We start from the raw sequence: 56,733 nt of genomic DNA on the forward strand, positions 1-56,733 counted from the left end.
CGAACCGGCTGGTGGGCATCCTGCACGGCTGCCTCAAAACCGGCACCCTCTACGACGAGACGACCGCCTGGTCGCATCACGCCGAGAACGTTGCGGCTTGACATTTCAGCTCCTGGGATGTCTTTCAGGTCAGGATCGCCGGGTCTTGACCGGCCCAGGCAGCGGTGAGCAGCGCGGTCATCTCGCCCTCGCTGACCGGGCGTGGGTTGGCGGCCGGGACAGCGGGCAGGATGAGTCGTGCCGCCTCCGCGATGTCGGCCTCGGCAAGGCCGGCGTCCCGCAGCGCGCGCGGCGCGTCGAGTTCCGCGTAGAGCGAGATCAGCCCCGCGACCGCGTCGGTGGTCCCGAGCGCGTCGGCGATCCTGGCGGCCGCCTCCCTTGCCGCCGGGGCATTGAACGCCAGCACATATGGCAGGACCGCGGTGTGTGTTCGCGCGTGTGGCAGGTCGTAGGCGCCGCCGAGGACGTGGCAGATCTTGTGGTGCAGGCCGGAGCCCGCGGAAGCGAACGCGACGGCCGCGAGGTATGCGCCGTAGAGCATGCGTTCCCGCCCCACGAGGCCTTCCGGGTCCTTCCTGACCAGCGGCAGTCCGTTGGCCAAGGCGCGGATGCCCTCGCCGGCGAGTGCCGCGTCGATCGGGTCGGTTTGTGGCCCCCACATCGAATCGACACAGTGCGCGAGGGCGTTGCACCCCGAGGTCACCGACAGTTCGGCCGGCAGGGACAGGGTGAGCGCGGCATCGTAGACAACGGTCACGGGTAGGACGCGGTCGTCGGTGCCAGTGGTCTTGCGGGCAGACTCGGTCATCCCCCACACGTTGGTCGCCTCGGAGCCCGCGTACGTGGTGGGCACCGCGACGATCGGCAGCCCGGTGGTCAACGCGACCGCTTTGGCCAGGCCCGTCGTGGACCCGCCGCCGACGCTGACCAGGAGGTCGGCTCCGGCTTCGGCGGCCTGCGCGCGGGCTCGTTCGGCATTGGCGACCGGTACATGCGGTGCCACGTCCGCGCATCGCGCGGCCACATCGATCCGCGACGTCACCTCCTGCGCGAGTTGGTCCTCGTGTTCGGAGGCGACCAGCAGGACACGATTCGCACCGAGCCGCGCGACCTCCGCCGCCAGGTTCCGCGCGGCCCCGCCGGTGCCGAACAGCACCCGCTGACCGAGCGTCACATGCTCGAACTGCCAGGTCATGTTGCCTCTCCTCGGTCGAGTATGCGGGTCAACGCGGTCATGAGTTCGGCTTCGGGGTCTGCGGACAGGTTGTGGCAGCGCCAGCCGACATGCTTGTCCGGGCGCACCAGCACGGAGCCATCCTTGGCAACGCCACACAATCCAGCCCAGTCGAAGTAGAGATCGGTCACCGCGCGCCCCGGGCCGATCACCACGGTCTCCACCGGCACGCCTAACCGGTCGGCGGCATTCTTCGCGGCTGCGACCCATGCCTCCCCCGTGATTCCGGTGATGACGGTGAATCGTCCGTATGGAGCCAGATCGTGGGTCGAGTACTTGCGCTCGTTGTCGCCGACCCAGGCGTGCGGCAACCGCACCCCCGGATACGTCGACTGCTCGTAGTACAACTCTGGGTCGCGCGTGGGCTCGGGGCGTGCCGTTCCGTCGGACACCACGGCGGTGGACTCGTAGCGCTGGCCCATCTCGACACCGTGTGCGTTGAACTCGTAGTTCTTCAGCTCCATCGCCTCGCGCACGGCGGCGCGTTTGGCGGCGCCCGCCGGACTGTTGTCCTTGCGCTCCTCGATCCGCGCTGCCAACTGATCCGCGGTCTCGGCCATGTCGAGGCCGAGTGCCTCGAACAGCCCGCCGAATTCACGGGCGGACTTGTTCGCGCGCAGCACGATCTGCCGTGCCACCGGAGCGCGTTCGGTGGTGTAGGTGTCGAGCAGCCCAGGGCCAGCGTGTCCATTGAGGACGACAGCGACCTTCCAGGCAAGGTTGTAGGAGTCCTGGATGGAGGTGTTGGAACCGAGCCCGTTGCTCGGTGGATGCTTGTGCACGGCGTCGCCCGCGCAGAACACCCTGCTCCGGTGGAGGCTCGTGGCGTACTGCTCGTTGTTGCCCCACAGGGAGATGCCGGTGATCTCGACATCGAGGCCGGGATCGCCGACGAGGTTGCGCACGATGCGCAACGCGTCGTCCTCGGTCACCTCGGGTACGCCCTGCTCGAGGTCGAAGCCCCAGACTATGAGCCACTCGTTCCACGGCCGGACCATGCGCACGAGGCCCGCACCGATACCGCCGACGTTCGCACCGGGCTGGATCACCCAGTACAGCACCGAAGGGCGATGCCCGCAGAGTTGGCCCAGCTCGGCCTTGAACGTGATGTTCATCGAACCGGCGATGTCCATTTGGCCCTCATAAGGCAAGCCCAGGTCGGCTGCCACTCTGGACCGGGCTCCGTCCGCGCCGATCAGATACTTCGCGCGGATCGTGTACTCGCTGCCGGTGAGCCGGTTCAGCACGCGTACGTCCACGCCTTCATCGTCCTGCTTGTGCCCGAGGTACTCGGTGCTGAACTGGGTCTGTGTGCCACGCATGGTCGCGTTGCGAACGAAGATCGGCTCCAAGTAGGTCTGCGGGATATCGCAGTTGAGCGACGGCGAGGCCAGCTCGTAGTCGGCGTGGCGGGCCGGATGGTTTCCCCAAGTGAGGATCCGCCCGATTTCCTCACCGGCGATGGCGGTGCAGAAGACAGTGTCGCCGATCATGTGGTGTGGAGTGGCGTCGGCGAGCACCTCTTCTTCGATGCCAAGGTCCCGGAAGATCTCCATCGTCCGTTGGTTGGTGATGTGCGCGCGGGGCGTGTTCGCGGTCCAGCGGTACTTGGTGATCATGATGTTGGAAACGCCCAGTGTGGACAGAAAGAGCGCCGCGGAGGCACCTGCCGGGCCGGACCCGACGATCAGCACGTCCGTCTCGACCACGGTGGTCGTCGGCGGGGCGGTGTCGGCGAGACCGTCGTGGAAAGTCACCATGCCTGCTGCCTTCGTGTTCACTGCCCGGCCCGTTGCCGGTGCATGGGACACCGTCGCAGGGCGGGGGCGACACGCGGGCCGTACGGTCGCGGCACGGCGGAAATAGGCAAAACTCAGGGCGGCGCGAGCAACTCCCCGCGGTCACTGCGCGGTGTGGTGCCGAACCGCGCCCGGTAGGCGCGCGAGAAGTGAGCCTGCGACGCGAATCCGTGCTGGGCGGCGAGCTCGGCCAGCGGCGTGCGTGCGTGGGCCGGGTCGGCGAACGCGCGCCGCACGGCATCGAGCCGCGCGGCAAGGACGGTCTGCGGCACGCTCTGCCCCGATTCGGCGAACAGGCGAGAGAGCTGCCGCTCGGAGTACCCGATGGCAACGGCGATCCGGCCCGCGGACAGTTCGGGCTCGTGCAGATGCGCGGCGATATAGGCATGGGCGGCCGCGAGGTTGCTACCAGCCGAGGCGCCTGCGCCGAGTAGCGCCGCCAGCAGCTCCAGCACCGTGGATTGCAGCGCGTCCCAGTCCGTCCGGGCGCCCGCCAGGGCGTCGGCCACAGTGGCGGCGAGCGCGTGGGCGTGGGCGGCACCCTGACCGTGGTCACCGCCGCCGAAGGTGAACACGTGTGGCCGCGCCAGCCCGGATCGGCCAACGGTTTCGCGCAGCGCCGCCCTCGGCGCCTTCAGCACCAGCTCCGTGAGACCACGGGTGAAGCCTCGCTGGAACGGCTGGTCCGCGTCGCAGACGAGACCCTGGCCCGGCGAGAGCATCTCGCAACCGTTGCGATGGTAGAAGCACCCCTCGCCGGCCAGGGCGAAGTAGACGGCCACGCCATCGGCAGGGTGGGTGGCGATCTGCCGGATGTCCCGGTCGACGACATGCGGCGACCCACTGACCTTGGCCAGTTGCAGCTGGGGCAGCCGGAGATTGACCTCGGTCCCCTCGAACGGTCCGTCACCGAGCGGCCGGGCGCGCAGTCCCACCAACGAACGGGCGTTGTGGGCTTCCCATCCGGCGAGCTTGTGCCCGTCCGGCAGGTCACTGGTGCGGAACCGGGTCAGGCCGTGCACGTTCACGGGTGCCATGCGCCCACGGTAACCCCACCAGCTTTAGTTCTCCGAACCTCGTGAGGTCCGAGCCCGTTTCTCGTCAGCGGTCAGCTGCCTCAGAGCAAGGTGCTCCAGTAGTACCAGAAGGCTTCGAGTACCAAGGCGACGATGGCGAGGTACCAGAGCACGAGGGCCAGGGAATGGTAGTGCGCCAATCCGAGGGCAACGGGCTTACCGCTGGATGAAAAGTGGCCGCTGGTGAGGTTGTGCAACGTGGTGTACCAGAAGATCGGAATCGTCACCGCCCACACGACCATGCAGTACGGACACAGTGCTCCGATGTCGTAGAGGCTGGAGTAGATCAGCCAGTGCACGAACAGCACGCCGAAGGTGGTTCCGGCCTGCATACCGAGCCAGAACCAGCGCGGTGCCCGGAATCCCGACAGCAGCACCACGCCCACGGTGACGACCACGGCGAAGGCGCCGATGCCGATCAGTGGGTTGGGGAAACCGAACGCGCTCGCCTGCGGACTGTCCATGACAGACCCACACGAGACGACGGGGTTGAGGGTGCAGGTCGGCACGTAGGCCGGATTGCCGAGTTTGGCGAGCTTCTCCAGCATGAGGACAAAAGCCGCTACGAATCCGGCCCCGCCGCCGATCACGTACAGCCAGGCCAGTCCCCGTGGTGCAGCCGAAACCGACGGCTCGCGGTCGGAACTGGTGCGCACGGAACCGGTGGTACTCACGCCGCGAGCGCCTCGTCCAGCCGCGCTCGCAACTGGGCGTCCACGGCGGCGAAGGTGTCGCCTTCAGGGGTGAACTTCATACCGTTGATGAATATGGTCGGAGTGCCAGAGACGCCCGCGGTCTCCCCGTCGGCCTTGTCGCGTTCGATGCGCTGAGTGACCTCTTCGGAGTTCATGTCCCGGTGGAACCGGTCCAGGTCCAGCCCGATCTGGCGGGCGAACTCGTCGAAGCGTGCCTGGGCCTGCTCTGGGTCCCCGCTCGCCTCGCCGCCCGCGGAGCGTGCCCAGGACTGGTAGTTGTCGTACAGCGCGTGGTACATCTCGGAGTACTTGCCCTGCAAGGCCGCGGCTTCGGCCGCCCGCGCGGCCGGTACCGCCAGCGGGTGCATCTCCAGCGGGAAGTTCCGCGTGACAAAGGTGATCTGCCCCGCGTAATCCTTCTCCAGCTTCTTGGTGATGTTCATGTAGTAGCCGGCACAGGCGGGGCACTGGTAGTCGAGGAATTCCACCACGGTGACCTTGTCATCCGGAGCCTCCAGCAGCGTGTGGCTGTCAGGCTTGCGCAGTACGTCGGCGGCAACCGGATCCGCGCCCTGCGAGGCACCCCCCTGCGAGGCGTTGTCACTCGCGTCCGTGCGATTGAACAGCAGTACCCCGCCGATCACGACGGCCGCCACAAGCATGACGGCCACCGTCAGCACGGTGTTGCTCGACACGACTGAACTGCGTGTCAACGGATTCTTGAAATTCGGCATCAGATTCCCAGGGCCGGAGACAATCTCGACATCAATTCTACTGAACAACTACGTAGGTTCACCGTGAGGCCGGTCGAGGGCGGATCAGCCGTCGTCCGAGCGGTAGGACATGAGCGCCGCCATGCCGCTGGCCATGTGATAAGCGTTGTGACAGTGCACCAGCCACTGACCGGGATTGTCCGCGACGAGATCGGCCACCAGACGCTCCCCCGGGCCCACCATCACGGTGTCCTTACGGGTCCCCTGCGGCAGCTTCGTGGTGTCACGGCGCCCCGTGTCGCCGATCGCGCGGACAACGAAGGTGTGCCCATGCAGGTGCATGGGGTGGTACATCGGTGTCTGGTTGATCATCTCCAACCGGACCCGCTGCCCCTGACGAACCGGCATCGGTGTGATTCCGTCGAAGGGGCGCTGGTGTTGGTAGGTCTCGGCATTGATACGCCAGGCGAACCGGTTCATGTCGCCGGTGAGATAGAGCGTGTGAGTCCGATCCGGTGGGCCCTCGCCGAGGTGGACCGACGGTGCCGCCCGCAGATCGGACAGGGCCAGAAGTGTGCCGGACAGCTCTGCTGGAGCGGCCGTGGGTGGTGGAGCCGAGCCGCTGGCCGTGCGCACGATGCCCAGCGCCTGAGCGCCCTTGCCCTCGGCCACCGCCACGAACGGGAATGCGCCATCGGCCAGGGTGACCACCAGGTCGTAGCGCTCACCCGAGGCGATCTGCAACGTGTCGACAGTGACCGGCTCGACAGGAAACCCGTCGGTATGCGTGACCGTGAGCCGGTGACCGCCGAGTGCGACCCGGAAGACCGAGGCGCCGCCGGCGTTGATCAACCGGATGCGTGCCCGCTGCCCTGGTTTGGCATGAAAGGTCTGCGGTGCGGTCGGTAGCCGACCGTTCAGCAGATAGAACGGGAACTCGACACTGCTCGCCATTCGCGACGCCGGTGACTCCGGCGTGATCCCCTTCGGCGGGTTCGCCAGCCCCGCCGGCACGTGGTACTGCCAGGACCGCGATTCGTCGGGAATCATCCCGGCCCGCACCGGTGTGCGATAACGGCTGTTCATCCCGTCGCCACCCATCAGCTCGGCCAGCACCTGATCCGGAGTAGCCGCGGCGTCATCGATCCAGTCGTCGAGCACCACGACGAACTCGACGTCGTAATCCCCGGGCTCGCGCGGATCGTCGATGATCAACGGGCTGTACAGCCCGCGCTCACGCTGCAGACCCACGTGCGGATGCAACCAGTACGTGCCCGGATCCGGGGCCACGAACTCGTACCGCATCCGCTCCCCCGGAGCGACAGGCTCCTGGGTCAGCTGCGGCACTCCGTCCATGTCGTTGCGCAGCCGCAACCCGTGCCAGTGCACGGTGGTCGGCTCCGGCAGCCGGTTGTTCACCTCGACGGCCAGCTCATCGCCTGCCGTGCAGCGAAGCACCGGCCCCGGCAGCTGGCCGTTGTAGGCCCAGGTGCGCACCACGCGCCCACCCAGATCGACCTCCGCCGGTTCGGCCGTCAACGACGCGGTGCTCACGCGCCCCGTGCCGCCCGCGCGCCGGGCCTGCTCGGCGCCCGTGACGGCATCCGAGGACGCCAGCACCCGCCCATCGCCTTCCCCCTGGCGCAGTGCCCACCAGGTCCCGCCGGTCGCCGCTGCCCCCGCCAATCCGGCCGCACCGAGCAGCACACTCCGGCGCGACACCGGGAACTCAGGCATTCCTGTCCACCTCACACGTCAGCGACCAAGTATCCGAACAACGACAATGAGGCGGCCACTTACCAGCCGTTGCACAACAGATCTACTGACCACGATAGTAGATAGATGTCCGCCACCCTGCCCGCCCTCACCGTGACCGGGGTCTGGGCCATTCGACACCTGAGCGCACCCGGGGTGCGGCGCTGGCGGCCGGGTACCGGGGAGCGGGTGCGCGCCGGCCCGCTGGCTGTTCGCGTGCTGGGTACCGGCGACCCGGTCGTCGTGCTCTTGCATGGCCTGGCCGCGTCGGGTGAGTACTTCGGCGCCACGTTCGACGAACTGGGCCGCAACGGCACTCTCGTGGTGCCCGATCTTCTGGGCTTCGGTGCCTCGATGCGCCCGCCGGGCGGTGATCCGGCCGAGTACGGGACCGCCGCGCACGTGGCCGCCCTGGACGCGATGCTCGCCTCGCTCGGACTCGGCGATCGGCCGCTGGTGATCGCCGGGCACTCGATGGGTGCGGTGCTGGGTGTGCGCTGGGCCGCCCGCCTGCCAATGACCCGGGCGGTGGTTGCGTTCGCCGCCCCCTTGTACCTCGACCCGCGGCAGGCGAGGGCGCAGTTGCGCGGACTCGGCATGATGGCCGCGCTCGTCACCGGAGATGGACCCGTCCCGGCCGTACTCTGCGAATGGATGTGCCGCTACCGGCGATTCGCATCCTGGGTCACCGCCGCGCTGCATCCGGAACTGCCGGTACCCATTGCCCGCGCCGTCGTCCGGCATACCTGGGCGTCCTATCGCGGCAGCCTCACCGACGTCATCCTTGCCGACGGCTGGCGCGGCGCGCTTGATCGACTGGCCCGCGCCGGCGTGCCACTGCTACTGGCCGAGGGTGGTACCGATTCCGTACCGGTACACGGGCATGCTGCCGCACTGGCGGCGGCCAGTGCGTCCGTCACGGCGACCACCCACACCAGCGGTGGTCACGATCTCCCGCTCACCCACCCCCGCTGGTGCCTGGCACAGCTTCGCCGCGCACTCACCGACGTGAGCCTGCCGGAGTGACCCGATTCGCTTCTACTATTCTACGCCGTAGATACGTAGACGTAACGGAGGACGGATCATGCGGCAGGTGCAGCACGTCGTCGCGAGAGCGTCCGCATGGACCTGACCGAACTGGCCGTCTCCGGGCCGCTACTGCTGGCCGCGTTACTGGCCCTCGCCGCGGGAACGGTGTCCTTCGCCTCCCCCTGTTGTCTTCCGCTGGTGCCTGGTTACCTCGGCTACCTCGCCGGGCTCGTGGGAGCCGAGCCACCTTCGATCACGGACACGGGAGCACGCCCGGCTGCCGGGCGGTGGCGGGTCGCGGGCGCGGCCCTGCTGTTCGTGGCCGGGTTCAGCGCGGTGTTCATCACCGCGACGATGGCGGTACTCGGCCTGTCCGACGCCCTGCTGGCCAACGAGGTGCTGCTGCAGCGCATCGGGGGTGTGGTGACGATCGCGATGGGCTTGGTGTTCCTCGGCGCGTTTCCGCCGCTGCAGCGGGGGATGAAGCTGCGGCACAAACCCCGGGACGGGCTGTGGGGGGCTCCGGTGCTGGGCGCGGTGTACGGGCTGGGGTGGACACCATGTCTGGGCCCCACGCTGGCCGGGGTGATCGCGCTGGCCAGTGGAACGCAGGTCGGCCCGACCACGGGCCGGGGCGCGTTCCTCATCATCGCCTACTGCCTCGGGCTCGGCCTGCCGTTCGTGCTGCTCGCGCTCGGCGCTCAGTGGGCGGTCCGCGCCACCAGCTGGGTGCGGCGAAACATCCGGCGGGTCCAGCAGGTCGGGGGCGTGTTCCTGCTCGTCATCGGCGTCGCACTGGTTACCGGACTGTGGGGCGCGCTGATCGCCTGGCTCCGCGGTCCGATCGCGGCGTTCACCGTTCCACTCTGAGCACGGACGGCCGCGGCGGCCCATATCCGCGACCAGCGGAATCGGCGGGCCGATTCGCCCACGTAGGCTGGGTACAGCCGAGATGACACGGGAGGACGGATGCGCGGGTTCGGGGAACTCGAGACGGTCGTGATGGACCGCGTGTGGGACAACGAGGACCGGATCACGGTGCGCGACGTCTTCGAAACCCTGAAGACGACCCGGGAGATCGCCTACACCACCGTCATGTCCACCATGGACAACCTGCACCGCAAGGGCTGGCTCGCGCGCGAACGACAGGGCAAGGCATTCCTGTACTGGCCCACGCTGACCAGGGAGGAGTACAGCGCCCGCTTGATGCGTGACGCGCTGGACACCGGCGGTGATCCCGGAGTCGTCCTCACCCGATTCCTGGAGCAGATGAGCGACGACGAGTCCAACCGGTTGCGCGGTGTGTTCCAGCGATGGGCGAGCAAGGAGACCGAGTGAGCATCGCGGCCTGTTTGCTGCTATACAGCCTGATCGTGGCCGTGCTCGGTCCACGCCTGCTGACGCGGTGGACGCGCACCGGCACAGCGCCCCGGCTCGGCGTCACGGCATGGCTGGTCGCGATCGTCAGCGTGCCGGTCTCGTGGGCCGCGGCGGCGGTCTTTCTGACTGCCGAACTGGCCCGCGACTGGGACCGCCCCGGCCAGATCTTGACCAGTTGCCTCGCGGTGCTGCGGGTCGTGGCCGCAGGCAGCGCGGGCATCGCCGTCCAGATCGGACTGATCACGCTCGCCGCGCTGGCATTGGCCGCGGCGGCGGTGCTGACCGCGCGTCTCGGCCGGTCCCTGCTCGGCGCCCGGACCTGCACCCACGACCACGCTCGTATGGCTCGGGTGGCCGGACGCCGGCTGCCCGGCTCGGAGGCTGTGGTCCTCGAGGCCCCCGAACGCGTCGCCTACTGCGTAGCGGGCAGGCCGAACACCATCGTCGTCACCCGCGGCGCGCTTGACGCGCTCGACGCGGCCCACCTCCATGCCGTCCTGGCCCACGAACGCGCCCACCTCGCCGGTCGCCACCATCTCCTACTCGCCACCACCCGTGGCCTGGCCACGGCACTGCCCAAGGTGTCCCTGTTCGCACACGGTGCGACCGAGATCGCCAGCCTGCTGGAAATGTGCGCCGACGACCACGCCGCGCGCGAGCACGGTGCCCACACGGTGCTCGGCGCTCTGCTCACCCTCTCCGGCGTGGTCTCACTGCCCACCGGCGCGCTCGGCGCCACCGGCGTCGGCGTCGTGCAGCGCGCCGAACGCCTCGTCGAACCGGCCACCCGTACCCAACGACGGCATGCGCGCATGCTCCTCACCGCCATGGTGACCCTGCTGGCGGTTGGCCCCCTCCTCGCGGGGGTGCTCGCCGCCACCGGTCTCGCCTTCTGCGATCCGCTGCTGCTGATGGGCTGAGTGCACGGCTACGCGCGGAGTTCGTTGTACTTCGGGAAGTACCAGCGCAGGACACCGCGGAGTTTGTCGGCACCGGGACGCCCCCAGTCACGCTGGAGTTCGGCGACGAGTGAGATCGCGGTGATCGGCTGCGCACCCGCGTACATCATTCGCTGCATCGCCCGCTCGTGCGCCTCCCGGCTGACACCACCGATGGCGTCGGCGACCGGGTAGATCTCGTATCCCTCGCGAAGCATGTCGAGCGTGGGGAACGCGACACAGACCTCCGTCCAGAGCCCGGTCATGATGATCTTCTTGCGACCGGTGGCTTCGACAGCGGCACGAAAGTCGGGGTCCTCCCACGAGTTCAGTGTCGTCCGGTCGATCTCCTCGGTCGGCGGCAGCGCCTCGCGGAGCTCGTCAATGGTGCCCGTGTTCACGCCGAGTTCCACGCCGACAGTGGAAAGCACGGTCGGCAGGTCGTACAGTCCCGCAGCTTTCGCCACGGCCCCGATATTGAGCATGAGTTCGTCGTGCCCGATTGACGATACGGAGGTGACCTGCTCCGGCTGGTAGTCGATCAGGACAAGCGCGGCATTGTCCGGGGTGAGCAGCTCATCATCTGGACGAACAGGTGTCTCGCCTGCCATTGCTGAATGCCTCCTCGTAGCTGATCCGCCGTTGCCACGGTTCGACATCCAGCGTCCTCCACGCATCGCCGGTTCGCATCACGGGGACTCGACGGGTGCGGACCGGCGTGACCGGGTCGCGACCGCCAGTGCGACACCGAGCAGCACGGTGAGCATCAGCCCGAAGGGCGCCAGGGCCGGCACCTGGGTGACGACGACGAGCGCCATCACGACAGCGACTCCGAGCGCGGTCAGGGCGGAGCGCTTGTCCTCCACACCCCAGAACAGTTGCACGACGACCGGTCCCAGGACCGCGGGGAGGATGTAGTCGAAGGTGCTGACGAACGACTCCGGAAGGGCCGACAGCAACCAGGTTCCGCCGATACCGACCAGCAGGACAAGACTGACCACGTGCACCAGGGCAGCACCACAGATCGCGGCCGACGCGGCGATCTCGGCCCGCCGGGTGCCGGGTTTGGCGCCGATCGCGGCCTGCGCACTCACCGCGGCGGGCAGCAGCTTGTTGGAGATGTTTCCGATCAGGAAGGCCTGATAAAGCCCGGCGCTACCCAGCATCGGGAAGTACGTGACCGGTTCGAGTACCCAGTAGACCGCGAAGATCGCCGCGACCGCGGCCAGTGCGGTGAGGATGGGCCCGATACCCGGCCAGAAACCGGCGACGAACAACAAGTATGCCGGCCCGGCGAGGGATGCGACAAGGCCGGCCAGCAGGGTGTAGCGGCCCCATTTCGAGGTGGTCCGGTCGAACTCGCCGGTCTCGGACGGGGGCGTCACCGCTGACGTGACGAGGTTGGCTGCTGGTCGAGTCATGGAGCGCTCCAGACATCAGTAGGGAAGGTGTTCGCCAGTGATCAAGCGGCGACTCCGGCGGTCAGCAGGCCGACCGCCATCGAGATCGCCAGGCACCACTCCCTGATCCACGAGCGGCCGGAGGCCTTCGCCGCGATCTGGAGGATCACCGCGGTCAGGGTCGCGGTCACGACGACGTACAGGTGCACCGGGCTTTTGACCGGCTCCTGGGACACGAGATAGCCGAACGCGGCCATGAGTGCCGCGGCGGGAACGATTTTCAGCAGGGTCGCGTTGCGCTTGCGCACAGTCCGTTCTACTCGTTTGATCACCGGGCCGAGCGACAGGGCGCTGATCATCCACATGGCCCCGCCGAGCGACATGACCGTGAAGACCGTGGCGAACGCGGCCCCGTCGAATCCCTCGCCACCCAGTTCCAGCCCGAGCGCCTCGGAGCCGGCGTTGGCGGCGATGAGTTCGTAGCCGGCGGAACCGATGAGGCCGATGCGCATCAGTACCGCGGGGCCACCGAAGAGGCTGAGCAGGCCGACGGCGACGACGACGATGGCGATCGACGGCCCGATCGCGCTGATCGCACCGGCCCGGACAGAAGCATGGACCTCGCTGCGGGGCATGTCGATCAACGGGGCTTCCTTGAACCCCGCCCGGATGTAGATGACGCTCTGCAGGACGATGACCAGGAAGATGGAGATGGCGCAGGCCCACAGGAAGGGCGAGTTGGCCACAGCAAGGTAGTCCATTGAGGTCTCCTCGGTTTTCAGGCGCGGTGGGGGCGGCGCTATGAGAGATAGGACAGTGCCGCGGACGTCAGCAGCCGGTTGCCGACGGCAATGGCCGGCTCGGCCGCCAACTCGAATCGGGTCGTGTGGTTACCGGGGATCTCACTGGTGCCGGACTGGAGGTCCTGTAGCCGGAACGCGGGATAGCGGTCACCGTCCGCACCACCCCACATCCAGAGGGCGTACGGGACCGGGTCCCCGTCGTATCTCGTCCCAGGAAGTCCGTACTCGGAGAAGTCCTCGCTTCCCATCAGCGGCGTGGGCAACTGTGTGACCGTGGTTCCCGCCAGCGAGGTGTGCGCCGCCGAAAGACCTTCCACCAGAGAACCGTCGTTGACGGTGGCGGGGCCATTCGCGAAGACCGCGACGGTCGGGGGGCGCGGGCTTCCCGCCGCCGCGCACTCGGCGTCGGCGATCCGGCGGATGGCGGTCAGCGCCCTGTCCAGGGAGGCATCGGTCATGGCGCGGACATTCAGCGTGACAACCGCTTCGTCGGGGATGATGTTCGCCTTGGTCCCCGCGTGGAACATTCCAGTGGTCACCACGACGGGGTCGAACGAGGGAGTCTCCCTGGAGACAACGGCCTGAACGCGGGTGACGAAGTACGCGGCGGTGGTCACGGGGTCCACACAGGACGATGGTTGGGAACCATGCCCACCCCGGCCGTGGATGGTGACATCGATACTCGCGGTGGCCGCCATGATCGTCGCCGCTCGATGCAGCACGTGTCCGACCGGCGCCGGCATCACGTGCTGACCGAGGGCCACGTCCGGCTTCGGGAAGCGAGTGAAGAGGCCGTCGCCGAGCATGGCCTTGGCGCCCTGGAAGGTTTCCTCGCCCGGTTGTCCCACGACCAGAAGCGTGCCGCTCCAGCCGTCCCTGGCCTCGGCGAGCGCGTCCGCGGTGGCGGCGAGGCAGGTCACGTGCATGTCGTGCCCGCACGCGTGCATGACCGGGACCTGGCCGCCGGACGGCAGAGTTCCACTCGCCTCGCTGCGGTAGGCAAGGTCGGTCTCCTCCCGGATCGGGAGTGCGTCCATGTCACCGCGGAGCATCACGACCGGGCCGTCGCCATTGCGCAGAATCCCCACCACGCCGGTCTCGCCGACGCCTTCGCTGACATCGAGCCCGGACGACTGGAGCGACTCGGCGAGCCTGCCGGCGGTGCGGTGTTCCCGCATCGACAGCTCCGGATTCGCATGGAGGTCCCGGAAGAAATCGACCCAGGCGCCGTGCCCCGTCGCGCGGACCGCGTCCTCGGCGCGCTCCGCGGCGATCCGCGCGGGCACCCCCGGGTCGGGTGTGCCGACGGCGACCGGCTCGCAATGGCGTGTTCCAGTGCTTGTCCGAGAACTCGGGTCCGCCACAGCGTCGGGCGAGTTCCACGACTCACCATGACCACGCGATACGCCGTTCTCATAAGCCCTGTCAGACATGAGCGACTCCAGTGGTGAGAATGTCCGGTCTCCGCTGCCCGAAGCGGGTTGCCTGCTCGAACGCGTAACCCACCCGCAGAACATCCAGGTCTCCGTGGTGCGGGCCGACGATCTGCAGGCCCACGGGAAGACCGTCGGCGGTGAACCCACCCGGTACGGACAGGGCCGGGTGACCACTGACCGACACGTAGTAGGCCGACCGCATCCAGTCCAGGTAGGTGTCTTGCGGGACACCTGCTATCTCGCCCGGATACTCGAGGTCCACATCGAACGGCGGAACCTGGCTGACGGGGAGCAACAGAATGTCGTAACGCTGGAAGAACTCTCGGAACCGATGGTAGAGCGCGGTTCGGGCGACCTCGGCCGCCGCGATGTCCGGTCCCCTCAACCGGCGGCCCTGTTCGATGTTCCACATCAGACTCGGCTTGAGCGAGTTGCCTTCGGTGTCGGCGAGGGTGCCCAGCATGAGTTCGAACTGCCAGGCCCGTAGCGTCCGGAACACCTCATCGGCTCCGGTGAAGTCAGGACACGCTTCCTCGACCACGCAGCCGAGGCTCTCGAACATCGCGACCTGTGGCAGCAGCGTCGCGGTCACGACCGGATCCACCGGGACCGAACCACCCAGATCGGGCGACCAGGCCACACGCAATCCGCGGAGATCTCGCTCGAGCGGTCGCGCGAACACCTCTGCCGGTTCGGGAAGCGAGATCGGGCTTCGCGGGTCGGGGCCACCGATGACCGACAGCAGCAGCGCCGTGTCGGACACCGTACGCGCCATGGGTCCCTGCACGGCCATCGTCGCCCACGCGGCGCCGGCCGGGTGGGAGGGAACCCGGCCGGGCGAGGGACGCAGTCCGACGACGTTGCAGAAGGCGGCGGGGTTTCGCAGCGAGCCCCCCATGTCACTGCCGTCGGCGATGGCATGCATGCCGGTCGCCAGCGCCGCGGCGGCACCACCGCTACTGCCGCCCGCGCTCCTGGCGAGGTCGTACGGGTTGCGTGTGGCGCCGAAGATCGTGTTGAACGTGTGCGAACCCGCACCGAACTCCGGAACGTTCGTCTTTCCGATCGTGATCGCACCCGCCGCGCGGATGCGTTCGACGATGAGCTCGTCGTTGTCCGGCACGAAGTCGCGCATACTCTGCGACCCGAATGTCGTCCGGATACCCGCTGTCAGATGAGTGTCCTTGTGGGCGATGGGAAGCCCGAAAAGCGGGCCCGGTTCGTGACCGGCGACGAGCAGCTCGTCGGCGGCCGCGGCGGCTGCGAGCGCCCGCTCCGGGGTCACGGTGACCACGGCGTTGACCTGTGGATCGACCCGTTCGATCTGCTCCAGATGCGCACGCACGACCTCGCGGACCGATACCTCGCGCCGGCGAACCCGCTCGGCCAGCTCCCTCGCCGTCGCGAAACAGAGCTCGGCCCGCACACCGTTCGCATTTGTGTCCTGAGTCACTTGTCGCATGCGATCAGGGTGAACGGCCGGTCGATTACGGGCAATGGCCCTTGCAAATCTGACGAATTCAGCCAAAAATATGGCATATGGCGACGCCCCATCTGGCTGTACCCAAGGCCCAGCCAGATCGACTCGACCTCCGGATCGTGGCGGCGCTGCAGATCGACGGCCGTGCCTCGTGGCGCAAGATCGCAGCGGTACTGGGCGAACCTGAACGTACGGTCGCGCGACGCGGCAGCCGGCTCATCGACGAACGGGTCGTCGTGGTGACCGGTCTCGCTCCCCGGGATCGGGTGGCGTACAGCGAACCGGCGATCGTGTCGATGCAGTGCTCTCCCGGCACCATTCGCGTCGCCGCCGCCTCGCTCGCGCGCCGGAATGACACCACGCTCACCTATGTGATGACCGGCCCGGTGGACTGTGTTGCCGAAGTGTGGTGTCCTCCCGACCGGCTCCCGTCACTCCTCCTGGACGAGTTGCCGGGCACTCCGGGACTCGTGCGGATCCTGAGTTATCCGATCCTTCGCTACTACCGGACGGTGCACGAATGGCAGCCGGGGATCCTGGAACGTGACGAGGTCGCATCGTTGGCGGCAGACCGGCCGTTGCCCCCGACCGACATCGGCGGCGAAGCGCCGCGCACGTCCCGTGAGGACCGGACGATCCTGCGCGCACTCGCCGAGGACGGCCGCCAGACGCATGAGGAACTGGCGCGGCTGGCCGGTGTTTCCGAGGCGACCGTCCGGCGCCGGATCGAAGCACTTCGCGCCGAGGCCAGGCTTTTCTTCCGCGCCGTTGTCGAGCCCGCGACGCTGGGCCTGCCGGTCGAGTCATTACTGTGGATCAAAGCCGCACCGGATGCCGTGGACCTCATCGGTGAGCGCATCCTCGAGTCACATTTCGTGCGATACGCGGCTGCGATCACCGGGCCATATCAACTTCTGGTGGATGTCACCTTGCCGAACAAGGCAGCCCTGCACGAATTCACCACCCGCTCCCCCTGGTTGGCCCACGCGAGCGGAATCGAGGTCACACTGCTCGTCGAAGCGCTCAAACGCAGCGCGGTTCTCGCCGAGACACAGCAGGCGCGCGGTTTCTCGTGACGAGGCAACTGCACCGTCGGGCAGGGCGAGGCGCGAGGGTGCTGGCATGGGGTGTCATCGCACCACGCGGTACTTCACGTGTGTCACGCCTGGTGCCTCGATCGTCCGCACCTGCTCCAGGTTGATCTGCGGCGACAGGCTGTCCAGCAGGCGCGCGCCGCCGCCGAGGATTACCGGCACCACGTGCAGCTCCAGCTCGTCGAGCAGTCCGGCGGCCAGGAACTGATCGATCGTCCTGGCCCCGCCGTGGACGAGGACGTCGCCGTCCCCGGCCGCCTCGCGAGCCTGCTCGAGGGCCGAGGTGATCCCGCCGGTCACGAAGACGAAGGTGGTGTCCGAAAGGGACAGCGGCTCGCGCGGGTGGTGGGTGAGCACGAACGTCGGGACGTGGAACGGCGGGTCCTCCCCCCACCAGCCGGTCCATGCCTCATCCCACGGGCCGGTGCGGCCGCCGCCGAAGAACATGTTGCGGCCCATGATCCCGGCACCGACCCCGGCCTGTCGTTGCGCCATGACCTGAGTGCTGGCGTTGACCTCGCCGCCCTTCTTGCCGTGCGCCTCGCGCCAGGCCTCCAGCGCGACCACCCAATCGTGCAGTCCCTCGCCGCCCTCGCCGAGCGGGTTGTCGATGCTCTGATCGGGCCCGGCCACATAGCCATCGACGGAAACCGAGATATCGGCGCGAACCTTGCTCATCATTCCTCCTGTGTCAGCTGTACCTGCCGTCAGGAGGTAGACGCGTGGATCAACGGAAACTCATCGCTCGGGCGGGATGGTCCCGGGTGCAGGGACTCGGCCGCCGCGGCGATGATCGTTTCCGCTACGAGTGCGAGTGCCGGTACGTCCAGCTTCCATTGCTGCCAGTACAACGGCACGTCCACCAACTGTCCCGGCGCCAGGGTCACCAGTGCGCCCGAACGCAACAGCGGCTCCGCCTGCGACTCGGGGACCAGGCCCCAGCCGAGTCCGGCGGCGACCGCGTCGCGGAAGCCTTCCGAGGTCGGCACGGAATGCCGCGACCTGCCGGCATCGGACTCCCCGCGCGTGAGCGATCGGACGAATCGATCCTGCAGCTCGTCACGGCGGTCGAACACGATCACCGGTGCTTCGGGCAGGCACCGCTGCAGCGGCCCGCTGGACAGGTGGCGCGCCACGAAGAGCGGGCTCGCCAACGGCAGGTAGCGCGCCAGTCCCAGCGATCGCGCAGAGCAGCCGGCCACCGGCTGAGCCGACGAGGTCACCGCCGCCATCACCTGCCCCTCGCGCAGCAATGCCGCGGTGTGCGCCTCGTCCTCACGGCGCAGTTCGAAGCAGACGGGCGGGCTCTGCGGCACCCGCGTCAGGGCAGGCAGGAACCAGGTGGCCAGCGAGTCCGCGTTCACCGCGATGGGCAACCGGGCCGGTCCGGCCTCGTCGGCGATGCCCAGCTCCAGCTGCGCGTCCCTCCGCAGGGCGGTCAACTGTCGTGCGAACCGCACCAGTACTTGCCCGGACTCCGTCGGCCGGACCGGTTTCGTGCGCATCAACAGCACCCGCCCGGTGCGCTGCTCCAGCGTCTTGATCCGCTGGCTGACCGCGGACGGTGTCACGTGCAACGCCAGTGCGGCCCCATCGAAAGTGCCCTCGTCGACGACGGCGAGCAGGGTACGGACCTGGTCGAAGGGCAGCTCGGCCATCACGATCGCTAATGATAGCTAAGAAACCTTAGCTGTACTGAACACCTACCGGACCATAACGTCGGATGACGTGAACAGCGGCACTCTCCCGGCGGCTCTCGCCGGATTCGGCACCGGACTCTCCCTCATCGTCGCCATCGGCGCTCAGAACGCGTTCGTCCTCCGTCAGGGAGTGCGTGGACAGGCCGTGCTCGCGGTGGTCAGCCTCTGCGCGGTATCCGACGCGGTCCTCATCGCACTGGGCGTGGCCGGACTCGGCGCCGTGGTCGTCGCGTGGCCGCCCGCCCTGACCGCGATCGGACTGGCCGGCGGCCTCTTCCTCATCTGCTACGGCGTTCTGGCCACCCGCCGCGCGCTACGACCCGCCGCGGCCCAAGCATTGTCGACCCACGGCGCTTCCGCGGGCTCCGTCCGCGCCGCGGTGCTCACCTGCCTGGCCATGACCTGGCTCAATCCGCACGTCTATCTGGACACCGTGTTGCTGCTCGGCTCGGTCGCCGCCGACCGCGGCTCGTTGCGCTGGGTCTTCGGCCTCGGCGCGATGCTGGCGAGCCTGGCCTGGTTCACCAGCCTCGGCTACGCCGCCCGGCCGCTCAGCGGTGTCCTGTCCCGCCCTGCCGCCTGGCGGATACTGGATGCCCTGGTCGCGGCCACCATGCTCACCATGGGCACCATGCTGCTGGCACGCACCTTCTGACCCGTGGGCCGGTTGTTCACTAACGCGGCGCACTCCCATCCTGCTGGATCAGCGCGCGGAGTTCGGTCTTCAGGATCTTGCCCGCAGCGGAGGTGGGCAGCGCGTCCAGCACGCGGACCTCCCGGATCTTCTTGTAGGGCACGACCTGGTCGGCGACGAACGCCATCACCTGATCCGGATCGAGTACCGCCTCGCGCCGGGGTACGACGAACGCCACCGGTTCCTGACCACTTCGCGGGTCGGTGCGGCCGACCACGGCTGCGAGATCGACGTCGGGGTGCGTCGTGAGAACGTCCTCGAGCTCACGCGGATACACGTTGTATCCCTTGTAGATCAGCATGTCCTTGGCCCGGTCCGAGATGAACACGAAGCCTTCGGCATCGACGTGCCCGATGTCGCCGGTGCGCAGCCAGCCGTCGACGAACTGCTCGGCGGTCGCCTCCGGCCGGTTGAGGTAGCCCGCCGTGACCTGTGGACCACGCACCCACAGTTCGCCGACCTCGTCCGGATCGAGTACCGCGGCGTCGCCGTCCAGGGCGCGGATCTCCACGGTCGTGTCGCACAAGGGCAGTCCGACGCTGCCCAGTTTGCGTTTCGCGCCGCGCACCACCGGCGAGGCGGTGACCACGCAGGTGCCCTCGGTGAGCCCGTACCCCTCCAGGATCACCGCCGCCGGGAACGCTGTTTCCAGCGCCTCGAGCGTGGCGCGGTCGATCGGCGCGGCCCCGGACGAGATCACCCTGACCGATGACAGGTCCCACTCGTGCAACCGCGGGCTGTCGAGCAGGGCGTGCCACATCGTCGGACTGCCGGTGATGTAGGTGGCGTTGTTGCGGTCGATGGACTCGAGCATCGCCGGTGCGGAGAATCGGCCGGTGAGGACGCTCGTGGCCCCGCAGAGCAGGAGGAAGTTGAGGTTGATCAGCGCGTGCGCGTGAAACAGTGGTGACACGACGATCGTCACGGCTTTCCCGGGCTCGACCCCGGCGTCACGCACGTCCTCGATCGGATGCAACTCCACCACGCCGTCGACGACGGTGACCCGGTGCGCGGCACGCCATGCCGTCATCTGGACGGCGTTGTCCACGACATTGCGGTGCAGAACGCGAACACCCTTGGAGATCCCGGTCGTGCCCCCCGTGTACGCGAGGTGCGCCACGTCCTCGCCGGACAGGTCGATCGCGGGTGGGACCGTGGAGTGCTTGGCGGTGAAGTCGGTCAACTGGACCACCCCGTCTCCCCCGTCCACCCGCTCGTCCGAGGGCGCGCACGCGCTCGGCGGCACGACCACGATGGTCCGCAGCGTGGTGCCCGCTCGGGCCTGCAGCAACGTCGCCGCATGCGCCGGATGCGTCACGGCGACCCTGGCCGAGGTGTCCGCGAGTTGCGCGCGCAGCCCGGGAACCGGTTGCAGCGGGTTGGCCAGCGACACCGTGGCACCGGCGAGCAGCGCACCGAAGTAACCGACGAGGAAGTGCACACTGTTGGACAGGTGCAGCAGTGCCACATCACCTTCGCGGAGGCCGTCTTCGCGCAGTGCGTTGGCGAAGGCGGACGCGCGCTCGTGCAACTGTACGAAGGTCAGCCGCTCGTCGCCGTCGACGACCGCCACCCGGTCTCCGTACATCCTCGCGGTCGCCGCGCTCAACTGCCCCACGGTCACGTCGGGATAGTCGAGGGACTCCGGGATCCCTTCCGGCCAGTACCTGCTCATTGCACCACTCCGTTCGAGATCAGCGTGTCGACGTCGTGCGGGCTGTGCCCGAGTCCGGCCAGGATCGACCGCGTGTCCTGCCCCGGAGCGGGTGCCCGTGCCGGTATCGGATTCGGTGTGCCGTGGAAACGGGGCGCCGTCGCGGGGTGTACGGCCCCTTCGTCACCGACGAAGAAGCTCTCCCGCACCGTGTTGTGCGGATGCGTGTTCACCTCGCCCATGGTCAACACCGGGGTGACGCAGGCGTCCGTGCCCTCGAAGTGGGCGACCCACTCGTCCCGCGCCGCCGAACCGAACGCGGCGGCGAAGGTTTCCCGCATGGCAGGCCAGGTTCGCGGGTCATGCTGCGCGGTGACGTCGACGGACTGCGCGACCCCGAGGACATCGACCAGGTTCGCGAAGAACGGAGCCTCGATGGCGCCCACCGCGATGTGCGCTCCGTCCGCGCACTCGTAGACGTCGTAGAAGGGTGCCCCGCCGTCGAACAGGTTCCGGCCGCGTTCCAGGCTCCACGCGCCCTGGGCCAGCCTGCCGTACATCATCGCCATGAGCAGCCCGGACCCCTCGACCATCGACGTGTCCACCACCTGGCCCCGGCCTGTGGTTCGCGCGTTGAGCACCGCGGACACCACACCGAACGCGAGCAGCATCCCGCCACCGCCGAAGTCGCCGACCAGGTTCAACGGCGGCGTCGGTGGCTGACCGGCTCGGCCGATCGACCCCAGCGCCCCCGACAGGGCGATGTAGTTGATGTCGTGGCCTGCTTGTACCGCCAGGGGGCCGTCCTGTCCGAAGCCGGTCATCCGGCCGAACACGAGCCGGGGATTGGACGTCCGCAACACCGCGGGATCGAACCCGAGACGTTCGGCCACCCCGGGGCGGAACCCCTCGATGACCACGTCGGCTTCGTCGATCAACGAGCGCACGATCTCGGCGCCCGCCGGGTTCTTCAGGTCGACGGCGAGCGAGCGTCTGCCCCGGTCGAGCACCGGGTTGGGATCAGTGCCGATGTCGGAAGGGCGGTGGATCCGGACGACGTCGGCGCCGAGGTCGGCGAGCAGCATCGCGCAGAAGGGCACCGGGCCGATACCGCCGAGCTCGACCACCCTGATCCCCGCGAGTGGTCCCGGCGCGTCCGCCGGATCCGGGCCGTCGGGCGCCGCCGCGTGCCTGCTCACCGTCCCCGCCAGTTCGGCCGCCGCTTCTCGGCGAAGGCCCGCGCGCCTTCGACGGCGTCCTCGGAGGCGAAGACCGGGTCGATGATCTCGCGCTGCCGGGCGAATCGTTCGGACTCCGGCCACTGCTCGTGCTCCCGGATCACCCGCTTGCTGGCGAGGGTCGCGAGCGGGCCGTTCGCGGCGATCGTGGCGGCGAGGGCCAGTGCGCCGTCGAGAGCGCCGCCCTCGGCGGCGAGCTGGTTGACGAGGCCGACCTCGTAGGCGCGCTGCGCCGTGAGCATGTCGCCGGTCAACGCCAGTTCCATGGCGATCTGCGGGGGTATCCGGTGCGGCAGGCGCATGAGCCCGCCGGCTGCGGCGACCAGTCCGCGCTTCACCTCCGGAATTCCGAACTTCGCGCCGCTCGCCGCGACCACCAGGTCGCAGGCGAGGACGATCTCGCAGCCGCCTGCCAGCGCGTAACCCTCGACCGCGGCGATCAACGGCTTCTTCGGCGGCGCCTCGGTCAGGCCGGCGAACCCCCTGCCCTCGATGCTGGGCCGCTCGCCGCGCAGGAACCCTTTCAGGTCCATTCCGGCGCAGAAGCTGCCGCCCGCTCCGGTGATGATGCCAACGGACAGGTCGTCGCGACGGTCGAGTTCGTCGAGCGCGGACGCGACGCCCTCGGCCACAGCGCGGGTGACGGCGTTCTTCGCGTGCGGCCGGTTGATCGTGATCACCGCGACGCCGGGCCGATAGCTGAGCAGCACCTCTTCGGCGGTACGGGATTCATGGATGTGCGTTGTCATCGTGTCCCTGTGTCTTATTCAATCGTTGGCTGCAGGAGAGAACCGAGGCGCTCCTCGATGAGTTCGGTCGCCTCCGCGACGATCCGCCGGACGAGCTCGTCGACCGTCGGGATGTCGTCGATGAGCCCTTGCACGAGCCCCACGCTCCAGATGCCGAACTCGGGGTCACCGAGTTCGTAGACCTGGCGACCGCGAGCACCGGCGACGAGCTCGCGCACGTCCTCGAACCGGGCGCCCGCATCGAGTTTGGCCACCACTTCGCGGCTGACGCGGTTGCTCGCCACCCGCGCCGTGTTGCGCAGCGGACGGAAGATCAGTTCCGTTTCGCGCTCGTCCGCCTCGACGATCCGTTCCTTGACGGCGTGATGGATCGGCGACTCGGCCGTGCACATGAAGCGGGTACCCATGTTGATGCCGTCCGCGCCCAGCGCCAGCGCCGCGACCAGGCCGCGCGCGTCGGCGAACCCGCCCGAGGCGATCATCGGAATGGTGATCTGCCCCGCCGCTCTGGGGATGAGCACGAGCCCGGGGATGTCGTCCTCCCCCGGATGGCCCGCGCATTCCAGGCCGTCGATGCTGATGCCGTCGACGCCAAGGCGCTGGGCCTTGAGCGCGTGCCGGACGCTGGTGCATTTGTGCAGGATCTTGACCCCGGCGGGTTTGAACGCCGCCACCTGCTCGGACGGGTTACCACCCGCCGTTTCCACGATGTTGATACCGGACTCGATGATCGCCTGCCGGTACTCGGCATACGGTGGCGGCTCGATCGCGGGAAGAATGGTCAGGTTGACCCCGAACGGCTTGTCGGTCAGGTCGCGGCAGCGCGCGATCTCCTTGACCAGCGCCTCCGGTGTCGGCTGGGTCAGCGCCGTGATGAATCCCAGCGCGCCCGCCTCGGCCACAGCGGCGACGAGTTCGGCGCGGCCGACCCACTGCATCCCACCCTGCACGATGGGGTGCTGCACCCCGAACTCCTCGGTGAATCGCGTTCGTATGCCGGATTCGGTCACAGTTGCCATGTCCCCTCGAATACGGGTTCGGTCTTGTCCAAGAACGCCGCCCTCGCGGCGGGGGCGTCGGTGCCGAAGTTGATCACCTGAGCGCGCGATTCGTTCTCCAGTGCCTCGGGCAGGGTCTGATCCACCGCGGAGTTGAGCAGCGCCTTCGACTGGGCCAGCGCTATCGGCGGACCCTGCGCCAGCCGCCGCACGACCTCCTCGACGAAACCGTCGATCTCGCCCGGCTCCCGCACCCAGGTGACGAGGCCGAGCCGTAGCGCCTCCTCCGCGTCGAGGAAGTCGGCCAGCAGCGCGATGCGCTTGGCCTGCTGCAGACCGACGATCCGGGGCAGCAGCCAGGAACCTCCGAAGTCCAGGGACAGTCCCCTGCGGGAGAAGATCTGCGAGAAGCGAGCGGTGGTCGACGCCGCGACGAGGTCGCAGCCGAGGGCCAGGTTCCATCCCGCACCGACGGCGACGCCTTCCACCTTGGCTATCACCGGCATCGGCAGGTCGTGCAGGGTCATGGCGATGTCGCCGATCCCGCGCATCCGGTGCAGCGGGTGCCGGGGCGCGCGCTCGCCGCTGAGGTCCGCGCCCGCGCAGAAGTCGCCACCCGCACCGGTGAGCACCACCACCCGGATGCCGTCGTCGTTGCCCGCTTCTCGCAGGACGTCGTGCAGACGGAGCCACGCGTCCTCGTTCATCGCGTTCTTCCGATGTGGGCGGTTGAGGGTGATCGTCAGCACGGCGCCCTCGCGCGTGCTCAGCACGGAATCGCTCATCGGGATCCTTCCTGGACGGGGTACCAGCGAGCGGTCGGTTCGTCGGAGAACCGCAGCCTGCCCTGGGCGGCGAGCAGGAGGAGATGGGCCAGCGTCTCCCGCACCGCGAGGCGCACCAGGAATCCGGTCATGGTGTCGAACGGCCGGGACCAGGCGAGCCGCTCCGTCACCCCCCAGCAGGTGCCGCCCGGATGTTCACTCACCGCCTTCTCGATCTCGGTGAGCCGGTCGCCGTGGTGGGACAGCAACACCCCGACCCGCTCGCGAAGCCCCCGGAACCGGTACTCGTGGGCAGGGCAGACCTCGACGTGTTCCACCTCGGCGATCGAGCGCAGGGAGCCGAGGTAGGTCCCCAGCGGTTCCGGTAGTTGCCCCGGCACCACGGAGATGTTGGGGGTGATCCTGGGCAGCACATGGTCCCCTGTCACCAGGATGCCCTCGTTGCGCTCGTGGAAGCACAGGTGCCCCGGGGTGTGTCCGGGCGTCCAGACGGCGCGCAGGTCCCATCCCGGCAGATCGATACGATCGCCGTCCTCGAGCAGAACCTCCGGCCCCACCTGGTCGGGGAAGCGGTGGGCAGGCAACATCGTCGCGGGAGCCGCGACCGACCGGGGAGCGCCCGCCCAGGCCAGCTGGGCCAGGCCCTCCTCCAGCTTCGACTCCGCTTCCCTCGTCGTCGCCGCCTCGACGAGCGCCGCGTCGTCGCGGTGCATCCCGATCCACGCACCCGACTCCGCGCGCAGCCGCACGGCCAGTCCGAAGTGGTCCGGATGCATATGCGTGAGGAGAATGGCGCGGACATCGGCGGGCCGGAACCCCGCCTTGGCGAGGCCCGCCACCAGCGCGTCCCACGACTCCTCGGACTCCCATCCGGGGTCGACGACGGTCACTCCCTCGCGGCAGGCGAAGGCGTAGGCCAGGACGTAACGCAGTGGATTGCCCGGGATCGGCACCGGGATGGACCAGAACCCGGGGCGCACCTGTTCAACCGGCGGCAAGACGTTTCGCTGCCATGCGTCTCGCTGCCTGACTCCGGTGATCTCCAACGTTGCCCCGCCCTTCTCGACCCGGGTGCCGGGTGCGATCGAGTTCACCACCGCTCGGTCCGGTCGCACAAAGATCAAGGTGTGTACGGATCGTTCGGCTACGCCTATGACCGCTGGTCACACGCGTACCGGCGAGGTGGTATCGGCCTTGATGTGGCGTATCGTCGCGGCTCGTGGACCTCCGACTCGTCGAGTACTTCGTGGCCGTCATCGACCACGGGGGCATCACCAAGGCGGCGCAGGCCCTCTATGTGGCGCAGCCCTCGCTCTCGCAGGCGATTCGCACACTCGAACGCCAACTCGGCGTCGAACTGTTCGATCGGTCCGGGCGGCAGCTGGCCCTGACGGCGGACGGGCAGTCGTTCGCCGTCGCGGCCCGCCGAATCCTGGCCGACGTCGAGGGGGCGAAGGCGAAAGTGCACTCCGTCCGCGATCTCGTCACCGGGCGGCTGACGATCACCGCTGTGTCCACGTTGTCGGTGGATCCGCTGCCGGAACTGACGAGCAGGCTCCAGAAGCAACATCCCGGCGTCCTGGTCAACGTCCTGGATCCCGGTAGCTCGGCAGGTGTGATCAGCCAGGTCCGGCAGGGTCAGGCCGAGCTCGGGCTCACCGACCTGCCGATCAGGAGCGACAGCCTGCGGACACAGGAACTGTGGGAGCAGGAGATCGCCCTCGTCCTGCCGCCGTCCCTGGCGGCCGAACTTCCCGACCCGGTCCCGCTCGCCGCGATCGCGACCATTCCCCTTGTCATGGAGTTCTCCGACGCGAGCGGCCGGGCGTTCATCAACGACACGCTGGACCAGGCCATCGACTACGTGGCGGTGGAATGCGCCCACCGACAGGCGATCTGGGAGCTGGTCATGCACGGCGCGGGTGCGACCTTCCTGCCCCGGCGTATCGCCGAAAGCGAGCTGACCGGTGTCGTGGTGCGCTCGACCCTGCCACCGACCCGGCGCGCGATCGGATTCGTGTTCCGGCCGGGGGCGTTGTCCCCCGCCGCCACGGCGTTGCTGCGGGTCGCCGCTGTCATCCGTGAGGAGCACTCGACCGCGCGAGCTCCACAAACGCCTGACCGGCAGGCGACAACACCGACGGGTCGTAGATCAGGCCGTACGCCCGGCTGATCCGTGGCTCGGTGGCCCGCGCCACCGCCCCACGCGCCACGGATGCCTCCGCCATCGTCCGTTCGAGGAACGTGGCGCCGACGCCTGCGAGGACGAGCGGCAACCGTGCCTCCCGATGCTCCACGACGACGGAAGGCCTGATCACCCGCCCGGCCGTGGCGACCGCCTGTTCGATCTCCCCCGCCTGCGACCCTCCTCGCGGCACGACCACATGCGGGTCGTCGGGCAGCGCCGACAGCGGCAGCGGATCGTCCGGCGGTACGTCCGCGCCTGGCGGGAAGACCAGCCACCAGTCCTGCACCCCGAGTTCGCAGACGGCCAGGTCCTCGCTGTCCGGGCGAGGCAGGTGGCACACCAGGATCTCGCAGTGGCCGTCCCTGATCAGTGCGGTGCCCGCCCATTCGTCACGCAGGTCCGCGATCCTGATGGAGACCGCGGGAAACTCCTGGCGGAAGGCGCCGACCAGACGTGCGACCGGATCCACCGATAGTGCCGCCATGGCGACGATGTCGAGACGTCCGCGCGGCCGCCCCGCGACATCGAGTACCGACCCCTCGGCTGCGACCACACCGCGCAGGACCCGCCGAGCTGGACCCACCAGGCTGTGCCCTGCCGAGGTGAGCACCATCCCTCGGCCGATCCGGTGGAACAGCTCCACACCGAGTTCCCGTTCGAGGCCGCGAATGGCCTGCGAGACCGTGGGCTGGGCGAGCCCGAGAGCGGTCGCCGCCGCGTTGATCCCGTTGTTGTCGACCACGGCGAGGAAGTACTCGATCTGGTGCAGGTGCATCGGGCCGACTCTAGCGCCGGGGAGCTTGATCGGCGCGGATCGCGGAGCTCTCACCTGGGGCCATAGGAAATGCCTCATGGTTCGTTCCGGCTCCGGTCTTTGACGGCGGTGATCCAGGTCTCCTTCACTGTGGGGACGCGACACAGCGGGTATCGCCGCTCACCGATTCCACACCGCACGGACACCCCGTGGGGTCACCGCAAGACAGATCGTGCGACCGCCTCGAAGGGATCCAAGAAATGCCACCAAGCAGTGTGATAGCTCCCCCGCTGTCAGGACCACGAGCGGGGAAGGACTCCCGGGGAAAGGCATGGGGATTCACCGGGCTCCTCGTACTGCTCTATGTGATCAACTGGGGCGACAAGGCGGTACTGGGACTCGTGGCCCAACCGCTAAGCGAGGAACTCGGCTTGTCCGCTTCGCAGATCGGCTTCGTCGGAAGTGCGTTCTTCCTGACGTTCACCATCGGCGGGTTCTTCGCCGGCCTCCTGGACAGGTGGCTGCCACTCAAGTGGTCGCTCGTACTGCTGTCGATCGGCTGGGCCGTGGCGATGCTGCCGGTGGTGTTCGCCGCGACGTTCGCCGTACTGCTGGCCAGCCGGATGCTGCTCGGACTCGTCGAGGGCCCGTCGAGCGCGATCGTTCACACCGGGGTGTATTCGTGGCATCCACCGGAGAAGCGCGGGGTGCCCTCGGCCTGTATCACCGCGGGAGCCTCGATCGCGAAGATCCTGGTCGCCCCCGCGCTCGCGTTCGTGGTCGCGGCCTGGGGCTGGCGTGCGGCGTTCGTGGTGCTCGCCGCGGTCGGGCTGGCATGGTGCGCGATCTGGGTGCCGACATGGCGTGAGGGCCCGTACGGCAAGCGGACGACCGCGCGGGCGGAATCGGACAAGCCGGCCGAAGCCAAGCCCACCGTGCCCAGCGTGCCGTGGGTCCGCATCTTCCTCACCCCGACGTTCCTCGGTGGTGCGGCCGCGGTCTTCGCCATGTACGCGTTGGTGGCCGCCGTGCTGACCTGGCTGCCCTCCTACTTCGAGGTCGGGCTCGGTTACTCCCGTGTCGAAGCGGGAACCATGTTCGGCTTCCCCAGCATCGCGAGCCTGGTGATGCTGTTCGTGCTCACCACGGTCAGCGACCGGTTGATCTCCCGAGGATCGACCTCCAGGGTGCTGCGCGGCCTGCTCCCGGCCAGCGGCCTGCTGCTCTGCGGACTGGCACTCACCGCCCTGCCGTTCATCGACGTCCCGTGGCTCGCGGTCGCGGTCGTGTCCGTCGGATACGCGTTGGGGGCGAGCATCTTCCCGCTGTTCAACTCGGCGATCTCCGAAATCGTGCCCGCCCAGCAACTGGCGGGAACCCTGGGAGTCTTCCTGGCACTGATGTCGATCGGCGGGCTCCTCGGCCCGTACCTGGCCGGAGTCATCGTCGACGGCGCCCCGTCCGCCGCGGAGGGATACGCGTCCGCGTTCCAGGTCTTCGGAATCATCGCGGTGGTCGGTGCGGGCATCGCATTGCTGACCGTCAACCCCGAGCGCGACAAGGCTCGCCTGCTGGGCGCACCGGTGGCGGCGGGAAGTTCGAACTGAGCGGATCCCTTCACCGGTTCGGTTGTCGAGCGACGAGGGAATGGCATGTATCCAGGACTGCACGCACTGCGGACGCCGGACAAACCCGCGGCGATCGTGGCGGAAACCGGCGAGATGATCAGCTTCGGCGAACTGGAATCACGATCCGCCCGGTTCGCGAGGTGGATGTCCGAACACGGGCTACGCCGGGGCGACCACATCGCGGTGCTGTCCGACAACGACCTCACCGTGTTCGAGCTCTACTGGGCCGCGATACGTTCCGGCCTGTACGTCACGATGGTGAACTGCCACCTGGCGCCGGCAGAGGCCGCGTACATCGTGAACGACTGCGGGGCGAAGGTTCTCGTGGTGTCCGGAGCGCTCGCCGAACTCGCCGAGGCCATTGTGGACGCTACTTCCTCGGTCGAGGCGAGGCTGGCCTTCGGCGGGCCGGTCCACGGCTACTCCGACTACGAGCGGTCGATGGCACCGGTCAGCGACCTGCCTCCGGTGGACCAGCCGAGGGGCAGCGACATGCTGTACTCCTCGGGCACCACCGGACGACCAAAGGGCATCAAGACCCCACTCCCGGCGACTCAGGTCGACCAACCACCTGGCGACCCGCGCGTGGAACTCCTGCGGCGCAACTACGCGGGCGACGAGAACACCGTCTACCTCTCCCCCGCACCGATCTACCACGCCGCGCCACTGCGTTTCAGTGCCGCCACACAGGCCCTCGGCGGCACCGTGGTGCTGATGCGGAAGTTCGAGGCCGAAACATCGCTCGCGCTGATCGAGAAGTACCGGATCACCCACAGCCAGTGGGTTCCGACCCATTTCGTGCGCCTGCTCAAGCTGTCCGAGGAGGTGCGCGGGGCCTACGACACCTCCTCGATGAAGGCCGCGATCCACGCGGCGGCCTCGTGTCCCATTCCGGTCAAGCAGGCCATGATCGACTGGTGGGGCGAGATCATCTTCGAGTACTACTCGTCCACGGAGTCGGCGGGATCGACCCAGATCACTCCGGCCGAGTGGCTCCGGAAGCCGGGAAGCGTGGGGCAGAGCGGCCCGAACTCGACCGGCATCGTCCACATCTGCGGCCCAGACGGTGCCGAACTCGGGCCGAACGACATCGGCACCATCTACTTCGAGCGCGACGACTGGGCCTTCGAGTACCACAACGATCCGGAGAAGACGGCCGCCGCGCGGCATCCGCGGCACGGCAACTGGTCCACCACAGGAGACATCGGATACCTCGACGAGGACGGATACCTCTTCCTCACCGACCGGAGCCAATTCGTGATCATCTCGGGCGGGGTCAACATCTACCCGCAGGAGATCGAGAACTGCCTGAGCCTGCACCCGGGGATCCTCGACGTCGCCGTGATCGGTACGCCCGACGAGGAAATGGGCGAGACCGTCACAGCGATCGCGCAGACGGTGCCCGGCGTCGCCGGGGACCAGGAACTGGCAGCGGACATCATCGCCTACTGCCGCGAACGGATCGCGCACTACAAATGCCCTCGCAATGTCGAGTTCGTCCCCGAACTTCCCCGTACACCGACCGGCAAGCTCATCAAGAGCGCGCTCACCTGAAACCACGACACAACGAGGAGAAGCCATGAGGGACGCGGTCGTTGTCGACGCCGTGCGCACACCGGTAGGCAAACGCAACGGAGCACTGTCCGGGATCCATCCCGCGGACCTGTCGGCACACGTGCTCACCACACTCGTCGACCGCACCGGCCTGCGTCCCGAGGAGGTCGACGATGTCGTGTGGGGTTGCGTGGGTCAGGTGGGTGATCAGTCCGGCAACATCGGCCGGGTCGCCGTGCTCGCCGCGGGATGGCCGGAGTCGGTACCCAGCACCTCGGTCGACCGGCGCTGCGGATCGAGTCAGCAGGCCGTCCACTTCGCAGCCGCGGGCGTCATCGCCGGGCACTACGACTTCGTGATCGCGGGCGGTGTCGAGTCGATGAGCCGGGTACCGATGGGGTCGGCGGCACAAAGCGGCACGCCGTATCCCGACTCCGTCCTCGGCCGTTACGACGTGCCCGGATTCAACCAGGGCATCGGGGCCGAGATGATAGCCGACAAGTGGAGCCTCGCGAGGCAACAGCTGGACGAGTACTCCGCCCGGTCCCACGCGAGGGCGGCCGCGGCCGTGGATTCGGGCGCGCTCGACGGACAACTCGCTCCCATCCCCGACGGCCTGCGGGCCGACGAAGGGATCCGCCGCGGCTCCTCGGCGGAGACACTCGCCGGACTGAAGACCGCGTTCCGCGACGACGGCGTGATCACGGCCGGGAACTCGTCCCAGATCTCCGATGGCGCGGGCGCCCTGTTGATCACCTCAGGCGAGACCGCCGCCTCGCGCGGACTGCGCCCGATCGCCCGCGTGCACACCGTCGCGATCGCGGGCGACGACCCGGTCATCATGCTGACGGCCCCGATCGCGGCCACGGCGAAGGTGCTGGCGAAGTCCGGCCTGCGGATCGAGGACATCGGCGCCTTCGAGGTGAACGAGGCCTTCGCGCCCGTTCCGCTCGCCTGGCAGGCGGAAACCGGTGCTCCGGATGAACTGCTCAACCCGTTGGGTGGAGCCATCGCGGTCGGGCACCCGCTCGGCGGTTCCGGCGCCGTGCTGATGACTCGCCTCGTGCACCACATGAAGGACAACGGCATCCGATACGGACTGCAGACCATGTGCGAGGCGGGCGGCATGGCCAACGCCACCATTCTCGAACTGCTCTGACCAGGGCGTCCGACAACTACGGATTGCGAGGTCAAGGTGATCCGTGGAACTCGGCCGACGAAGTCCCGATATCGAGGCGGCAGGGCGTCACGCAGCAGAACTGGACAGGCCCCGAAAAGTCAGAGCCCTGGCGACTCGATAGCGGACCCGAGTTCTCAGACAACTCTGACAACTATCCACAAAGGACAAGCAGATGAAGAGCACGATCTACACCGAGGATCACGACAGTTTCCGTGAGATGGCGAGAGAGTTCCTCGCCAAGGAGGTCGTCCCGCATTTTCCGGACTGGGAGACGGCGGGCCTGGTGCCGCGCGAGGTCTTCAACCAGATCGGTGACCTTGGTGTGCTGGGGATCCAGGTGCCGGAGGAGTACGGCGGCGCGGGCTCCGACAGTTTCCTGTACTCCGCGGTCTGGGCCGAGGAAACGGCGCGGGCGTACGTCAACCTCGGCGGCCTCAGCGTGCACATGAACGTGGTGCTGCCGTACTTTCTCGCATACTGCTCGGAGGAGCAGAAGCGGCGCTGGTTCCCCGGTCTTGCCTGCGGCGAGCTGATGACGTCCATCGCGATGACCGAGCCCGGCACCGGGTCCGACCTCGCGGGGATGACGACCAGCGCCACGAGGCAGGGTGAACACTTCGTCCTGAACGGGGCGAAGACCTTCATCAGCGGAGGCATCAACGCCGACCTCGTCGTGGTGGTCGCCCGCACCGGCAGGGGCGAGAACCGCAGGGACGGGCTGTCACTGCTCGTTGTCGAACGCGACATGGTGGGCTTCACCCGTGGCCGCAATCTCGACAAGATCGGGCTGAAGACCCAGGACACCGCCGAACTCTTCTTCGAGGACGTCCGGGTCCCGGTTGCCAACCTGCTCGGCGAGGAAGGCAAGGCCTTCAGTTACCTGACGAGCAATCTCCCCCAGGAGCGTCTGGGAATCGCGGTCGGAGCGCAGGCGGCCGCCGAGGCGGCACTGACAACGACATTGGAGTACGTGCGGGAACGGAAGGTGTTCGGCACCACCGTATCCGCCTTTCAGAACACGAAGTTCGAACTGGCTGCCTGTGCCATCGACATCGAAGCGGGCCGGTCCTTCCTGGACCGGGCCCTGGCCGAACACGAAGCAGGGGAACTGTCCTCCGCCGACGCCGCCAAGGTGAAGGTCTTCTGCACCGAGGTCCAGGACCGGGTGATCGACCGCTGCCTGCAGTTGCACGGCGGCTACGGATACATGCGCGAGTATCCGATCGCCCGCCTCTACGCCGACGCCAGGGTCACTCGCATCTTCGGCGGCACCACCGAGGTGTTGAAGACCATCGTCGCCAAGTCCCTCGACCTGTAGCGCGACTACCGAGAAAGGCAACACATGCGTTTGGAAGGATTGTCCACAGCCGTCACCGGTGGTGCGTCAGGACTCGGGCTGGCGACGGCCCAGCGCCTGGTCAAGGCGGGCGGCAAGGTGACCATCATCGACCTGCCCACCTCCCCGGGTGCGGAGATCGCGAAGGAACTCGGCGAGTCCGCCCTGTTCGTCGCCGCCGACGTGACCGACGCGGAGCAGTTCGGAGCGGCACTCGACGCGGCCGACGAGCACGGCGACCTCCGCGGACTCGTCCACTGTGCCGGAGCCAGCCGCAAGATCAGATTGCTGGACAGGGAAGGCAATCCGGGATCTCTCGAGGACTTCGAATGGGTGGTCAGGCTCAACCTGATCGGCTCGTTCAACGCGCTGCGCCTCGGCGCCGCTCGCATCGCTCGCCACGACGAGATCGATCAGGAACGCGGCGCCATTGTGATGACCGCGTCGGTCGCGGCGTATGAGGGTCAGATCGGCCAGATTCCCTACACCGCGTCGAAAGCGGGCATCGTCGGCATGACGCTGACCGCGGCCCGCGACCTGGCGAGCAGGTCGATCCGGGTGTGCACGATCGCGCCGGGGATCATGGACACCCCGTTGCTGGCCCGGCTGCGCGACGACGTGCGCGCATCGCTCGAAGCCACCGTACCCAACCCGGCACGCCTCGGTCACACCGACGAGTTCGGGCAACTGGCCTGCGCCATCCTGGAGAACGGCTACCTCAACGGCGAGACCATCCGGCTCGACGGTGCCATCCGGATGGCCCCTCGTTGAACGGGGAGAAGGCCGTGGAAGAACCAGTGCTGGTCGAGCGGGACGGCCATGTCGAAACGTGGACCATCAATCTGCCCGAGCAGCGCAATCCGGTGTCGGGAGACGCCGTCATCGACGCGCTGGTGTCCGCAGTGGATTCCGTCAACGCCGACCACGGCGTCCGTGCGGTCATTCTCACGGGCGCCGGTTCGGCCTTCTCGGCAGGCGGCAACATCAAGGACATGGCCGAGCAGAAGGGACTGTTCGGCGGCACCCCGTACCGTCAGCGTGACGGCTACCGAAACGGAATCCAGCGCATTCCCCGTGCCCTGTACCGTTGCGACGTCCCGCTCATCGCGGCCGTGAACGGCCCCGCCATCGGCGCGGGCTGCGATCTCGCGCTCATGTGTGATCTGCGGATCGCCTCGGAGTCCGCCTTCTTCGCCGAGAGCTTCGTCAAGCTCGGTATCATCCCCGGAGACGGCGGCGCATGGTTTCTGCCGCGCGCGATCGGCGCGGCTCGCGCGGCGGAGATGGCATTGACCGGCGATCGCGTCGACGCCCGCACGGCGTTGGACTGGGGCCTGGTCTCCCGGGTGGTGCCATCGTCGACGCTGCTCCGGGAGACACGCGAGCTCGCGGACCGGATCGCGGTCAACCCACCGCACGCCGTGCGGATGGCCAAGAAACTGTTGCGGGAGGCGCAGCACCAGAGCCTGGACGGTGTCCTCGAACTGTCCGCCGCGATGCAGGCACTGGCCCATCACACCGGTGATCACCGAGAAGCACTCTCCGCCTTCCGGGAGAAGCGGCCGGGAACATTCATCGGTGAATGACGAAGGAGTACGAACCGTGCAGAGCAGGCCGTTCCCGCCAGTGGTGCGAGAAACCCCGCAAGTCGCGGCATTGCGGCTCGAGGTACGCGGCTTCCTCGAGCGGAAGATCCGCGCCGGCGCGTTCAACCCTGGCGTGGACACCTGGCTGACGAGGTGGGACGAGGCGTTCTCCCGGGAACTGGCCGAGCGAGGATGGGTCGGGATGACCATTCCGACCCGGTACGGCGGACACGGCAGGACGTTCATGGAACGCTTCGTCGTCACCGAGGAACTGCTCGCCGCGGGAGCGCCCGTCGCGGCTCACTGGATCGCCGACCGGCAGATCGCACCGTCCCTGCTGAAGTTCGGCACCGAGCGGCAGAAGCATCGGTTCCTCCCGGCCATCGCGCGGGGCGAGTGCTTCTTCGGTATCGGGATGAGCGAACCGGACTCCGGCTCCGATCTGGCGAGTGTGCGCACCAAGGCGGTTCGGGTCGACGGCGGCTGGACGGTCACCGGGACCAAGGTGTGGACCTCGGGCGCACACCGAGCGCACGCGTTCTTCGCGCTCGCGCGGTCGGCTCCCCAGGACACCGCCGACCGGCACGCCGGTCTGAGCCAGTACATCGTCGATCTCCGCTCCCCGGGTGTACGGATCCGCCCGATCACCTCCATGAACGGCGACCAGCATTTCAACGAGGTCTTCCTGGACGACGTGTTCGTCCCTGACGACATGGTCCTCGGGCGGATCGGCGAAGGGTGGAAACAGGTGACCTCGGAGCTGGGTTACGAACGCAGCGGGCCGGAACGCTGCCTCTCCACGTTCCCGCTCCTTGCCGAAACCATCGAGACCATGGGACACCGAAACCTCCCACACCATCCCGACGCCGGGCGCTACCTGGCCCGCACGGTGGGACTTCATCACATGTCGACCGCCGTGGCCGGCGCCCTGGAACGGGGAGAACCGGCGGACACCGCGGCAGCCATGGTGAAAGTCCTTGGCACCACGACAGAGGGCGACATCGTCGATCTCGCCGACCGGCTGTCCGGCGACGGTGGCAGTGGCAGTGGCGGTGGTGGCGGCGGCGTCAAGGAAACGGCGAGACTCACCGAACTCGTTTCCGCCGGGATTCTGCAACGGCCCGGATTCACCCTCCGCGGCGGGACCAACGAGATCTTGCGCGGCGTGATCGCCCGTGGCCTTGGGATGCGCTGATGAGCACACAGGATGTCGTCGATCACGAACTCGTGTCCATGATGAACTCGGTGTTCGCCGCGCAACGCCCGGCAGGCGACCGGCCGCGGCGGCCGGTGCGGCTGGATACTCAGCTGTGGAAGAACCTCGAATCGCTCGGCCTGACCCGGCTCACCGGCACGGAACTCGCCGGCGGTAGCGGCGCGGGCTGGCATGAATCCGCCGCCCTGCTCAGTGCGGCCGCACGTCATGCGGTGCGGCTGCCCCTCGCCGAACACGACCTGCTCGCGGGATGGCTCCTGGAGAAGGCGGGGTTGCCCGCCGACGACGCGATCCGCACCGCGTGCGTGCTCGACGGGAAGGGGATCGCACGAGCGGTGCCCTGGGCAGGCGCGGCCGATCACGTCGTCGTCCTGTGCGACACCGGTGCCGGGTGGAGGATCGCGGACCTTCCAGCGAGCGAGATCGGCATCGGTACGGGTCACAACCTCGCGGGCGAGCCCCGCGACGACGTGACCGTCGATCCGGCCATTGTGGATGGCCCCGCAGTCGGCGACGAGACCGTGCACGAGTTCTTCCTCCGCGGGGCGCTCGCCAGGTCCCTGCAGATGTGCGCGGCGCTGGAGCGGATCGTCCAGCTCTGCGTCGCGCACACGATCGAACGGGAACAGTTCGGTCGTGCGCTGGCCAGGTTCCAGGCGGTCCAGCAACTGGTGGCCGACATCGCCGCCGAGACCGCCCTCGCGAGGGCGACCGTTGACGCGGCGGTCGGCGAGGTCGCCCCCGGCTGGGACGGCGACGCCGGTTTCCATGTCGCCGTCGCGAAGTCCTGTGCCGGCCACGCCGCGTCTGTCGTCGTCCGGAATGCCCACCAGATCCACGGCGCGATAGGCACAACCGCCGAGCACGAACTGCACGAGTTCACCAATCCGGTCCTGGCCTGGCGCTCGGAGTTCGGTTCCGTCCACCACTGGGACCAGCTGCTCACCACGGCCGCGACCGGCGCGGGCCGGGCAGGCTGCTGGTCGCTGGTGGCCGGACCGGTGCGACCGTCCTCCTGGCCTCACCTGAGCGAGGTATCTCCAGGTGCCGGCTCCTGAATGGGCGCCGCCGGTGGCCCGATGAAGGTGAGCAGGAAGGCCGCGGCGGCGAGCATCGCCGGTCCAGAGTAGACCAGGAAGAGGCTGCCGAGCGGATACGTCGCCGCGACCCAGGCATAGCCCAGCGCGAGCCCTGCGAACCGCATCATGTTGTGGATTCCGAGTGCGGAGCCCCGTTCGGCGGCGGGTGAGCGCATGACGCCGAAGGCCGCGCTGCTCTGGACGGCGCCGATCCCGCAGCCGATGATCAGCAGGATCGCCAGAATCCAACCAGGACTGCCCATCCCCTTGACCGTGCTCGCCGACGCGAGCAGGAGCGGGCCCACCACGAGCGTGACAAGGCCGATGTGCAGCACGCGCCTCGGGGTGAGACGTTCCGCGATCCGCGAAGAGATCGGCGCGAACAGCGCCATGGCGGCTGCCAGTGCGAAGGTGATCGCCCCGATCACGCTGGGGCGCAGGTCGAGATCACGGCCCAGGTACAACGGCACCGTCACGATGACGACGCCCAGTGACGCCATCACCGTGGCCGCGGCCACGGTGCTGCGCAGGTACCGCGCCTCCACCAGCAGCCTCGGATCGACCAGAGCCTGCCTGCTGCGGCGGGAAAGCTGATGGTAGAGGGCGAGCAGCCCCAGTCCGAAAAGGACCAGTGCGATCTCGAGGACGAGCGGGCCACCCTGCCCCGCCCAGGTGAACGCGACGACGAGGGAGCCGACCCCGCCGATCAGGGCCGCCATTCCGGCGACGTGCATGGGTGGCCGCCGGGGCCGCATATGTGGCACGAATCTGGCCAGCACGAGGGCCAACGCGACGGTGAGTACCGCGTGCACCACGAAGATCGAGCGCCACCCCGTCGCGTCCGCGACCAGGCCGCCGAGTGGCGGGCCGATCGCCTGCCCGACCCCTATCGCCGAAGCCCAGGTCGCCATCACCCGCCCTCGCCGTGCGGCCCAGAAGGTGCCGAGAGCGTGCTGCACGACCGGCGGGATCGCCGAGCACGCCACCCCCTGCAGGCTCCGCATGAGCACGAGCACCCCGAGGTCGGGGCTCAGCGCCGCGCCCAGTTGGGCGACCGTCATGAGCCCCAGGGAGGCGAGCAGGAAGAGCTTGGCTCCGTACCGCTCGCACAGCCATCCGGCCAGCGGCGCGAACACCACCATCGCGACGGTGAACGCACTCACGGCGAACACGATCTGGCTGGCCGTGGCTCCGAGATCGTTCGCGATGTCGTTGATCGGCGCACTGATGATCGTGCTCGAGAGCGTGCCGAGCGTCGTCGTGCCCAGCAGCGCGAGGTAGGCGATGCGACCGGGGCCGCCCGCGATGTCGCCGTGACTCATCGCAGGTACAGGCGGACGGTGTCGATCTCCTCCCTGAGCAGCCGGACATCCTCCTCGCTCGGTGGCGGGGTCTCCGTCAGGTCGTCGGCGACCGCAAGCTCCCAGCCGGTCGCCTCCCTGACCCGCCGCACGCTCACTCCCGGGTGCAGGCTGCTGAGCTGGAACTCGCCGAACCTCTCCGGCCTGCGAAGCACGCCCAGCGGGGTGATCAGGGTGGCGACGCCGAAGCCGGGAGGCATGGCCGCCCTGCTGTCCTCCCTAGCGCGAACCGGGCTCGGTGATGTGCAGAAGTCGAGTTCGGCGGGCAACGCCCCGTGGTCGTGGCGGCGCAGGACGACAACGATCTCGCCGGCGTTGGGCATGATCTCGGCGGCTCCACCGGAGCCGGGGAGCCGGACGGTGGGTTTGTCCCACGGGCCGATGAAGGAGGTGTTGAGACTGCCGTAGCGGTCGACCTGGGCGGCGCCGAGGAACCCGACGTCCACATTGCCCCCCTGCAGCACGTACCCGAACAGCGCCTGCATACTCACCACCGACTCCGCCCCGGACACGAGGACGAAGTCGGCGATCCCCTCGGCCATCGCCTCGGGATGCGCGCCGCACACCCCGGACTCGTAGATCAGTTCGAGATTCGGGTTGACCGTGCGCTTCGCGAGGTCGACGGCGAGGGTGGGCAGGCCGACCCCCGCGAACACGGTCCGTTTGCCCGCCAGTTCCCGTGCCGCGACCGCGGCGAGGAACTCGGTACTCGACGCCGCGACGGTCGACGTGCGCTCACCAGCCGCGGTCATCCGAGCCTCCGCCCGTAGTCGACCTGTCCCGAGAGCCGCTCGGCGACGGCGACGGTGCGCCGCCGCTGTGGCCCGAGCTTGGCCAGATAGGCCTCCCGGTCCGGTACCCCGTAAACCCAGTCGTCGAGCCACTGCCGAAGAACCGTTCTGTCCTTGCTGATCGCGGTCCACTCCCGATAGAAGGCGCCGTCCCGGTTGTTGTATCCCTGCGCGTACGACGGGTGCGTGCCGCCGGGACAGCACACCACCGCGTCGACGGCATGCGACGGAATGATCGTCCGATTCGGATCGTCGCGAATCGTCGTCTCGTCGACCACTTCCTCCACGACCACGATCGCGTGCTTGGCGGCGAACACCGCCTCCTGCTGGGCACCGAGAATCCCCCAGATCTGGACGTTGCCGAGCCGGTCGGCGCGCTGGGCTTGGACGATCGTGACGTCGGGCTTCAGTGGCGGCACCACATACACACCACCTTCGCCGTAAGGGCTCTCGACCAACCGGATCTTCGGGTTCAGCGCGGGAATGTCACTGCCCGCATAGGACCGCAACGGAAAGAACGGCAGCCCGGATGCGCCCGCCTGATAGCGGCAGAACATGCCGTAGTGGCTGTACTCCTCCAGTTCCAGCGGCTCGGGATCATGTGCCTCCACCCGCCTGCGAATCTCGTAGAGGGAGCCGGCCGAACCGCTCGCGAAGAAGGAGGCGACCAGCTTGCTGACACAACCGGCGGCGATCAACTGATCGGCGATGAGGTCCGGCGTCATCCGGCACAGTGTCAGGTCCCGCCTGCCCTGCCGGATGATCTCGTGGCCGGCCGCGAACGGGATGAGGTGGCCGAATCCCTCCAGGGCGACGGTGTCGCCGTCGTGCACGTACTCGGCGACCGCCTCCCCCATGCTCAGCACCTTGCCGTCCCTCATCGCGTCTCCCCCTGGGACGAGGCGGTCGCGGGTTCCTGGGCGGCGTCCCCCGCTCCGGAGTCGCCGTCCTCGGCTGCCGGTTCGGGTTCTGGTTCGGATTCAGGTTTCGGTTCTGGTTCTGGCGCGCGCAGCCGGAGGGCCACCACGAGTGCCACTCCCACGCCGAGCCCGAGCAGGCTGCTCGTCGTCTCCGGAGCGAGCATCGCCAGCCCGGTAAGGAGTCCGACGATCCGGGCGACGACCGGCATTCTCCGCTCCACGCCGATGAGCCAGCCCTCGAAGCTGCACGCCATCAGCACGACCCCGCCGATCGCCATCACCACGGAGAAGGCGATCTCGCCGGCGCTACCCCGTCCGACCAGCACGGGATTGAGCGCGAAGCAGAACGGGATGAGGTACTTCACCATGCCGAGACGCATGGCGGTGAGGCTTGTCGGTACCGGCCGTGTCCCCGCTATGCCCGCCGCCGCGAAGGACGCCAGCGCGACGGGCGGCGTGATGTAGGAGACCGTTGCCCAGTAGATCACGAACAGATGCGCCGCGATCGGGTCCACACCCAGCTCCACCAGCGCGGGTGCCATCACGATGGCGAGGAAGACGTACACGGCCGAAACGGTCATGCCCATCCCGAGCACGAACGAGGTCACGGCTCCGGCGATGAGGATCAGGAACACGTTGTCGCCCACGAGCGACACCAGTTCCCGCGCGAGGGAGAGGGATACGCCGGACATCGACAGCCCGCCGACGATCAGGCCGACGCCCGCGATGATCCCGAGGATCTCGGCGATGGTCCTGCCCGCGGCGAACAGCAGGTCCACCGCGCGCCGCGGCGTGAGCCGGTCGGTGCGCTGCACCACGGCCACCACCAGCAGCCCGGCGACGATGATGAACGGCGCCTGCCTTTCGTTGTGGTAGACCACCAGCATCGCCACCAGCGCGCCGAGGGCTGCCAGATACGGCCAGCCCTTGACCACCACCGGAATCAGCCGTGGGAGGTCCGCCCTGGGCAGACCGGCGAGGCGCGACTTGCCGGAGTAGGCGTCGATCTGGGCGTAGATCCCCAGGAAGTAGAGCAGCGCGGGAATGGCCGCGGCGAACGCGACCTCGCTGTAGGGCACGCCGACGAAGGACACCATGAGAAACGCCGCGGTGCCCATGATCGGCGGCGTGATCGAACCGCCCGACGAGGCCGTGGCCTCGATGCCGGCCGCGTATCGGCCGGGGAAGCCGGACCGCTTCATCGCCGGGATCGTCATCGGCCCGGTGGTGAGCACGTTCGACACGGCGCTGCCGCTCATCATGCCCATCGACGCCGAACTGGTCACCGCGACCTTCGCGGAACCACCTCGTGCGTGGCCGAAGAGTGACTGGGCGAGCTGGAAGAAGAAGGACGCTCCACCGGTGTGCTGCAGGACCACGCCGAACAGGAGGAACCCGACCAGGATGGTGCCCGCCGTCTGCAACGGAAGCCCCAGGATGCTGTCGACTCCGAGCACATGCATCCTGGCCGCACTGCTCAGGTCGAACTGGATGCCCTGCAGGAAGCCGATCGGCACCTCCGCGGCGAACAGGGGGTACACGGAGAAGATCAGGGCGATGACGGTGACCGCGTTACCCGCCGCACGCCGCAGTGCCTCGAGAACGAGGGCCCACAACGCGAAGCTGAACGCGACCGCCACCGGTGGGGCGCTGTAGTCCCAGCCCAGGGTCACGATGTTCTCCGCATTGACCGCGAAGTACACGTTGATCGCACAGGTGGCCCCGAACAAGATCACGTCGTACCACGGAACCGCACTGTGGGCGGACTTGTGCGCGGGGAACAGCACGAAGACCAGCGGCAGGAAGATCGCCAGCAGGAGGTACAGGAACTGGTTCTGCAGCAGCGAACCGCCGAACGGGTTCCAGAAGAAGACGTGGCTGATGGTGAGTGCCAGGCCCGCGACTGTGAAGAGAACGACCACCGTTCTCCAGAAGGTGTTGCACCGCTGCGTGGCCATCTGTGTTCCTCTCACGGGAGCGGTCGGGAGCTGGGAAGCGCCGGGGCAGAGTTGTTACCGCCCCGGCGTCCCGTACGGCGTCAGTTCGCGGGTAGGTGCTGGCTCTTCCACTTGGTCCAGGCCGAACCCAGGTCGCCGTCGCCCGCCTGCTGTACGAAGGTCTGCCACCCGTCGCGCAGCGCCGCACCGCGTTCGACCAGTTCGTCGTTGCGCTGCTTGGACTCCGGCGACCAGGCGTTCTGCTCCTGCAGGAACTTGACCAGACCGTCGTGGAACGGCACCTGCTTCGGCGCCTTCTGTGCCGACTCCAGTGCCCAGTCCGGTGTGGTGGCGGTGGTGCCGCGGTAGGCGTCGTGGTTGTCGTGGATGGCCTTGACCGTCTCGTAGACCAGCGCGGGGTCGGTGTCGGCGTAGGTCACCATCGGCACGGTGTAGATCAGGCCCTTGGCGCTCTCGCCGTTCTGCTGGCCGGGCGCGCCGGTGAACTCACCGATCTCGGTGGAGGGAGCGATCTTCTCCACCGCCTTCACCTTGTCCGGCGCGCTGTCGTCCATGCTCAGCCAGCGGACCGGGAACGCGCTCTCCAACTCGTACAACGAGGAGCCGTAGACCTGCTGGAAGAGGACGTCGAGCTTGCCTGCCTTGACCGCGTCGGCCTGCTCGCTGTAGCTCAGTTCGACCTTGTTCACGTCGTCCCAGGTGAGCCCGCCATAGGCGAGGAAGGCGGTGAGCTTGTTGTTCACCGAGGGGTTCGCACTGATGTACGGGAAGTTCTTTCCGCGCAGGTCCTCGAACGTCCTGATGTCCGAGTTGTCCCGTACGAGCAGACCGTGCGGCGCGATCGGGGTCCACACCACGCGCATGTCCTGCGGCCCCCAGTCCTTGGTGGCGAAGTCGTAGTCACCTTCGAAGGCGAAGATGTACTCGTCCCCGGTCCGGGCGATCTGGGCCTGTCCCTGCCGTAGCGGCGACAACCGGCCGACGGCGGTGTCCGAGGTGATGATCCGGATCCGGGTGCCGTCGTTCGAGGTGATCGCATCTGCCACGGCCGCGACGTCGGCGTAGGTGTTCGTCCCGGTGCCGTAGGTGCTCCAGACCATCTGGCTGCCCATCCCGGCATCGGAGGCGCCACCGGAGCCACACGACGAGATGACCACCGCCGCGGTCGCGATCATCGCCGCCAGGACACGTCGTTTCCCCATGCTGCTACCTCGGCATCTCATCGTTGAGGGGCTTCGCCTGGCTCTGGTCGTATACACCGGCCGGGCGTGTCTGGGGTCACTGTGCCCCCGCGCACGCAATATATCCAATACTTAATATCGCCCGGATCTTTCCGGTTTCGACATCAAAGCCATGCGCTACTGTCGGTTTCGGTCATATTTTTAATATTCAGCACCGACTTTGGAGGGCGAAGTGGCGGCAACAGGGCCGACGACGACGTGGGGGACGCGTCCGGAGCTGTCCCTGGGACACCTCCTCGAACTGCTCGACCTCCAGCGTGTCCCGACCGAAGACGACGCACCCGCCGAGTTCCGGGGCCGGCCCCAGCTCCATCCCGCCGACCGGGTCTTCGGTGGTCTGCTGCTGGCCCAGGCACTGGTCGCCGCCGGGATGAGCGCACCCGAGCAGCACCGTCCCCTGGCACTGCACGCGGAGTTCCTGCAGGGGGTTCCCACCGATGAGGACCTGGTGTGGAAGGTGGAGCGAATCGCCGACGGACCGTCCATGACGGTGCGCAGGACGACGCTGGACGCGGCGGACGGCAGTGCGCGGTTCACGGCCACATCCCGGTGGGGCACTCGCCGGGAGGATCTCGTCAGCTACTCCTCGCTTCGCCCCCTCGAAACGCCGCCGCCGGAGGACCTGCGGGATCTCGAGGACCGGTTCGGGGACGCGGAGGTACCCGTGTGGTGGCGCATGCGCAGGCCGGTCCACTTCCGCCACGTGCAATCACCTGCCTACACGGCCGCGGTGCTGCCCGAGCAGGAACACCAGTCGGTGTGGGTACGAGCGCGTGGCAGTGTGCCGGCGGATCCCGCCGTGCAAGCCGCGATCCTGGCGTACGTCTCGGACATGAGCATTCTCGAACCGGTGTTCCGTGCTCGCCGCTCAGCCAGACACGCTCCGGGAAGCCGGATCCTGAGCCTGAGCCATTTCCTCACCTTCCACGGCTCGGCCGACCTCTCGCAGTGGCACCAGCTCGACGCGAGGTGCAACACGGTGGCGCAGGGACGGGCGCTGGGATCCGGGGAGTTCTTCGACCGGGACGGGGCGCATCTCGCCTCGATCAACCAGCTGGCCCTCGTCAAGGTCGGCGAGTAGGAGCGCTACCGCTCGCCGGGATCGCCGGGGCCGGATTCATTCGCCAACGGCACGGGAAGCGCCGTCTCCGATGCCTTCAGCACCTCCCGCAGTGCGGGACTCTCGTCGTTGTCCCGCCAGGCGAGCCGGGCGTAACTGGGTTCCACCCCCTCCACAAGGCGCACCATGCGCAGACCGGCGTCGGGAACGTTCTCCACCGCGGTGTCGATCGAGAACGTGACACCCACCCCGGCGGCGACCAGCGCCATGACCGTCCACGAGTCGGGGGCGACCTGCACGATGTCGGGGGCGAACCCGGCCTGGTAGCAGCTGCTGATGAAGGCGTCGCGAACGCTCGATCCGGGATCGGCGGGCAGGGCGATGAAGGGTTCGTCCCGGAGTTCGGCGACACTCACGATGTCCCTGTCCGCGAGCGGGTGCGCCGTGGGAACGACGAGGACGTAGTGCTCTTCCTGGACGATCCGGGACGCGATACCGGGCGGCGCGCTGTTCCATCGCACGATCGCCAGGTCCATCGAGCCTTCGATCACCTGCGCCAGGGCTTCGTACCCGTAGGTCACGCTGCGCAGGTTGAGCTCGATCCCCGGGTGCTGGCGCCGGACGAGCCTGGCGAGCCTGCCGATCAGCATGTGTGAGGACGGCCCGGCGAAACCGACGCGCACCCTCCCGGTCTCCCCCAGCCCCGCCGCCTTCACCGACGCACGGGCCACCCGGCAGCCGTCGAGGATGTCGCGCGCGGGCAGGACAAGGGCCTCCCCCGCCGACGTGAGCCGGACCGTACGTGTCGTCCGGTCGAACAGACGGGTGCCGAGGTCACGCTCGAGCTGCTGGATGATCCGGCTCAGTGGCGGTTGGGCGATGTGCAACCGTTCGGCGGCACGACCGAAGTGCAGTTCCTCGGCGACGGCGAGGAACGCCCGCAGCTGCTGTAGCTCCATCACCTCATTATTACCGCGCTGCGATCAACTACCCCGCTTTGCCTCCAGTCCGAGTCATGATCGAGACACACTTATCTCTCACGGGTAATGATCCACCGCTGATTAAGTATTGGACGCGCACAAACGACGGCCACAGAATCCAGATATGACAGTTGCTACGCAGGTGACCGCTGCCGATTTCGACGACATCCGGATCCAGGTCCGCAGCTTCGTCCGGGACCGGGTGATGCCGCGCGAGACGGAGATCATGGACCTCGACGCCATTCCGGACGATCTCCGGAACACGGCCGCGGCGATGGGCCTGTTCGGCTACGCCATCCCCCAGGAGTGGGGTGGCCTCGGGCTCGACCTCACCCAGGATGTCGAGCTGGCGATGGAGCTGGGCTACACATCGCTGTCCCTGCGCTCGATGTTCGGGACCAACAACGGCATCGCCGGGCAGGTGCTGGTCAACTTCGGCACCGACGAGCAGAAGGCCGAGTGGCTCGAGCGGCTCGCCTCCGGTGATGTCGTGGCCTCGTTCGCCCTCACCGAGTCCGGCGCGGGATCCGATCCTTCCGGACTGCGGACCAAGGCCGTCCGGGATGGCGAGGACTGGGTCATCAGCGGGGAAAAACGCTTCATCACCAACGCCCCGATCGCCGATCTCTTCATCGTCTTCGCGCGCACCGGGCAGGCGGAGCAGAACGGGGCGGGCATCGCCGTGTTCCTCGTTCCGGCGGACTCCCCCGGCGTCGGAGTCGGCATCAAGGACCGCAAGATGGGACAGGAGGGTGCCTGGACCGCCCCGGTGCACTTCGACGACGTACGGGTGCCCGCCACCGCGCTGGTCGGCGGCGACGAGCAGGTGGGTTACCGAGCCGCGATGAGCTCGCTGGCGCGGGGGCGCGTGCACATCGCCGCACTCGCGGTCGGCGCGGCGCAACGGGCTCTGGACGAGTCCGTGGCCTACGCGGCCGCCGCCACGCAGGGCGGGACCCCCATCGGGGAGTTCCAGCTCGTCCAGGCGATGCTCGCCGACCAGCAGACCGGGGTGATGGCCGGACGTTCCCTGGTGCGCGACACCGCACGGCAATACCACTCAGGGGAGGACCGCCGGATCGCTCCTTCGGTCGCCAAGCTGTACTGCACGGAGATGGCAGGTAAGGTCGCCGACCTCGCCGTGCAGATCCATGGCGGCACCGGATACATGCGCGAGGTGCCGGTCGAGCGGATCTACCGTGAGGTGCGGCTGCTCCGCCTGTACGAGGGCACCAGCGAGATCCAGCGGCTGATCATCGGCAACGGACTGGTCAAGGCGGCACGGAAGGCGGCTCGGTGAACGCGGGAGCGCAGGCGGAGGACACCGGCGAACTACCGCTCGAGGGTGTTCTCGTGGTGGCGCTGGAGCAGGCCGTCGCCGCTCCGCTCGCCACCCGTCACCTCGCCGATCTCGGTGCCCGCGTCATCAAGATCGAGCGCATCGGCGAGGGCGACTTCGCCCGCGACTACGACGGCGCCGTCAACGGCCTCGCCTCGCATTTCGTCTGGCTCAACCGCTCCAAGGAATCGGTCTGCGTCGACCTCAAGTCGGCGGAGGGACTGGCCCTCGTCCGGTCGCTGCTCGGCAAGGCCGACGTCTTCGTGCAGAACGCCGCCCCTGGCGCGGCCGGGCGCCTCGGGCTCGACAGCGCGGAGTTACGCGCCGAGCACCCCGGACTGGTCGTCGTGAACATCTCCGGATACGGCAGCCACGGCCCGATGCGCGACCGCAAGGCCTACGACATGCTGATCCAGGCCGAGACCGGGCTCATCTCCGTCACCGGAACCCCGGAAACGGCCACGAAGACCGGTGTCCCGAGCGCCGACATCGCCGCCGGGCTCTACGCGTGCAACTCGGTCCTCGGTGCGCTGTTCCGCCGGGAGCGGACCGGACACGGGGCGACCATCGACGTCTCGATGTTCGACGCCACAGTGGAATGGCTCGGCCATCCCATGTACATGCGAATGTATGCGGAGCAACAGATTCCGCGAATGGGCCTGAGCCACGCCTCGATCGCGCCGTACGACGCGTACCCCACCAAGGACGGGCAGATACTCATCGGGGTGCAGAACGATCGGGGTTGGCGCAGGCTCGTCACGGAGGTCTTCGAGCATCCCGAGCTCGCCGACGATCCACGGTTCCAGACCAACGTGCTGCGCGTCGCGCACCGCGCGGAATGCGACTCGGCGGTGGCCGACCACACCAGCACCTGGTCCACAGAGGAACTCGGGCAGCGCCTGGCCGAGGCCGGGATCCCGGCGGCACAGCTCAACGACATGGCCGGCCTGATCGACCATCCCCAGTTGTCGTCGCGCGACCGCTGGCGTGAGGTGTCGACCTCGGCTGGGCCGATCAGGGCGGTGCTGCCGCCGATGACGTACCGGGACGTGGAGCTGCGGATGGACGAGGTACCCGCGCTCGGACAACACACCGGGTCGGTGCTCGCCGAACTCGGCCTGCCCGCCGACGAGGTCGATGAACTGCGGCGCAGGCACGTCGTGCAGTAGCCGGCTCGGGCCCGGCGTCGACGTACTCCATGTACTCCATGTCGACGCCGGGCCCGGGCAGGCAGATCAGCGCAGCGGGTGCTCCTCGAGCAGCCGCCTGCCGATGATCATGCGCTGGATGTCGGCGGTGCCCTCGCCGATGAGCAACATCGGCGCTTCCCGGTAGAGCCGTTCGATCTCGTACTCCTTCGAGTACCCGTAGCCACCGTGGATCCGGAACGAGTCCTCGACGACCTGAGCGCAGTACTCCGACGCGAGGTACTTCGCCATCCCCGCCTCGAGATCGTTGCGCAGTCCGGAGTCCTTGGTACGAGCGGCCCGCACCATCATCTGGTGCGCCGCCTCGACCTTGCTGCCCATCTCGGCGATGCGGAACAACACCGCCTGGTGATCGGCGATCCGCTTGCCGAACGTCTCCCGTTGCTGGGCGTACCGCACCCCGAGCTCGAACGCCCGCCAGGCGACGCCACAACCGCGGGCTGCGACGTTGACACGACCGACCTCCACCCCGTCCATCATCTGGTAGAAACCGCGGCCGGGCTCGCCACCGAGCACCTGGTCCGCGCCGATCTCGAAGTCGTCGAAGACCAACTCGGTGGTGTCGACGCCCTTGTAGCCCATCTTCTCGATCTTGCCCGGCACGGTGAGTCCCGGCCGCACCTCACCGAAGCCCGCCGGTTTCTCCACGAGGAACGTGGTCATGTTCCGATACACCGAGTCGTCCCCGGTCTCGGTCTTGACCAGCGCGGCGACCAAAGTGGAGGAGGCGCCGTTGGTGAGCCACATCTTCTGGCCGTTGATCACATAACCGTCGCCACGCGGGGTGGCCTTCGTCCTGATCGCCGACACGTCCGAGCCGCAGCCCGGTTCGGACATGGAGAAGGCGCCCCGGATCTCACCGGTCGCCATGCGCGGCAGGTAATACTCCTTCTGGGCCTCGGTGCCGTGACGCATCAGCATGTACGCCACGATGAAGTGGGTGTTGACGATGCCCGAGACGCTCATCCAGCCTCGGGCGATCTCCTCGACGACGAGCGCGTAGGTCAGCAGCGACTCGCCGAGCCCGCCGTACTCCTCGGGAATCGTCAGGCCGAACAGCCCGAGTTCGCGCATTCCTTCGACGATCTCGGTCGGGTACTCGTCCGCGTGCTCGAGTTCCGTCGCCACCGGAATGATCTTCTCGTCGACGAACGCGCGGACGGTCTTGAGGATGTCCTGCTGGATCTCGGTCAGTCCTTCGGTCGCACACAGGCTCATGCGACACGCTCCCAGACTGCGGCGAGGCCCTGGCCGCCGCCGATGCACATGGTGGTGAGTCCGTAGCGGCCCTCGCGGCGGGTCAGCTCACGGGCGAGCGTGCCGAGCATCCTGGTGCCGGTTGCGCCGACGGGATGCCCGAGTGAGATGCCGGAACCGTGCACATTGGTGCGCTCGAGGTCGGCTTCGGTGAACTTCCAGTCGCGCATCACGGCGAGCGCCTGTGCGGCGAACGCCTCGTTGAGCTCGATCAGGTCCATATCGGCCATCGTGAGGCCCGCCCTGCCCAGCGCCTTCTCCGTGGCGGGGACCGGGCCGATGCCCATGATCTTCGGCGGCACTCCGGCCACCCCCCAGGACACGAGCCGGGCCAGCGGGCGCAGGCCGGCGCGCTCGGCGTGTTCCGGGGTGGTGACGATGCACAGGGCGGCGGCGTCGTTCTGTCCGCTGGCGTTGCCCGCCGTCACCGTGGCATCCGGGTCCTGGGAGCCCAGTACCGGCTTGAGCTTGCCCAGTGTCTCCATCGAGGCGTCCGCGCGCGGGTGCTCGTCGGTGTCGATGACACTGTCGCCGCCCCGGCCGCTCACCGTGGTCGGAATGATCTCCTCGGCGAACACTCCGGACCGCTGGGCCGCGACCGCGCGCTGGTGCGAGGTCACCGCCAGCCGGTCCTGCTCATCACGAGGAATCGAGTAGGCACGGCGCAGATTCTCCGCGGTCTCGAGCATCCCGCCCGGCACCGGGTGGAGCCTTCCGCCCGCCGTGCTGCGGGCCCGGACGAGGCCGTCGTGGACCTGCACGCCGGTCCTGGCCCCGCCCCAGCGCATGTCCACGGAGTAGAAGGCCGCGTTGCTCATGCTCTCGGTACCGCCCGCGACGACGACATCGTTGGCCCCGGTCTGCACGGCCATGACGGCGTTGATCACCGACTGCAGGCCCGAACCACACCGCCGGTCGAGGTGCTGGCCCCCCACCGTTACAGGCAGGCCCGCGTCCAGCGCCACCACCCTGCCGATGGCGGGAGCCTCGCTGTTGCCGTTGCAGTGACCGAGAATCACGTCCTCGATGGAATCCGGGTCGATCCCCGTTCGCTCGATCAGTCCGTTGAGCGCGGTGACGCCGAGTTCGACGGCGGTGACGTTCTTGAACATGCCGCCGTACCGGCCGACGGGGGTGCGTACGGGTTCGCAGATCACTGCGTCACGCATGGCTGCTGCCTTTCTCGTTACGGGCGAAGGAGACGTTCATGCTGCTGCGAGCAGTACCCGCAGCGGGGTCCGCGACGGAACTCTCGAACACTCCGAGTTCGAGGGATTCGTCATCGTTTTCTGCCGTGCGGCGCAGCCGCGCGGGCTGCCCGCAGAACAAGGGGGCCAGGTTGCGGTGGCTCAGCCGCTCGACCCGGTCCGCCGGACGTTCGAGGCGCACCATCTCGGCGAGCGCGAGGGTCATCAGCGGGCCGTGCACCACGAGGCCCGGATAGCCCTCGATCGTGGTCGCGTACGGCCAGTCGTAGTGGATCCGGTGCAGGTTCGCGGTGGCCGCGCTGAACCGCATGAGCAATGTGGGATCGGTGGTGAAGTTCCACGTCCAGTCCCGCACCTGGGCGAGCGGACTACCGGCGGGTGTGAAGCCTGCGGCGGACAACCGGGACTCGTCGTGATCGCGCGCCGCGGCGGGCGGCGCCGCTTCCCGGTAGATGATGTCCTGTCGCTCCTCGAGCACGAGCCTGCCGCGGGAGTCGGAGAACGACGTCTCGACCACCACGATCACCAGCGAGCCCGAGCGTCCGGTTTTCTCGCTGACCGACGCCACGCACGCCTCGCGGCGAACCACGGCGCCGACCGCGATGGGCCGGTGCAGATGTGCGGTTCCGCCCGCGAACATGCGCCGAGGCAGGGCCACAGGTGGCAGGAAAGTGCCTCGGCGCGGGTGCCCGTCGCTCCCGGTCTCGGTGGAGGCAGGCCAGCGCGGCAGGGCGACCCAGTGCCACAACGGTGGCAGGTCGCCGCCGGGTGGCACCGCGGAGATGCCGTCGTCGAAGAGGGCAGACAACATCTCCACAGGCCCGGGCTCGACCACCTCTTCGGTGACGAGGGTGTGCGGCTTCCAGATCATCGGAGCTACATGAACCTTCCGCCGGTGACCTCGGCGACCGTCCCCGTCATGTACGAGGACAACTCCGAGGCGTAGAACAACACCACCGACGCTACTTCCCCCGGCTCCCCCGCCCGCTGCATGGGGATCTCGTTCATCTTCTGGTCCCACGCCTTCTGCGGCATGGCCTCGGTCATCGCGGACCGGATGAGTCCGGGTTGGACGGCGTTGACCCGCACACCGTGATGAGCCATCTCCTTGGCTGCCGCTTTGGTCAGTCCGACGATTCCCGCCTTCGCCGCGGAGTAGTTGGTCTGCCCGACCATGCCGACCTTTCCGGACAGTGAGGAGATGTTGACGATGGAGCCCGACTTCTGTTCGCGCATGATCGCCGCCGCACACCGGGTGCCGTTCCAGCAGCCTTTGAGATGCACACCGATGACCTGGTCGAACTGCTCCTCGGTCATCTTCCGCATGGTCGCGTCCCTGGTGATTCCGGCGTTGTTCACCACGACGTCGAGCGATCCGAAGGTGTCCACGGCACTTCGCAGCATCCGGTCCACGTCGCCGGCATTGACGACGTCGCAGCGCACCGCGGTGGCGACCTCGTCACCGCCGAGTTTTCCGGCGGCGTCGCGCGCGTTGTCCAGGTCGAGGTCACCGATGACCACGCGGGCCCCCTCGGCGACCGACGCCTCCGCGATCGCGAAGCCGATCCCCTGTGCGCCTCCGGTGATGACCACCGTCTTTCCGTCCAGCAGTGCCATGTCCTCAGATACCTCCGTTGGTCTTGTCCCGGGCGATGAGCTGCGCGGCGATCACGTTCCGCTGGATCTCGTTGGTGCCTTCGCCGAGGATCATCAGCGGGGCATCGCGGAAGTACCGTTCCACCTCGAACTCCTTCGAGAAACCGTGGCCACCGTGCACACGCATCGCATCGAGCGCCACCTGCATGGCCGCCTCCGAGGAGAACAACTTGGCCATACCCGCCTCGAGATCGGCGCGCACACCTTCGTCCACGCGTCGCGCCGCGTCGAGGGTCAGCAGGCGGGATGCCTTCACCTTCGTCGCCATGTCGGCGAGCAGGTTGCCGACCGACTGGTGCTTCCAGATCGGTTTGCCGAACGACTCCCGTTCCTGGGCGTACCGCAGCGCGTCGGCGAAGGCGGCCTGGGCCACACCCACCGCCCGCGCGGCCACCTGGATACGCCCGACCTCCAGACCTCGCATCATCTGGGCCCAACCGTCACCGGCGGCCCCGCCGAGGACGGAGGTGGCGGGCACCCGCATGTCGGTGAAGGCCAACTCGCAGGCCTCGACACCACGGTAGCCGAGCTTGGGGAGGTTCTTCGACACCTCCAGCCCGTCCCCCGGTTCGACGAGCAGCACGCTCATCCCCTGGTGTGCGGGTGATGCGTCGCGATCCGTCCTGCACAACAGGGCGATCAGATCAGAGTGACGCGCGTTCGAGATCCAGGTCTTCGATCCGTTGATCACCAGGTCGTCGCCGTCGGCGACGGTGAACGTGCGCATCGCCTGCAGGTCACTGCCGCCGCCTGGTTCGGTCAGCGCCATCGTCGCCCGCACCGTGCCCCGCGCCATCGACGGCAGGTAGGTGTCCTGTTGCTCAGGAGTGCCGAAGGTCTTGATCAGATACGTGACCACGGAGTGTCCGCCGATGGCGCCGGCGAGGCTCATCCACCCGCGTGCCAGTTCCTCGGTGACCCTGGCGAAGCAGGCGGTGCTCACATCGACACCACCGTGCTCGGCGGGCACCAGCAGGCCGAAGAAGCCGAGTTTCTTCATCTCCTCGATGAACTCCTCGGGGTAGGCGTCCACCGCTTCGAACTCCCGTACCCGCGGCCGCACGCGCCGGTCCACGAAATCGCTCACCATCGCGACGATCTCGCGTTCGTCCTCGTTGAGTTCGCTCACCGGATTGTCACCTCACTTCCACTTCTCAGGATTCGTCGCGCCCGCTCCACGACCGGTCGATCGATCATCTGCCCGTTCACGACACTCACACCGTCATCGCCTGCCGATTCGAGAATGCTCGTCGCCCAGGCGATCTCGGCGTCCTCCGGTCGCATCGCCTCGTCCACAGTGGATACCTGTCGTGGATGGATGCACAACTTTCCGGAGAAGCCGAGTCTTCTGCCGTGCTCGGCGTCGTCGCGAACCCGTGCCAGGTCGTCCACCGCCGCGGTCACGCCGTCCATCGGTGGTGCGATGCCTGCCGCCGCGGAGGCGAGCACGAGCGCGCCGCGGGCAGGGGCCATGGCGAGCCGGTCGTCGGGAGACACGCCCAGTTGCGCGGCGAGGTCGAAGCTGCCGAACACCAGCCGCGCCACCCCGTCGACCGCGGCGATCTCCGGGGCCCGCAGGACACCGTGCGCCGTCTCCACCAGCGCCAGCAGACGAGAGGAGGTCGCGAGCGAGGCCGCGAGGTCCCGTAGTGCCTCCGGGTGCTCCGCCTTGGGTACCAGCACAACACACTCGTGAGCGGACACGGCGGCGACGTCCTCGGCGTACCAGCGCGTGCCGGCGGCGTTGACCCGGACAGCACAGGTGTTTCCCTCGGCGAGCCAGCGCGCGACATGGTCGCGGGCCGCCTGCTTCTCGGCGGCGGGCACCGCGTCCTCGAGGTCGAGCACGACCAGGTGGGCACCCGACGCCGAGGCCTTGGGGAAACGTTCCGGGCGGTTACCCGGGACGAACAGCGCTGTCCTGGCCAGGTCCAGTTGTTCGGCGAGTCCGATCATGGGTGTTGCCTCCCCGAGTTCGCCCGCACGACTCCTCCGTCGTGCAGGCGGCCGATCTCGACCTGTGACAGGCCGAGTACCCCGGACAGGACCGTCTCGGTGTCCGCTCCGAGCGTCGGCGCGGGACTGGGACGGCCGACGGACTCTTCCCACCGCAGCGGGTTCGCCGAAGCCAGCATGGCACCGACTCCGGGCTGGTCGACTTCGGCGACGACCGAGTCCCCGTCCTCGCGGGCGAGGTGCACGGCGTCGAGCATGCTCCGGTACGGCCCCCACAGGACCCGTGCCCTGTCGAGCTCCTGACTGACCTCATGCAACGGGCGTCCGGCGAACCAGGGACGAAGGATCGCCGCGATGGTCTCCCTGAGCCGATAGCGGTCCGCCTCGTTGTTCAGGTCGACGTCCAACGACGTCTCGAGTGCCTCGAACACGCGTGAGGTGCCGGTCACCCGGCACAGTGCGTGCCACTGCCCCTCGGTGAGGGCGACGACCATCACCCTGCATCCGTCCGATGTGGAGAAATCGACGCCGAAGCTGCCGTACACGTGATTGCCGTGCCTGGGGCGGGCGGCGCCCGCGAGTTCCGCCTCCGCGAGCCAGCCAAGGCTGCCCACCGCGGACAACGCGACGTCGGCGAGGGCGAGGTCGATGCGCGATCCCTCCCCGGTGACGTCGCGCCGGTGCACGGCGGCCAGCACACCGGTCGCCGCGGTCATGCCGGTGAGCAGATCCCATGCGGGCAGGACCTGGTTCACCGGGGCGCCCGCGTTCTCCGGTCCGGTCATGTCGGGTATGCCGACACCGGCGTTGACGGTGTAGTCGACGGCCGGGCTGCCGTCGGCGTGGCCCTGCACGTGGACGTGGATCATGTCCGCCCGGCGCGACCTCAGGTCCTCGTAGTGCAGCCGGGCACGCCCGACCATGTTGTCGAGGAAGATCCCGGACTCCGGGCCGGGGGCCGTCACCAGCTCCGTCAGGAGTTCGCGCCCTGCTGGAGTCCGGAAGTCGATGGTGACCGAGCGCTTGCCCTTGTTGAGGTTCGCCCAGTACAGGCTCGCCCCCCGGGGATCGACCGGCCAGCGCTGGTAGTCACTGCCACCGCCGGGCAGGTCGACGCGGATCACCTCGGCGCCGAGTTGCGCCAGGGCCATACCGCCGGACGGTCCTGCCACAAAGGTGGCGCTCTCCACGACGCGCAGGCCGTCCAGCGGGGTGTCGAACCGGGTATCGCTCATGTGAAATCGGGATTCCTCTTCTCGACGAAGGCGGCGCGGCCTTCCGCGGCGTCACGGCCGTGTCCGGCCAGGGCGACCGCCACGAGTTCTTCCCGCAGGAAGCCGGTGAGTTCGGTGCCCTGCCCGCGGTGGGCGAGCGATTTGGTCAGGGCGTTGCTCTCCCCAGGGCCGAGCGCGAGCCGGGCCGCGATCTCCAGCGCACTGCTCGTCGCCTCGCCGTCGGGGACGAGATGGCTGACCAGGCCGAGTTCCAGCGCCTCCGGCGCAGGCAGGCGTTCGGCCAGCAGGAGGTATCGCATGGCGCGCTGGTGGCCGAGTGCTTTCGGCAGCTGCCAGGCGATACCGGCGTCCGCCACCAGGCCGCGCAGGGCGAAGGGCGACTGAAAGAACGCCGCCCTGCCAGCCACCACCAGATCGCACGCGAGTACGAGGCCCCAGGCGGCGCCGAGTGCGTACCGCTCGACGGCGGCGATCACCGGGGCGTTCATGGCGACGAGCCCGCGGATCACCTCGTGCCCGGCCGCGAGCCGCTGCGCCGGTGCCATCAGGTGAGATTCCGGGCCCGGCATCGAGCGCACGTCCCCGCCCGCGGAGAAGAAACTGTCTCCACCGGTGAGCACCACCGCCCTGACGTCTTCCCGGCCCACCGCGCGCACGGCATCGAGCAGCTCGTGCCAGGCCTGTTCGTCCAGCGCGTTGCGCACCTCAGGACGGTCCAACCGGATGGTGGCGACCTGGTCGCTGCCGACCTGCCAGTGCACGGCTTCGGCGGCGGTCATCGGCATGTGAACTCCAACCTCGTCGTTCGAGTACGCGTCCATGCATCATGTAAACAAAATATATTATGCATGAGCGGGTACGATACGTGAAGGTCGTCACCCACCGAGCCCAGGCGCTGGCGGGCGCCGCACCCCTGCCGTAAGGGCCGGTCGGGTTCACAGTGAGTAGTAAGGTTCAGCAGCATGAGTCAGCCTTCGAGCACGACGTCCGGCAACCGCGACGGGCGAAGTTCGCCTCGTTTGTCTCGCACCCGTCTCAGTGACGAAGCCGCGAAGTACGTGCGGGAGTTGATCATGTCGGGCCAGCTGCGCCCCTCGGAATTCGTGCGCATCGACAAGATCGCCGACGAACTCGGCATCAGTGTCACCCCGGTTCGCGAAGGACTGCTGGCCCTGCACGGCGAGGGTGTTCTCCGGCTGGAGCCACGGCGTGGATTCATGGTCGCGGAACTGACCGCGGCGGACGTCCGGGACCTCTTCTGGGTGCAGGCCCAACTCGAGGGCGAACTCGTCGCGCGTGCGACGAAGAACCTGACCGACGACGAACTCGCGGAGCTCGATCAGACCCAGCACGAACTCGCCCAGGCCCTGGAAGAACAACGTGTGGAGGACG

The 56,733-nt window shown here is 68.2% G+C and carries 53 protein-coding genes (1 of these 53 only partly in view); 19 read left to right on the forward strand and 34 right to left on the reverse strand.

Annotation, left to right across the window (positions count from 1 at the left end; genetic code table 11):
- Positions 1-124: 124 nt before the first annotated feature.
- The 6 genes from D0C15_RS00005 to D0C15_RS00030 all read right to left on the reverse strand — a co-directional run bounded on the left by D0C15_RS00005 (position 125) and on the right by D0C15_RS00030 (position 7,254).
- Complete coding sequence (locus tag D0C15_RS00005) at positions 125-1,195, reverse strand: maleylacetate reductase (RefSeq protein ID WP_116040325.1); 1,071 nt, start codon at positions 1,193-1,195, stop codon at positions 125-127.
- On the reverse strand, positions 1,192-2,994 hold the full coding sequence (locus D0C15_RS00010) for an FAD-dependent oxidoreductase (RefSeq protein ID WP_116040326.1): 1,803 nt from the start codon (positions 2,992-2,994) through the stop codon (positions 1,192-1,194). Before D0C15_RS00010 ends, D0C15_RS00005 begins: the two co-directional genes overlap by 4 nt.
- 113 nt (positions 2,995-3,107) lie before the next feature.
- Positions 3,108-4,070: a helix-turn-helix transcriptional regulator gene (locus D0C15_RS00015; protein ID WP_245975487.1), complete on the reverse strand. Its 963-nt coding sequence runs from the start codon at positions 4,068-4,070 to the stop codon at positions 3,108-3,110.
- A gap of 80 nt (positions 4,071-4,150) precedes the next feature.
- Positions 4,151-4,783, reverse strand: a complete 633-nt coding sequence (locus tag D0C15_RS00020; RefSeq protein ID WP_342768540.1) for a vitamin K epoxide reductase family protein — start codon at positions 4,781-4,783, stop codon at positions 4,151-4,153.
- Positions 4,780-5,499: a DsbA family protein gene (locus D0C15_RS00025; protein ID WP_245975488.1), complete on the reverse strand. Its 720-nt coding sequence runs from the start codon at positions 5,497-5,499 to the stop codon at positions 4,780-4,782. Before D0C15_RS00025 ends, D0C15_RS00020 begins: the two co-directional genes overlap by 4 nt.
- Positions 5,500-5,622: 123 nt before the next feature.
- A complete protein-coding gene (locus tag D0C15_RS00030) occupies positions 5,623-7,254 on the reverse strand; it encodes a multicopper oxidase family protein (RefSeq protein WP_116040328.1) in 1,632 nt (543 codons plus the stop codon).
- A gap of 105 nt (positions 7,255-7,359) precedes the next feature.
- On the opposite strand from D0C15_RS00030, the gene D0C15_RS00035 reads away from it, so the two are divergent.
- The 4 genes from D0C15_RS00035 to D0C15_RS00050 all read left to right on the forward strand — a co-directional run bounded on the left by D0C15_RS00035 (position 7,360) and on the right by D0C15_RS00050 (position 10,601).
- Positions 7,360-8,298: an alpha/beta fold hydrolase gene (locus D0C15_RS00035; protein WP_116040329.1), complete on the forward strand. Its 939-nt coding sequence runs from the start codon at positions 7,360-7,362 to the stop codon at positions 8,296-8,298.
- Between the two features lie 96 nt (positions 8,299-8,394).
- Entirely contained in the window at positions 8,395-9,171 is a 777-nt protein-coding gene (locus tag D0C15_RS00040) for a cytochrome c biogenesis CcdA family protein (protein WP_116040330.1), read from the forward strand.
- 99 nt (positions 9,172-9,270) lie between these two features.
- Positions 9,271-9,639 carry a BlaI/MecI/CopY family transcriptional regulator gene (locus D0C15_RS00045; protein WP_116040331.1) on the forward strand — a complete coding sequence of 123 codons (369 nt, stop codon included), beginning with the start codon at positions 9,271-9,273 and terminating at the stop codon, positions 9,637-9,639.
- Positions 9,636-10,601: a M56 family metallopeptidase gene (locus tag D0C15_RS00050; RefSeq protein ID WP_116040332.1), complete on the forward strand. Its 966-nt coding sequence runs from the start codon at positions 9,636-9,638 to the stop codon at positions 10,599-10,601. The genes D0C15_RS00045 and D0C15_RS00050 overlap by 4 nt, the downstream gene beginning before the upstream one ends.
- 8 nt (positions 10,602-10,609) lie before the next feature.
- Here D0C15_RS00050 and D0C15_RS00055 read toward each other — a convergent pair whose 3' ends face one another.
- From D0C15_RS00055 to D0C15_RS00075, 5 genes are all read right to left on the reverse strand, one after another.
- A complete protein-coding gene (locus D0C15_RS00055) occupies positions 10,610-11,230 on the reverse strand; it encodes a hydrolase (RefSeq protein WP_116040333.1) in 621 nt (206 codons plus the stop codon).
- 78 nt (positions 11,231-11,308) lie between these two features.
- The gene (locus D0C15_RS00060; protein WP_116040334.1) at positions 11,309-12,040 is read right to left on the reverse strand and encodes a hypothetical protein; all 732 of its coding nucleotides are present in this window, start codon (positions 12,038-12,040) and stop codon (positions 11,309-11,311) included.
- Between the two features lie 41 nt (positions 12,041-12,081).
- Positions 12,082-12,780 (reverse strand): DUF5058 family protein, encoded by a 699-nt coding sequence (locus D0C15_RS00065; RefSeq protein ID WP_116040335.1) that lies wholly within the window; start codon positions 12,778-12,780, stop codon positions 12,082-12,084.
- A gap of 38 nt (positions 12,781-12,818) precedes the next feature.
- The gene (locus D0C15_RS00070; RefSeq protein WP_162829853.1) at positions 12,819-14,255 is read right to left on the reverse strand and encodes an amidohydrolase; all 1,437 of its coding nucleotides are present in this window, start codon (positions 14,253-14,255) and stop codon (positions 12,819-12,821) included.
- Complete coding sequence (locus tag D0C15_RS00075; protein WP_116040337.1) at positions 14,248-15,720, reverse strand: amidase; 1,473 nt, start codon at positions 15,718-15,720, stop codon at positions 14,248-14,250. The genes D0C15_RS00070 and D0C15_RS00075 overlap by 8 nt, the downstream gene beginning before the upstream one ends.
- A gap of 77 nt (positions 15,721-15,797) precedes the next feature.
- Here D0C15_RS00075 and D0C15_RS00080 point away from each other — a divergent pair, with 77 nt between their 5' ends.
- Entirely contained in the window at positions 15,798-16,814 is a 1,017-nt protein-coding gene (locus D0C15_RS00080; protein WP_116040338.1) for an Lrp/AsnC family transcriptional regulator, read from the forward strand.
- Between the two features lie 54 nt (positions 16,815-16,868).
- On the opposite strand, the gene D0C15_RS00085 is transcribed toward D0C15_RS00080, so the two are convergent.
- Positions 16,869-17,510: a dihydrofolate reductase family protein gene (locus tag D0C15_RS00085; RefSeq protein ID WP_116040339.1), complete on the reverse strand. Its 642-nt coding sequence runs from the start codon at positions 17,508-17,510 to the stop codon at positions 16,869-16,871.
- A gap of 29 nt (positions 17,511-17,539) precedes the next feature.
- Complete coding sequence (locus D0C15_RS00090) at positions 17,540-18,490, reverse strand: LysR family transcriptional regulator ArgP (RefSeq protein ID WP_116040340.1); 951 nt, start codon at positions 18,488-18,490, stop codon at positions 17,540-17,542.
- 70 nt (positions 18,491-18,560) lie between these two features.
- Between D0C15_RS00090 and D0C15_RS00095 the strand changes: the two genes are divergently transcribed.
- Positions 18,561-19,187 carry a LysE/ArgO family amino acid transporter gene (locus D0C15_RS00095; RefSeq protein ID WP_116040341.1) on the forward strand — a complete coding sequence of 209 codons (627 nt, stop codon included), beginning with the start codon at positions 18,561-18,563 and terminating at the stop codon, positions 19,185-19,187.
- A gap of 19 nt (positions 19,188-19,206) precedes the next feature.
- Here D0C15_RS00095 and D0C15_RS00100 read toward each other — a convergent pair whose 3' ends face one another.
- Genes D0C15_RS00100 through D0C15_RS00125 form a run of 6 tightly spaced genes read right to left on the reverse strand, consistent with a single transcriptional unit; the run spans position 19,207 to position 25,765 of the window.
- Complete coding sequence (locus D0C15_RS00100; protein WP_116040342.1) at positions 19,207-20,901, reverse strand: class I adenylate-forming enzyme family protein; 1,695 nt, start codon at positions 20,899-20,901, stop codon at positions 19,207-19,209.
- The gene (locus D0C15_RS00105) at positions 20,898-22,079 is read right to left on the reverse strand and encodes a CaiB/BaiF CoA transferase family protein (protein WP_116040343.1); all 1,182 of its coding nucleotides are present in this window, start codon (positions 22,077-22,079) and stop codon (positions 20,898-20,900) included. Before D0C15_RS00105 ends, D0C15_RS00100 begins: the two co-directional genes overlap by 4 nt.
- On the reverse strand, positions 22,076-22,867 hold the full coding sequence (locus D0C15_RS00110; protein ID WP_116040344.1) for a crotonase/enoyl-CoA hydratase family protein: 792 nt from the start codon (positions 22,865-22,867) through the stop codon (positions 22,076-22,078). The genes D0C15_RS00105 and D0C15_RS00110 overlap by 4 nt, the downstream gene beginning before the upstream one ends.
- Before the next feature lie 14 nt (positions 22,868-22,881).
- On the reverse strand, positions 22,882-23,886 hold the full coding sequence (locus tag D0C15_RS00115) for an NAD(P)H-dependent flavin oxidoreductase (RefSeq protein WP_116040345.1): 1,005 nt from the start codon (positions 23,884-23,886) through the stop codon (positions 22,882-22,884).
- Positions 23,874-24,650, reverse strand: coding sequence for an enoyl-CoA hydratase/isomerase family protein (locus D0C15_RS00120; RefSeq protein WP_116040346.1), 777 nt, complete (start codon positions 24,648-24,650; stop codon positions 23,874-23,876). The genes D0C15_RS00115 and D0C15_RS00120 overlap by 13 nt, the downstream gene beginning before the upstream one ends.
- Positions 24,647-25,765, reverse strand: coding sequence for an MBL fold metallo-hydrolase (locus D0C15_RS00125; protein WP_245975489.1), 1,119 nt, complete (start codon positions 25,763-25,765; stop codon positions 24,647-24,649). Before D0C15_RS00125 ends, D0C15_RS00120 begins: the two co-directional genes overlap by 4 nt.
- A gap of 104 nt (positions 25,766-25,869) precedes the next feature.
- Here D0C15_RS00125 and D0C15_RS00130 point away from each other — a divergent pair, with 104 nt between their 5' ends.
- Entirely contained in the window at positions 25,870-26,823 is a 954-nt protein-coding gene (locus tag D0C15_RS00130) for a LysR family transcriptional regulator (protein ID WP_116040347.1), read from the forward strand.
- On the opposite strand, the gene D0C15_RS00135 is transcribed toward D0C15_RS00130, so the two are convergent.
- Entirely contained in the window at positions 26,726-27,613 is an 888-nt protein-coding gene (locus tag D0C15_RS00135; RefSeq protein ID WP_116040348.1) for a LysR family transcriptional regulator, read from the reverse strand. The two genes, D0C15_RS00130 and D0C15_RS00135, sit on opposite strands and share 98 nt — an antisense overlap.
- Positions 27,614-27,852: 239 nt before the next feature.
- Between D0C15_RS00135 and D0C15_RS00140 the strand changes: the two genes are divergently transcribed.
- From D0C15_RS00140 to D0C15_RS00175, 8 genes are all read left to right on the forward strand, one after another.
- Positions 27,853-29,199, forward strand: coding sequence for an MFS transporter (locus D0C15_RS00140; protein WP_116040349.1), 1,347 nt, complete (start codon positions 27,853-27,855; stop codon positions 29,197-29,199).
- A gap of 45 nt (positions 29,200-29,244) precedes the next feature.
- The gene (locus D0C15_RS00145) at positions 29,245-30,774 is read left to right on the forward strand and encodes an acyl-CoA synthetase (protein WP_116040350.1); all 1,530 of its coding nucleotides are present in this window, start codon (positions 29,245-29,247) and stop codon (positions 30,772-30,774) included.
- A gap of 25 nt (positions 30,775-30,799) precedes the next feature.
- Positions 30,800-31,933: a thiolase family protein gene (locus D0C15_RS00150; protein WP_116040351.1), complete on the forward strand. Its 1,134-nt coding sequence runs from the start codon at positions 30,800-30,802 to the stop codon at positions 31,931-31,933.
- Between the two features lie 193 nt (positions 31,934-32,126).
- The gene (locus tag D0C15_RS00155) at positions 32,127-33,272 is read left to right on the forward strand and encodes an acyl-CoA dehydrogenase family protein (RefSeq protein WP_116040352.1); all 1,146 of its coding nucleotides are present in this window, start codon (positions 32,127-32,129) and stop codon (positions 33,270-33,272) included.
- 24 nt (positions 33,273-33,296) lie between these two features.
- Complete coding sequence (locus D0C15_RS00160) at positions 33,297-34,061, forward strand: SDR family NAD(P)-dependent oxidoreductase (protein ID WP_116040353.1); 765 nt, start codon at positions 33,297-33,299, stop codon at positions 34,059-34,061.
- Between the two features lie 14 nt (positions 34,062-34,075).
- Positions 34,076-34,876 (forward strand): crotonase/enoyl-CoA hydratase family protein, encoded by an 801-nt coding sequence (locus D0C15_RS00165; protein WP_116040354.1) that lies wholly within the window; start codon positions 34,076-34,078, stop codon positions 34,874-34,876.
- Complete coding sequence (locus tag D0C15_RS00170) at positions 34,869-36,071, forward strand: acyl-CoA dehydrogenase family protein (RefSeq protein WP_245975490.1); 1,203 nt, start codon at positions 34,869-34,871, stop codon at positions 36,069-36,071. The genes D0C15_RS00165 and D0C15_RS00170 overlap by 8 nt, the downstream gene beginning before the upstream one ends.
- Entirely contained in the window at positions 36,071-37,150 is a 1,080-nt protein-coding gene (locus tag D0C15_RS00175; RefSeq protein WP_116040356.1) for an acyl-CoA dehydrogenase family protein, read from the forward strand. Before D0C15_RS00170 ends, D0C15_RS00175 begins: the two co-directional genes overlap by 1 nt.
- Here the strand turns inward: D0C15_RS00175 and D0C15_RS00180 are convergent.
- From D0C15_RS00180 to D0C15_RS00200, 5 genes are all read right to left on the reverse strand, one after another.
- Complete coding sequence (locus tag D0C15_RS00180; protein WP_116040357.1) at positions 37,114-38,493, reverse strand: MFS transporter; 1,380 nt, start codon at positions 38,491-38,493, stop codon at positions 37,114-37,116. The genes D0C15_RS00175 and D0C15_RS00180 overlap by 37 nt on opposite strands.
- Positions 38,490-39,284: a CoA-transferase subunit beta gene (locus tag D0C15_RS00185; RefSeq protein ID WP_116040358.1), complete on the reverse strand. Its 795-nt coding sequence runs from the start codon at positions 39,282-39,284 to the stop codon at positions 38,490-38,492. Before D0C15_RS00185 ends, D0C15_RS00180 begins: the two co-directional genes overlap by 4 nt.
- Positions 39,281-40,204, reverse strand: coding sequence for a CoA transferase subunit A (locus tag D0C15_RS00190; protein WP_116040359.1), 924 nt, complete (start codon positions 40,202-40,204; stop codon positions 39,281-39,283). Before D0C15_RS00190 ends, D0C15_RS00185 begins: the two co-directional genes overlap by 4 nt.
- The gene (locus D0C15_RS00195; RefSeq protein WP_116040360.1) at positions 40,201-42,201 is read right to left on the reverse strand and encodes a TRAP transporter permease; all 2,001 of its coding nucleotides are present in this window, start codon (positions 42,199-42,201) and stop codon (positions 40,201-40,203) included. The genes D0C15_RS00190 and D0C15_RS00195 overlap by 4 nt, the downstream gene beginning before the upstream one ends.
- Before the next feature lie 80 nt (positions 42,202-42,281).
- Positions 42,282-43,403, reverse strand: coding sequence for a TAXI family TRAP transporter solute-binding subunit (locus D0C15_RS00200; protein WP_116040361.1), 1,122 nt, complete (start codon positions 43,401-43,403; stop codon positions 42,282-42,284).
- Positions 43,404-43,614: 211 nt separating this feature from the next.
- Between D0C15_RS00200 and D0C15_RS00205 the strand changes: the two genes are divergently transcribed.
- Complete coding sequence (locus tag D0C15_RS00205) at positions 43,615-44,523, forward strand: acyl-CoA thioesterase (protein ID WP_211323030.1); 909 nt, start codon at positions 43,615-43,617, stop codon at positions 44,521-44,523.
- 5 nt (positions 44,524-44,528) lie between these two features.
- On the opposite strand, the gene D0C15_RS00210 is transcribed toward D0C15_RS00205, so the two are convergent.
- Complete coding sequence (locus D0C15_RS00210) at positions 44,529-45,461, reverse strand: LysR substrate-binding domain-containing protein (protein ID WP_116040363.1); 933 nt, start codon at positions 45,459-45,461, stop codon at positions 44,529-44,531.
- 145 nt (positions 45,462-45,606) lie between these two features.
- Here D0C15_RS00210 and D0C15_RS00215 point away from each other — a divergent pair, with 145 nt between their 5' ends.
- Both D0C15_RS00215 and D0C15_RS00220 read left to right on the forward strand, forming a co-directional pair.
- Complete coding sequence (locus D0C15_RS00215) at positions 45,607-46,782, forward strand: acyl-CoA dehydrogenase family protein (protein ID WP_116040364.1); 1,176 nt, start codon at positions 45,607-45,609, stop codon at positions 46,780-46,782.
- Complete coding sequence (locus tag D0C15_RS00220; protein WP_116040365.1) at positions 46,779-47,990, forward strand: CaiB/BaiF CoA transferase family protein; 1,212 nt, start codon at positions 46,779-46,781, stop codon at positions 47,988-47,990. The genes D0C15_RS00215 and D0C15_RS00220 overlap by 4 nt, the downstream gene beginning before the upstream one ends.
- Positions 47,991-48,056: 66 nt before the next feature.
- Here the strand turns inward: D0C15_RS00220 and D0C15_RS00225 are convergent, their stop codons facing one another.
- The 8 genes from D0C15_RS00225 to D0C15_RS00260 are packed head-to-tail and all read right to left on the reverse strand — an operon-like array spanning position 48,057 to position 56,126.
- Entirely contained in the window at positions 48,057-49,247 is a 1,191-nt protein-coding gene (locus D0C15_RS00225; protein ID WP_116040366.1) for an acyl-CoA dehydrogenase family protein, read from the reverse strand.
- On the reverse strand, positions 49,244-50,455 hold the full coding sequence (locus D0C15_RS00230; RefSeq protein WP_116040367.1) for an acetyl-CoA C-acetyltransferase: 1,212 nt from the start codon (positions 50,453-50,455) through the stop codon (positions 49,244-49,246). The genes D0C15_RS00225 and D0C15_RS00230 overlap by 4 nt, the downstream gene beginning before the upstream one ends.
- The gene (locus D0C15_RS00235) at positions 50,448-51,365 is read right to left on the reverse strand and encodes an HTD2 family dehydratase (protein ID WP_116040368.1); all 918 of its coding nucleotides are present in this window, start codon (positions 51,363-51,365) and stop codon (positions 50,448-50,450) included. The genes D0C15_RS00230 and D0C15_RS00235 overlap by 8 nt, the downstream gene beginning before the upstream one ends.
- 5 nt (positions 51,366-51,370) lie before the next feature.
- Positions 51,371-52,111, reverse strand: a complete 741-nt coding sequence (gene fabG, locus D0C15_RS00240) for a 3-oxoacyl-ACP reductase FabG (RefSeq protein ID WP_116040369.1) — start codon at positions 52,109-52,111, stop codon at positions 51,371-51,373.
- A 4-nt stretch (positions 52,112-52,115) separates the two neighbouring features.
- Positions 52,116-53,279: an acyl-CoA dehydrogenase family protein gene (locus tag D0C15_RS00245; RefSeq protein WP_116040370.1), complete on the reverse strand. Its 1,164-nt coding sequence runs from the start codon at positions 53,277-53,279 to the stop codon at positions 52,116-52,118.
- Entirely contained in the window at positions 53,276-54,106 is an 831-nt protein-coding gene (locus tag D0C15_RS00250) for an HpcH/HpaI aldolase/citrate lyase family protein (RefSeq protein ID WP_116040371.1), read from the reverse strand. The genes D0C15_RS00245 and D0C15_RS00250 overlap by 4 nt, the downstream gene beginning before the upstream one ends.
- Complete coding sequence (locus tag D0C15_RS00255) at positions 54,103-55,341, reverse strand: CoA transferase (RefSeq protein WP_116040372.1); 1,239 nt, start codon at positions 55,339-55,341, stop codon at positions 54,103-54,105. The genes D0C15_RS00250 and D0C15_RS00255 overlap by 4 nt, the downstream gene beginning before the upstream one ends.
- Positions 55,338-56,126 carry an enoyl-CoA hydratase/isomerase family protein gene (locus D0C15_RS00260; protein WP_162829854.1) on the reverse strand — a complete coding sequence of 263 codons (789 nt, stop codon included), beginning with the start codon at positions 56,124-56,126 and terminating at the stop codon, positions 55,338-55,340. The genes D0C15_RS00255 and D0C15_RS00260 overlap by 4 nt, the downstream gene beginning before the upstream one ends.
- Positions 56,127-56,303: 177 nt before the next feature.
- Here D0C15_RS00260 and D0C15_RS00265 point away from each other — a divergent pair, with 177 nt between their 5' ends.
- On the forward strand, positions 56,304-56,733 hold the 5' portion of the coding sequence (locus D0C15_RS00265; RefSeq protein WP_116040374.1) for a GntR family transcriptional regulator. 293 nt of this gene lie beyond the right edge of the window; the window shows 430 of its 723 coding nt (coding positions 1-430); it begins with the start codon at positions 56,304-56,306; the stop codon falls past the right edge of the window.

Origin of the sequence: Amycolatopsis palatopharyngis, assembly GCF_003385185.1 — a bacterium.
GTDB lineage: Bacteria > Actinomycetota > Actinomycetes > Mycobacteriales > Pseudonocardiaceae > Amycolatopsis > Amycolatopsis palatopharyngis.

What these genes read in the sequence shown, in the direction of transcription:
- D0C15_RS00005 (WP_116040325.1), bottom strand. Translation starts at nt 1,195, where the DNA reads ATGACCTGGCAGTTCGAGCATGTGACGCTCGGTCAGCGGGTGCTGTTC.
- D0C15_RS00010 (WP_116040326.1), bottom strand. Translation starts at nt 2,994, where the DNA reads ATGGTGACTTTCCACGACGGTCTCGCCGACACCGCCCCGCCGACGACC.
- D0C15_RS00015 (WP_245975487.1), bottom strand. Translation starts at nt 4,070, where the DNA reads ATGGCACCCGTGAACGTGCACGGCCTGACCCGGTTCCGCACCAGTGAC.
- D0C15_RS00030 (WP_116040328.1), bottom strand. Translation starts at nt 7,254, where the DNA reads ATGCCTGAGTTCCCGGTGTCGCGCCGGAGTGTGCTGCTCGGTGCGGCC.
- D0C15_RS00035 (WP_116040329.1), top strand. Translation starts at nt 7,360, where the DNA reads ATGTCCGCCACCCTGCCCGCCCTCACCGTGACCGGGGTCTGGGCCATT.
- D0C15_RS00040 (WP_116040330.1), top strand. Translation starts at nt 8,395, where the DNA reads ATGGACCTGACCGAACTGGCCGTCTCCGGGCCGCTACTGCTGGCCGCG.
- D0C15_RS00045 (WP_116040331.1), top strand. Translation starts at nt 9,271, where the DNA reads ATGCGCGGGTTCGGGGAACTCGAGACGGTCGTGATGGACCGCGTGTGG.
- D0C15_RS00055 (WP_116040333.1), bottom strand. Translation starts at nt 11,230, where the DNA reads ATGGCAGGCGAGACACCTGTTCGTCCAGATGATGAGCTGCTCACCCCG.
- D0C15_RS00060 (WP_116040334.1), bottom strand. Translation starts at nt 12,040, where the DNA reads ATGACTCGACCAGCAGCCAACCTCGTCACGTCAGCGGTGACGCCCCCG.
- D0C15_RS00065 (WP_116040335.1), bottom strand. Translation starts at nt 12,780, where the DNA reads ATGGACTACCTTGCTGTGGCCAACTCGCCCTTCCTGTGGGCCTGCGCC.
- D0C15_RS00070 (WP_162829853.1), bottom strand. Translation starts at nt 14,255, where the DNA reads ATGTCTGACAGGGCTTATGAGAACGGCGTATCGCGTGGTCATGGTGAG.
- D0C15_RS00075 (WP_116040337.1), bottom strand. Translation starts at nt 15,720, where the DNA reads ATGCGACAAGTGACTCAGGACACAAATGCGAACGGTGTGCGGGCCGAG.
- D0C15_RS00080 (WP_116040338.1), top strand. Translation starts at nt 15,798, where the DNA reads ATGGCGACGCCCCATCTGGCTGTACCCAAGGCCCAGCCAGATCGACTC.
- D0C15_RS00085 (WP_116040339.1), bottom strand. Translation starts at nt 17,510, where the DNA reads ATGAGCAAGGTTCGCGCCGATATCTCGGTTTCCGTCGATGGCTATGTG.
- D0C15_RS00090 (WP_116040340.1), bottom strand. Translation starts at nt 18,490, where the DNA reads ATGGCCGAGCTGCCCTTCGACCAGGTCCGTACCCTGCTCGCCGTCGTC.
- D0C15_RS00100 (WP_116040342.1), bottom strand. Translation starts at nt 20,901, where the DNA reads ATGAGCAGGTACTGGCCGGAAGGGATCCCGGAGTCCCTCGACTATCCC.
- D0C15_RS00110 (WP_116040344.1), bottom strand. Translation starts at nt 22,867, where the DNA reads ATGACAACGCACATCCATGAATCCCGTACCGCCGAAGAGGTGCTGCTC.
- D0C15_RS00115 (WP_116040345.1), bottom strand. Translation starts at nt 23,886, where the DNA reads ATGGCAACTGTGACCGAATCCGGCATACGAACGCGATTCACCGAGGAG.
- D0C15_RS00120 (WP_116040346.1), bottom strand. Translation starts at nt 24,650, where the DNA reads ATGAGCGATTCCGTGCTGAGCACGCGCGAGGGCGCCGTGCTGACGATC.
- D0C15_RS00135 (WP_116040348.1), bottom strand. Translation starts at nt 27,613, where the DNA reads ATGCACCTGCACCAGATCGAGTACTTCCTCGCCGTGGTCGACAACAAC.
- D0C15_RS00140 (WP_116040349.1), top strand. Translation starts at nt 27,853, where the DNA reads ATGCCACCAAGCAGTGTGATAGCTCCCCCGCTGTCAGGACCACGAGCG.
- D0C15_RS00145 (WP_116040350.1), top strand. Translation starts at nt 29,245, where the DNA reads ATGTATCCAGGACTGCACGCACTGCGGACGCCGGACAAACCCGCGGCG.
- D0C15_RS00150 (WP_116040351.1), top strand. Translation starts at nt 30,800, where the DNA reads ATGAGGGACGCGGTCGTTGTCGACGCCGTGCGCACACCGGTAGGCAAA.
- D0C15_RS00155 (WP_116040352.1), top strand. Translation starts at nt 32,127, where the DNA reads ATGAAGAGCACGATCTACACCGAGGATCACGACAGTTTCCGTGAGATG.
- D0C15_RS00160 (WP_116040353.1), top strand. Translation starts at nt 33,297, where the DNA reads ATGCGTTTGGAAGGATTGTCCACAGCCGTCACCGGTGGTGCGTCAGGA.
- D0C15_RS00175 (WP_116040356.1), top strand. Translation starts at nt 36,071, where the DNA reads ATGAGCACACAGGATGTCGTCGATCACGAACTCGTGTCCATGATGAAC.
- D0C15_RS00180 (WP_116040357.1), bottom strand. Translation starts at nt 38,493, where the DNA reads ATGAGTCACGGCGACATCGCGGGCGGCCCCGGTCGCATCGCCTACCTC.
- D0C15_RS00185 (WP_116040358.1), bottom strand. Translation starts at nt 39,284, where the DNA reads ATGACCGCGGCTGGTGAGCGCACGTCGACCGTCGCGGCGTCGAGTACC.
- D0C15_RS00190 (WP_116040359.1), bottom strand. Translation starts at nt 40,204, where the DNA reads ATGAGGGACGGCAAGGTGCTGAGCATGGGGGAGGCGGTCGCCGAGTAC.
- D0C15_RS00195 (WP_116040360.1), bottom strand. Translation starts at nt 42,201, where the DNA reads ATGGCCACGCAGCGGTGCAACACCTTCTGGAGAACGGTGGTCGTTCTC.
- D0C15_RS00200 (WP_116040361.1), bottom strand. Translation starts at nt 43,403, where the DNA reads ATGGGGAAACGACGTGTCCTGGCGGCGATGATCGCGACCGCGGCGGTG.
- D0C15_RS00210 (WP_116040363.1), bottom strand. Translation starts at nt 45,461, where the DNA reads ATGGAGCTACAGCAGCTGCGGGCGTTCCTCGCCGTCGCCGAGGAACTG.
- D0C15_RS00215 (WP_116040364.1), top strand. Translation starts at nt 45,607, where the DNA reads ATGACAGTTGCTACGCAGGTGACCGCTGCCGATTTCGACGACATCCGG.
- D0C15_RS00225 (WP_116040366.1), bottom strand. Translation starts at nt 49,247, where the DNA reads ATGAGCCTGTGTGCGACCGAAGGACTGACCGAGATCCAGCAGGACATC.
- D0C15_RS00230 (WP_116040367.1), bottom strand. Translation starts at nt 50,455, where the DNA reads ATGCGTGACGCAGTGATCTGCGAACCCGTACGCACCCCCGTCGGCCGG.
- D0C15_RS00235 (WP_116040368.1), bottom strand. Translation starts at nt 51,365, where the DNA reads ATGATCTGGAAGCCGCACACCCTCGTCACCGAAGAGGTGGTCGAGCCC.
- fabG (WP_116040369.1), bottom strand. Translation starts at nt 52,111, where the DNA reads ATGGCACTGCTGGACGGAAAGACGGTGGTCATCACCGGAGGCGCACAG.
- D0C15_RS00250 (WP_116040371.1), bottom strand. Translation starts at nt 54,106, where the DNA reads ATGATCGGACTCGCCGAACAACTGGACCTGGCCAGGACAGCGCTGTTC.
- D0C15_RS00255 (WP_116040372.1), bottom strand. Translation starts at nt 55,341, where the DNA reads ATGAGCGATACCCGGTTCGACACCCCGCTGGACGGCCTGCGCGTCGTG.
- D0C15_RS00260 (WP_162829854.1), bottom strand. Translation starts at nt 56,126, where the DNA reads ATGCCGATGACCGCCGCCGAAGCCGTGCACTGGCAGGTCGGCAGCGAC.